Source organism: Xanthomonas sp. BRIP62411, assembly GCF_003993525.1.
Taxonomy (GTDB): Bacteria; Pseudomonadota; Gammaproteobacteria; order Xanthomonadales; family Xanthomonadaceae; genus Xanthomonas; species Xanthomonas euroxanthea.
Genome location: NZ_QEZI01000003.1, coordinates 1 through 57,671, shown reverse-complemented (window position 1 = coordinate 57,671; position 57,671 = coordinate 1). Strand labels below are relative to the sequence as shown.

Annotated in this window: 45 protein-coding genes; 18 read left to right on the top strand and 27 right to left on the bottom strand. The window is 65.8% G+C overall.

Annotated features, from left to right (window positions below; all coding sequences use genetic code 11):
- Positions 1–258: 258 nt before the first annotated feature.
- The 13 genes from EO139_RS01680 to EO139_RS01615 all read right to left on the bottom strand — a co-directional run bounded on the left by EO139_RS01680 (position 259) and on the right by EO139_RS01615 (position 17,883).
- Positions 259–597, bottom strand: coding sequence for a nuclear transport factor 2 family protein (locus tag EO139_RS01680; protein WP_241235889.1), 339 nt, complete (start codon positions 595–597; stop codon positions 259–261).
- A gap of 581 nt (positions 598–1,178) precedes the next feature.
- Entirely contained in the window at positions 1,179–1,661 is a 483-nt protein-coding gene (locus EO139_RS01675) for a hypothetical protein (protein WP_126969127.1), read from the bottom strand.
- 822 nt (positions 1,662–2,483) lie between these two features.
- A complete protein-coding gene (locus tag EO139_RS01665) occupies positions 2,484–3,041 on the bottom strand; it encodes a hypothetical protein (RefSeq protein ID WP_126969126.1) in 558 nt (185 codons plus the stop codon).
- 146 nt (positions 3,042–3,187) lie between these two features.
- Positions 3,188–3,592, bottom strand: coding sequence for a hypothetical protein (locus tag EO139_RS01660; RefSeq protein WP_024939880.1), 405 nt, complete (start codon positions 3,590–3,592; stop codon positions 3,188–3,190).
- Positions 3,593–4,077: 485 nt separating this feature from the next.
- A complete protein-coding gene (locus EO139_RS01655) occupies positions 4,078–4,347 on the bottom strand; it encodes a hypothetical protein (RefSeq protein WP_126969125.1) in 270 nt (89 codons plus the stop codon).
- 112 nt (positions 4,348–4,459) lie between these two features.
- Positions 4,460–4,594, bottom strand: a complete 135-nt coding sequence (locus tag EO139_RS01650; RefSeq protein ID WP_238150282.1) for a KTSC domain-containing protein — start codon at positions 4,592–4,594, stop codon at positions 4,460–4,462.
- 120 nt (positions 4,595–4,714) lie between these two features.
- On the bottom strand, positions 4,715–5,098 hold the full coding sequence (locus tag EO139_RS01645; RefSeq protein WP_126969124.1) for a hypothetical protein: 384 nt from the start codon (positions 5,096–5,098) through the stop codon (positions 4,715–4,717).
- A gap of 60 nt (positions 5,099–5,158) precedes the next feature.
- Positions 5,159–5,368, bottom strand: a complete 210-nt coding sequence (locus EO139_RS01640; RefSeq protein ID WP_164739675.1) for a hypothetical protein — start codon at positions 5,366–5,368, stop codon at positions 5,159–5,161.
- 187 nt (positions 5,369–5,555) lie between these two features.
- A complete protein-coding gene (locus EO139_RS01635; protein ID WP_206515106.1) occupies positions 5,556–9,419 on the bottom strand; it encodes a LamG-like jellyroll fold domain-containing protein in 3,864 nt (1,287 codons plus the stop codon).
- Positions 9,420–9,653: 234 nt separating this feature from the next.
- Positions 9,654–10,697, bottom strand: coding sequence for a pectate lyase (gene pelA, locus EO139_RS01630; RefSeq protein ID WP_126969122.1), 1,044 nt, complete (start codon positions 10,695–10,697; stop codon positions 9,654–9,656).
- Entirely contained in the window at positions 10,697–11,674 is a 978-nt protein-coding gene (locus EO139_RS01625) for a pectinesterase family protein (protein ID WP_126969121.1), read from the bottom strand. Before EO139_RS01625 ends, pelA begins: the two co-directional genes overlap by 1 nt.
- Positions 11,675–11,686: 12 nt before the next feature.
- Complete coding sequence (locus tag EO139_RS01620) at positions 11,687–14,884, bottom strand: TonB-dependent receptor (protein ID WP_126969120.1); 3,198 nt, start codon at positions 14,882–14,884, stop codon at positions 11,687–11,689.
- A 230-nt stretch (positions 14,885–15,114) separates the two neighbouring features.
- Positions 15,115–17,883 (bottom strand): TonB-dependent receptor, encoded by a 2,769-nt coding sequence (locus EO139_RS01615; RefSeq protein WP_115675567.1) that lies wholly within the window; start codon positions 17,881–17,883, stop codon positions 15,115–15,117.
- 285 nt (positions 17,884–18,168) lie between these two features.
- Between EO139_RS01615 and EO139_RS01610 the strand changes: the two genes are divergently transcribed.
- Entirely contained in the window at positions 18,169–19,191 is a 1,023-nt protein-coding gene (locus tag EO139_RS01610) for a sugar kinase (protein WP_104584457.1), read from the top strand.
- A 157-nt stretch (positions 19,192–19,348) separates the two neighbouring features.
- Here the strand turns inward: EO139_RS01610 and fabV are convergent, their stop codons facing one another.
- On the bottom strand, positions 19,349–20,557 hold the full coding sequence (gene fabV / locus EO139_RS01605; RefSeq protein ID WP_126969119.1) for an enoyl-ACP reductase FabV: 1,209 nt from the start codon (positions 20,555–20,557) through the stop codon (positions 19,349–19,351).
- 398 nt (positions 20,558–20,955) lie between these two features.
- On the opposite strand from fabV, the gene EO139_RS01600 reads away from it, so the two are divergent.
- Positions 20,956–24,306, top strand: coding sequence for a winged helix-turn-helix domain-containing protein (locus tag EO139_RS01600; RefSeq protein WP_126969118.1), 3,351 nt, complete (start codon positions 20,956–20,958; stop codon positions 24,304–24,306).
- A complete protein-coding gene (locus EO139_RS01595; RefSeq protein WP_104584463.1) occupies positions 24,303–24,707 on the top strand; it encodes a hypothetical protein in 405 nt (134 codons plus the stop codon). Before EO139_RS01600 ends, EO139_RS01595 begins: the two co-directional genes overlap by 4 nt.
- 294 nt (positions 24,708–25,001) lie before the next feature.
- Here the strand turns inward: EO139_RS01595 and EO139_RS01590 are convergent, their stop codons facing one another.
- The 3 genes from EO139_RS01590 to EO139_RS01580 form a co-directional block, all read right to left on the bottom strand.
- On the bottom strand, positions 25,002–25,451 hold the full coding sequence (locus EO139_RS01590) for a hypothetical protein (RefSeq protein WP_241235888.1): 450 nt from the start codon (positions 25,449–25,451) through the stop codon (positions 25,002–25,004).
- Positions 25,452–25,745: 294 nt separating this feature from the next.
- Positions 25,746–26,378 carry a response regulator transcription factor gene (locus EO139_RS01585; protein ID WP_104584465.1) on the bottom strand — a complete coding sequence of 211 codons (633 nt, stop codon included), beginning with the start codon at positions 26,376–26,378 and terminating at the stop codon, positions 25,746–25,748.
- Entirely contained in the window at positions 26,375–27,478 is a 1,104-nt protein-coding gene (locus EO139_RS01580) for a histidine kinase (RefSeq protein ID WP_232099163.1), read from the bottom strand. The genes EO139_RS01585 and EO139_RS01580 overlap by 4 nt, the downstream gene beginning before the upstream one ends.
- A 242-nt stretch (positions 27,479–27,720) precedes the next feature.
- On the opposite strand from EO139_RS01580, the gene lldD reads away from it, so the two are divergent.
- Entirely contained in the window at positions 27,721–28,881 is a 1,161-nt protein-coding gene (lldD, locus tag EO139_RS01575; RefSeq protein ID WP_126969117.1) for an FMN-dependent L-lactate dehydrogenase LldD, read from the top strand.
- A 376-nt stretch (positions 28,882–29,257) separates the two neighbouring features.
- Here the strand turns inward: lldD and ligD are convergent, their stop codons facing one another.
- Both ligD and EO139_RS01565 read right to left on the bottom strand, forming a co-directional pair.
- A complete protein-coding gene (gene ligD / locus EO139_RS01570; protein ID WP_126969116.1) occupies positions 29,258–32,032 on the bottom strand; it encodes a DNA ligase D in 2,775 nt (924 codons plus the stop codon).
- Between the two features lie 9 nt (positions 32,033–32,041).
- Positions 32,042–33,001 (bottom strand): Ku protein, encoded by a 960-nt coding sequence (locus EO139_RS01565; protein ID WP_126969115.1) that lies wholly within the window; start codon positions 32,999–33,001, stop codon positions 32,042–32,044.
- 154 nt (positions 33,002–33,155) lie between these two features.
- Here EO139_RS01565 and EO139_RS01560 point away from each other — a divergent pair, with 154 nt between their 5' ends.
- Positions 33,156–33,335, top strand: a complete 180-nt coding sequence (locus EO139_RS01560; protein WP_104584475.1) for a hypothetical protein — start codon at positions 33,156–33,158, stop codon at positions 33,333–33,335.
- A 51-nt stretch (positions 33,336–33,386) separates the two neighbouring features.
- Here the strand turns inward: EO139_RS01560 and EO139_RS01555 are convergent, their stop codons facing one another.
- The 3 genes from EO139_RS01555 to adh all read right to left on the bottom strand — a co-directional run bounded on the left by EO139_RS01555 (position 33,387) and on the right by adh (position 36,497).
- Complete coding sequence (locus tag EO139_RS01555) at positions 33,387–33,782, bottom strand: DUF779 domain-containing protein (RefSeq protein WP_115046113.1); 396 nt, start codon at positions 33,780–33,782, stop codon at positions 33,387–33,389.
- A gap of 21 nt (positions 33,783–33,803) precedes the next feature.
- Entirely contained in the window at positions 33,804–34,832 is a 1,029-nt protein-coding gene (gene adhP, locus EO139_RS01550; RefSeq protein WP_126969114.1) for an alcohol dehydrogenase AdhP, read from the bottom strand.
- 135 nt (positions 34,833–34,967) lie between these two features.
- A complete protein-coding gene (gene adh, locus EO139_RS01545; RefSeq protein ID WP_126969113.1) occupies positions 34,968–36,497 on the bottom strand; it encodes an aldehyde dehydrogenase in 1,530 nt (509 codons plus the stop codon).
- Between the two features lie 239 nt (positions 36,498–36,736).
- Between adh and EO139_RS01540 the strand changes: the two genes are divergently transcribed.
- Both EO139_RS01540 and EO139_RS01535 read left to right on the top strand, forming a co-directional pair.
- Entirely contained in the window at positions 36,737–38,620 is a 1,884-nt protein-coding gene (locus tag EO139_RS01540) for a sigma-54-dependent Fis family transcriptional regulator (RefSeq protein ID WP_126969112.1), read from the top strand.
- A 41-nt stretch (positions 38,621–38,661) separates the two neighbouring features.
- Entirely contained in the window at positions 38,662–38,943 is a 282-nt protein-coding gene (locus EO139_RS01535; protein ID WP_126969111.1) for a hypothetical protein, read from the top strand.
- A 23-nt stretch (positions 38,944–38,966) separates the two neighbouring features.
- Here the strand turns inward: EO139_RS01535 and EO139_RS01530 are convergent, their stop codons facing one another.
- The 4 genes from EO139_RS01530 to EO139_RS01515 form a co-directional block, all read right to left on the bottom strand.
- On the bottom strand, positions 38,967–39,458 hold the full coding sequence (locus EO139_RS01530) for a hypothetical protein (protein WP_206515105.1): 492 nt from the start codon (positions 39,456–39,458) through the stop codon (positions 38,967–38,969).
- 190 nt (positions 39,459–39,648) lie between these two features.
- Positions 39,649–40,029 (bottom strand): cupin domain-containing protein, encoded by a 381-nt coding sequence (locus EO139_RS01525; protein WP_104584487.1) that lies wholly within the window; start codon positions 40,027–40,029, stop codon positions 39,649–39,651.
- Positions 40,030–40,155: 126 nt separating this feature from the next.
- Positions 40,156–40,455: a hypothetical protein gene (locus EO139_RS01520; RefSeq protein WP_126969110.1), complete on the bottom strand. Its 300-nt coding sequence runs from the start codon at positions 40,453–40,455 to the stop codon at positions 40,156–40,158.
- A 301-nt stretch (positions 40,456–40,756) separates the two neighbouring features.
- On the bottom strand, positions 40,757–42,895 hold the full coding sequence (locus EO139_RS01515; protein WP_164739673.1) for a TonB-dependent receptor: 2,139 nt from the start codon (positions 42,893–42,895) through the stop codon (positions 40,757–40,759).
- Between the two features lie 156 nt (positions 42,896–43,051).
- Here EO139_RS01515 and EO139_RS01510 point away from each other — a divergent pair, with 156 nt between their 5' ends.
- Complete coding sequence (locus EO139_RS01510) at positions 43,052–44,254, top strand: amino acid aminotransferase (protein WP_126969108.1); 1,203 nt, start codon at positions 43,052–43,054, stop codon at positions 44,252–44,254.
- A 292-nt stretch (positions 44,255–44,546) separates the two neighbouring features.
- Positions 44,547–45,563, top strand: coding sequence for a class 1 fructose-bisphosphatase (locus EO139_RS01505; protein WP_126969107.1), 1,017 nt, complete (start codon positions 44,547–44,549; stop codon positions 45,561–45,563).
- A 98-nt stretch (positions 45,564–45,661) separates the two neighbouring features.
- Here the strand turns inward: EO139_RS01505 and EO139_RS01500 are convergent, their stop codons facing one another.
- Positions 45,662–46,303 (bottom strand): TetR/AcrR family transcriptional regulator, encoded by a 642-nt coding sequence (locus EO139_RS01500; protein ID WP_126969106.1) that lies wholly within the window; start codon positions 46,301–46,303, stop codon positions 45,662–45,664.
- 177 nt (positions 46,304–46,480) lie between these two features.
- Here EO139_RS01500 and EO139_RS01495 point away from each other — a divergent pair, with 177 nt between their 5' ends.
- The 9 genes from EO139_RS01495 to EO139_RS01450 all read left to right on the top strand — a co-directional run.
- Positions 46,481–47,395, top strand: coding sequence for an NmrA family NAD(P)-binding protein (locus EO139_RS01495; protein ID WP_126969105.1), 915 nt, complete (start codon positions 46,481–46,483; stop codon positions 47,393–47,395).
- A 1-nt stretch (position 47,396) separates the two neighbouring features.
- A complete protein-coding gene (locus EO139_RS01490; RefSeq protein ID WP_126969104.1) occupies positions 47,397–48,551 on the top strand; it encodes an epoxide hydrolase in 1,155 nt (384 codons plus the stop codon).
- A 195-nt stretch (positions 48,552–48,746) separates the two neighbouring features.
- The gene (locus EO139_RS01485) at positions 48,747–50,375 is read left to right on the top strand and encodes a TldD/PmbA family protein (protein WP_164739672.1); all 1,629 of its coding nucleotides are present in this window, start codon (positions 48,747–48,749) and stop codon (positions 50,373–50,375) included.
- Positions 50,376–51,217: 842 nt separating this feature from the next.
- A complete protein-coding gene (locus EO139_RS01475; RefSeq protein WP_164739346.1) occupies positions 51,218–52,852 on the top strand; it encodes a TldD/PmbA family protein in 1,635 nt (544 codons plus the stop codon).
- A gap of 14 nt (positions 52,853–52,866) precedes the next feature.
- Positions 52,867–54,201: a TldD/PmbA family protein gene (locus EO139_RS01470; protein WP_104586392.1), complete on the top strand. Its 1,335-nt coding sequence runs from the start codon at positions 52,867–52,869 to the stop codon at positions 54,199–54,201.
- Entirely contained in the window at positions 54,198–55,010 is an 813-nt protein-coding gene (locus EO139_RS01465; RefSeq protein WP_126969103.1) for a DUF4159 domain-containing protein, read from the top strand. The genes EO139_RS01470 and EO139_RS01465 overlap by 4 nt, the downstream gene beginning before the upstream one ends.
- Before the next feature lie 250 nt (positions 55,011–55,260).
- On the top strand, positions 55,261–56,253 hold the full coding sequence (locus EO139_RS01460) for a MoxR family ATPase (RefSeq protein WP_126969102.1): 993 nt from the start codon (positions 55,261–55,263) through the stop codon (positions 56,251–56,253).
- Positions 56,254–56,266: 13 nt separating this feature from the next.
- Positions 56,267–57,163 (top strand): DUF58 domain-containing protein, encoded by an 897-nt coding sequence (locus EO139_RS01455; RefSeq protein WP_126969101.1) that lies wholly within the window; start codon positions 56,267–56,269, stop codon positions 57,161–57,163.
- Between the two features lie 43 nt (positions 57,164–57,206).
- Positions 57,207–57,671 (top strand): BatA domain-containing protein (locus EO139_RS01450; RefSeq protein ID WP_206515104.1); only part of this gene is annotated, 465 nt, incomplete at its 3' end.

Sequence of the window (57,671 nt, the reverse complement as noted above, 5' to 3'; positions counted from 1 at the left end):
TATTAGCCGCCCTCCCGACGCAGGCATCGCGTCGGTTGCACCCGCAAGATGCTGCAGGCACAAAAAACCCACCGGTTTGACGGAGGTGGGTACCGCTCTCTGAGGAGTTTCTACGCTCCTTGTGGTAGAGATTGCTGCGGGTTTGTTGGGATGTCAACTGCTTCGAGCTACAAAGTGATGGTGATTTTTTTGAGTGCGGCCACTACGAAGAACATGTAGATCGCTCCCCTTCTTGCTAGCTTCGTACCATGTAGCGGACTACCGTTTGGCCGAAGCATTGAGATTGTCCATGTCCGAGAAGATCAACCACCGCTTGCCGGAATCCCGATGCAGTGTGAGAGTGAACTTTCCTATATCACCAGGTGCTTCTCCGTAGCCGTACGCACCGATGATGTAGGCGACATTACCTTCTGCGGAAAACCCGAGTGAGCGCAAACGTAGCGGACCTCCGCTGCTACCTTCATAGGCCGCTTCAATAGCTGCCCTGCCCCGGATTGGAGGCCGATCGCTCTGCAGCAAAAAGCCATCTTCCGCAAATAACGCAGCAAGCGCGCTTGCGTCGCCCTTACGCCATGCGCTCTCATAGTCGCGGAGCATTTGATCAAGTTCGTGGGGTAACGCACTGCTGGCAACTGCTGTCTGGTTGGCATTTTCTGTGATGTTCTGACCATGCAATGGCCCCGCGGCAAGCACGAGACTGAAGACAAAAAAGGCAATGATCGATCGGCTCATATGTCTCAATCCTTCTAGAGCATCGTTGATTGACTACAGTAGTATTCCGCGCTTCGCGACTACCGGGACTAGGTTTACTTTTTAAAGCTAACCTGACCCCGTTATTTGAACCGGCCAATCGGCTTCGTTCTTGTCAATTTCTGTGTGGTGCATTGGGTAGAGCAAAATCAAGTTGTGGTAGCTGTTGCGCTCATCGAGCGTCAGTGCGTCCTACCAGCGGTCAGCACCTTCTTTCCCCCAACAATGTGAGCTTGCTCGCCCAACGTGCACGCGGCACTAGTAGCGGCGGCATCTTGCGATAGCTCGCAACGGCACTTTGAACAGCGGTTTCCTGCTCGGCCCCAAAAAGTTTGATGTCCTTGCTATAACATTCGATGATCTTACCCAAAAGGCTTAACACGAAAAGGTAAGCCGGCCGCCGAAGGCGGATCGGCTTGACCGCCGGGTTATGCGGAGCGTGCTTTGAGCGCTAAGGACAAGAATTCTCCAAGTTCTCTCTCCAACACAGACTTGTTAATGGACTGAATACCGAAAGCACCCTTTGTGATACCGTTCTTGTTCGGGCGCTGGTCAAAATATGAAGCGTGCTCAACTTTCTGCTCTGCCACTAATCCCTTAATGACGTAAACGCACTCGGCGCTTCTATTAGTCCCAAATTTCGCGTCCATCTCTGGGATAAGCCTCAAGGAATAAAAAGGATTGGCTTTTCCATCTTCACCGTCTTCGACAGAGGCTGGAAACCCATGAGCAATGGCGTCAGCAGCAAATTCTTCAAAAATGGGTTTGGCGACAGATTGAACATGTGACTTGAAGTCGGCAACGAACTCGGCTTCTTTCGTATTTCGCGCTGCTGCGGCAGCAGCAGCAGCGTGTTCTGCCTCGGTCTTGGCGTTGGCGTGCGCCTCTACAACTTTCTTAAAAACTGACATGTAATCTCCAGTTGGATATTTCTATGGCGAGATCGTGTGGCATAAGTGGTATTGGACCGCCTAAGCGCGGCATAACCTTATCCTCGCCGACTGCCTAACCGCGGTCAATCGTCACAAGCATTTCAAGCTCATCGTCTTTAGCTGTGTTCCTGACTCTGCCGACAGGTGTTAGGCAGCGTCCTTGCGCGCCAATCCTAATACGCCGGCGTCCTTCGGGCCTAACGCAGAGATCTAGCGAATTCAAAGCTTGAGCTCGCTATCTGCTTTTACGGCATCGTCCGCGCGTTATTACTCTGCGTCACCTCAGCAACCTCGCCTTCCGTAACCAGACTCAGCCGCGCCCCGTACCGGTGCGACCAATCTGCACTGCCAACCCCACAACCGCAATCCTAGGCATTAAATCACTCTGAGCCTCCGACGCCGGTAACGCGGTTCTGGCCAGCTCTTTTCCTAATGCATCCTCCAGCACCACAAACCCGACCGGTGCATCGGCATGGACAAGGCTGTGCACGGTCACTTCGATAGCGTCTGCGGTCACACGTACGTCGCCGTAACCGATGTCCAGATCCGGACGCAATGCAACCGGGGTGGTGGCTGCGATGCGTTCGAGCTACAGGGTGGTGGTGCGTTCTGCGGGGAAGTCGATGTCGATGGATGGGAACGGGGTCTGTTGATTTCTTAAGTGAACATGACTCAGTTATTCTCGGCCGCATGCGCGCCTATGAGGTTACCGAAGCCGGACCCACCAACTGACTTTCTCTATCACAGCCTAACGCCTGAATTAGGCCTCGCCCCTGAAGCGGCGTCGGGTTAGATGAATTGTTAGGCCGGTGCAGGCCCAATCTTACGGAGCGCATCTTGTCCTAGTGCAACCGGGTGATAGCAAAGCCTTCCCCCAAACTTTGGACAAGCCGTCTGCATCTCTGGATGGCCTACTACCTCTATAGAGTCGTGATCTCCCGCCAACGTTCCGCCCCATTGCTGGCATTTAGATCGTCGAGTATTTATGTAGGTAGCAAGAGTAAGGTCAAGCACGAAGCCCGTGCCAATCGTTAGCCAAACGTGGCAGTCAAGGACGTCAGGCTTTTCTTTCAGCCATGCCTTGAACCGTTTTTGGGAAAAATCTAACTCATTTGATCTGGCAGGTGTAAAGCTGCCAATCGTTATGTTTACCGGTACTGTTGGATAATTTTTCTTGAGAAAATTCAATACCAGAAGGTGGACATTCCCACAATTCCCCCCGAATTGGTGTAGCTTTTCTTCGTTCGTGCCGTTATATAGTTTCAAGTGCGATGGAACGGCAAGAGCAACCTCGTCAGCAACTTGGCGCGCCTTTTGGGCAAAAATGGTGCTGATAGGGCTATCGAGCTCGAGTTTCATCTCAAGCGTAAACCTTTTCGCGGCCTCGACTCTTGATTTGTACGAGCGGAATGATTGTAAGAAGTGTCGAAATTGTCTAGTCATTAGCCTAACGCTTAAGTTAAGACGCGCCGCGAAGGGGCATCGGTTTGGTCGAATGTTAGCCGTCATTTCGCAGTTACCAACTGCGCGATTATTGCACCGACCGATAAAGCCAACGCGACTAGCGATACACCGAAGGACCATGCGAACTTGGAGTGCTCTTGCTCTTGGGCGGCAAGAACCGCCGTCAGATATGGAAGGTTGACTGCGTTTCGTAACTCGCCAACTATAGGCGTAAACAAGTGTACAAAAGTGTTCTCGCCAGTCTTGTATCGGTACTTGTGGTCCAAGTGGTAGTGCAGATACCCAAACAGGATGTTCTTGTCGCACCCGAGCTTCTGAGCTACCGCCTCGACATTGATGGCGATCATCGTCTTACCTACGCTTGGTCCTTCGACGGGGAACGATGCCTCATACATGTCGAAGATGCAGCGAAGGACTTTTCTTTCGGTTGGTACAGAATTTGCCATGACGCCTAACACCTAAGTTAATCCGCGCCGCGAAGCGGCGTCGGCTTTAATGAATTGTTAGCCAACGGGGGGAGGAGGCTCATCCGGGTCCGGGTCCGGGTCTGGGTCAGCCGCGCCGATCGCTGATCGGCCACCTTGTTCTGGTTGAATGCGATCACGAATTTTCTTGCACAACGCCTTCGTTGGCGTGCGTGATCGCCACCATGAAATAACCAGATAGGCTCCAAGGGTGATACCGATGACGGCAACAAATAAAAACGCGCTTTCTATGGTCTTGTTGTCAAACGTGGCGGTAGCTAATGCACAAACTGATGAAAACGCGGTTGAAAGCAAAAAAATCGCAAAATTGAACTGAAGATCCGGGGCACCATACTCAAAGTGATCCAGTTCAGTGTCTTTGATTTCATACAGATCGACGGACTCAACCCGACCCCTCCGCACTCGAAGTGGTTTTTCACCGTCAAGCGGTTATGGATTGAGGGCGTTCATAAGTTCTTCTTTAGCCAATCTGAATGCTTTTGGCTAATAGCGTTCTTCCAGGCAGCTTCTGTGCCCGAGCGAATTATAAAAATCCTATCCCCGTTAGCTAAAGCGGCTTTTAAATCATCGCGTATTTCAGCAGCCTTCTTGTCACTCATGAGTGCCCAACATGTAGCATTGATCGGGCAATATGCATCGTACGCCTTCATGCGCTCGCGTAATGCGTCGCGCGTGGTGCGTTGTGCAGCCTGAAAAGTGACGATGTAACAGTTCATATTATGAGGATGCTAGAATTTTTGGCTATTGGCTAAAGCTTGAGTTAAGCCCCCGCCACGAAGTGGTGGTCGGCTTGAATGATTTGTTACGACAATTCCCAAAGACAAGCGGTTAGCACTGATAGCGGTCACTGATGTGATCTTTGCAATAACGGCGTTTTGAACCCGCATTGAAAAGCCCTTGAAAAACGAGCGAGGGCATACCACAGAAGTCGTATGTGTGGCTCTGGACGAATTGAATTTTCATACGCATGCTGCCCGGGTCGTAGCCAATTGCGCTGATGGCTGACGAGGTGACGCAAATCATGTCCATCGATTCTCCTAGCGTTTGAATATAAGTCGTACCACATCGTGGCTTCTGCTTGCATCAATTGTCAGCGCTTAGCTTCTTCACCTTACGATGGCGAGCCAGCAGCATGCGGAGTATCAGAAGTGCCGGGAACGCAAGGACGGCGATTCGCAGTTGGAGCGTCGGTGTCACACCTTCTTTTGGCCAGAACGAAAGCCAGATCGCGAGTGCAGCGAGGCAGCACAGTGTCAGCATCAGCAATCGCTTGGCAGCGCGTAAGGAAAACGGAGTTGCCAGCGCGGGAGCGGCCATCACCAGAAATCCAATGCCGCTGATCAATGCGCCCGTCTGTCCTTCACGTACCTGGCCTGCTGCAACCAGTGCCACCAGCAAAGCGCCCGTCGCTGCGAGCATGACGCCGGCAAGACCGGCGAGCAGCTTCAGGAGTTTTTGATAGCGCATTCTTTGCGTCCTAGTTCTTGCATTACGCTGCACTTCCGAGTGGCGTTAGCTTGAGGCCTGCTAGGACTTGTGACGCCGATAGTGGTTGTTGGTACTTGTGCTGCGGTAGCTGCCACCTTTGTGCGAGGCGCCGTGGCCTGCGCTGTAGTGACCGCCGTGACTGGTGGTGTGGTGCGTGCCGGCGGCTCTGACGCGCGCTTGCGCGGATGCAGTACACAATCCCAGTGCGGCCACAGTCAGTGCCACGATGCTCCATGCCTTGCTCAACATTGTTTCTTCCCCCTGAAGAAATGTGTGGCTTTGCGGCTGCATTAAGTACTGCGTGACTTGATCCTCGCCGAGTTTTTGGATTGCGTCAATGCGCTTGCGCGATTGATCGCTGGCTTTATCGGCTTTGCCCTCATCCGCCCTTCGGGCACCTTCTCCCGCGTGCGGGAGAAGGGATTGGTGTGTTGGGTTATTGGCTGTTTTGTGCGGTTGCCGGCTTGGCTGGGGTGGGTAAAGCGAGATTATTGTTGAGGTCGGTAATCTCTGCGGCGTTGCTTTCGGTCACCACACGCAATTGCGCGGTTTTTAGATTTGCCGCGTTGGTTAGTGGCAGGCGTACCTGGGTGGTGATTGGCTGCAGATTGCGTGGTGCCGCGAGTGCCGGAAACGCGCTCCGCGCCAACTCCTTGCCACGCACATCCTCCAACACCACAAACCCGGCCGGGGCATCGGCATGACCGAGGCTATGCACGGTCACCTCGATGGCATCGGCAGTCACGCGCACGTCGCCATGACCAATGCCCAGGTCCGGGCGTAGTTCAACCGGGGTGGTGGCTGCTATGCGTTCGAGCTGCAGAACGGTGGTGCGGCCTGCGGGGAAGTCGATGTCAATGGACGCGCTTTTTTCGAAAGCGCGCTCTTGCGTCTTGGCGTTGCTGTCGAGCTTGCCGTCATTGGCTTTGCTCACGCCCTGGGTGATGCGCCATTGGCCCGGGGCGACGTTCCAGCCGGTCATGCTGGCGCGCTGAGGTTTACTGGAGGTGTTGTAGGCGATGACGGTGAAGCGGTCTTGCTGGGGTGCGGGGATGGCGATGGCCACTTGGGTGGCGGCCTCTGGATCGGCGAAGCGCCAGCTGACGGTGTGGCCGGGGTAGGTCTGGTTGCGCTTGAGTGCCACGCCGCCTAAGCGTGCGCGTTGCAGGTTGACCGTGGGGGATTCCACGCGGTCGCTCCACCAGTGGCCTTCGGTGTTCATGTAGAAGTTCTGCAGTTTCTCTCTTGCCTCGCTGCGGTAAATGGCGGCGAGATACTCGAGGTTGCCGGTTTGTTCCCAGGCCACGTGGTGCGGGAAGTCCGGGGCGCTGCCGTCGTCTTTATTTGCGGCATCGATGAGCTTGCCGCTCCAGTCGCTGCGCTTGCCCATGACATCCAGGAAGTTTTCGTTGAGCAGCGAGAGGCCGTTGGGGCCGCTGTTGGCGACGCGGTAGTCGATTGGCTTGAGATAACGCTGCTCGCCGGTGAAACGGTAGGCGGCCCAGAAGGTGTGCAAGGTGTCGGCGCCGCCGCTGCCTTCGAACAGTTCGCCGCCGCGGGTTTTGCCGGTTTGCCAGTTGATCTCGTTGGGCAGGGCCCAGTTGCCCTTGGCGTTGGTGTAGGCGTGGGCGAGGTAGCCATCCGCTAACCCGGTGACGATGCGGCGGCTGTTGGGGTCGGCGTTATAGCCGCCCAGCAGGATGGCCGGGTGCACGATGGGGAAGGAGTACGGCTTTTGCCATTGCCAGTTGGGCTCGCGGTAGATCTTGCGGCCGCCGAACCAGTTGCTGGCAAACAGCAGGTGGCCTTGCGGGTTGACCTGGATGATGGTGTCGAAGGCTTTCACCGTTTCCATCAGGCGCTCGACGGTGCGCGGGTCGCCCCAGTTGAGGTACAGCAGGGCGCTGTTGAGGTTGATGCCCTCCTCATACGAGTGCAGCTCGTCGGTTTCGATGGTGGACAGGCCGTTGGTGAACATGCCGTTGCGGTAGTTGGCATCGGACAGCGCCAGCATGGAGGCGTTGAGCATGTCCGGGTCCACGCCCATCAGGGCGACACCGGGCCATTGCTGCACCAGGTCCGAGTCGTCGGAGATGCCGCCGCCGAAATCGCCGTAGGCCACCTGGCGCTGCTCGATCCACCAGCGGATGTAGCGGCGGGTGGCGCTGAGGTCCTGCAGCTGCCAGAACGCCCAGGCGGGCACGCCCTTGGGCACGCTGGGCATCTCGACCGGCAACGCGCCCTGGTTGGCGTAGCTGATGTCGTTCCAGTATTCGCGCCCAAGCGCGTGGTCCGGGTCCACGCGCAGCAGGTCGGTGATGTCGGCATCCAGCCGCTTGTAGAGCAGCTGGCGCTTGGAGGTGGTGTGCTCCTCGACCAGAAAGCCCCAGTTGTCCTTGACCTGGTTGAAGCGGTCGGCCACGTGTTCTGTGATGGCCTCGGCGCGCGGCTTGAACACCAGTTGCAGCTGGGTGCCGTCGAGCGCGTTGGCATCGAAGCCGGGCGCGGCGGCGGCGATGCTGAGCATCAGGCTGTCGTTGCTCAAGATGCGGTCACGCAGGTCCAGCCACAGCGTGCGGGCCTGGCCGGGGGTAACCGCGACCGAGACATCGATCATGTCGCGTGCGGGCCAGATGGGGTCCTTGATGCGGATGTTGAGCGGGATGCTGCCGTTGTGGGTGGCCGGCAGGGTGAGCGCCGGCAGGGTGATGGCGATGCCGTCCAGGCCGTCGTGCATGTTCTCCCAGCCGTAGGACCAGCTGCGCATCAGCGCCTGGTCCGGCGGCGGGTTGCCCAGGCTGGAGGGCACCAGGATGTGCACGATGGGCTGCTGCGCGCTTGCTGCGGCCTTGTCGCTGGGGCGCTTGCGCGCCGGCGCCTTGGTGGGCAGCGCGATGACGGTCTGGCGCTCGCCCGGCGGGTAGCGGCCGGCGATGACATCGCGCAAGGGCGCGAGGTTGTCGTAGTCGGGCTGGATGTCGCTGCGCACGGTGTAGCTGAGTTGCGCGCTGCCTTTGGGCACGGCGCCCGGCTGCACGTTGTAGGCCCAAATCTCCTGGATGGGGGTTTCCTGCGCGGTGTTGGCAAAGCGCAGGGTGCCGCCGCGGCGCTCGGGGAACTGGTCCACGCTGCGCACCACGCCCTGGCTGCGCGCGAACAGCGGCTGCCCCTGCGCGGTGGTGGCACCGGTGGCAGTGGGCGCGGTGTAGCTGGCCTGGCCGTAGGCGGCGCCGCGCAGCTCGATGCGGTTGACCGGCTCGTCCGGCAGGGTGAGGTCCAGCGCCTTGCCGCCTTCGACATAGGTGTTCCAGTCCGGCAGCTGGAAGTAATCGTCGCGCCCGGGCAGGCGCGAGCGGTTGTAGACGCCGGGCCAGGTGGTTTCGGCGATGCCGTCGGTGGCCTTCCACATCCATTGCTTGAGGTCGCGCGCGTCGGCGAACTCCACCTTGCGGATGCGGGTGACCGGTGCGCTCAGCAGCGGCGGTGCGTGGCCGTTGTCCCAGCCGTAGCGGTGCAGGAAGGCGGCGTGTTGCGCGTCGCCGGTGGGTGCTTCCGCAGTGGTGGGCTCCTGCAGGCGTGCCAGTGCGGCGGCACCGCTGGCGTCGAGCATGCGGTCGTAGATGCGAATCTCGTCGAAGTCGCTGCCGCGCAAAAAGTTGTAGCGGCTCTGCACCTGGTGCGGCGACATCACGCGGCCGGCCAGGCCGAACTGGTCGAGCGCGGCGTCGAAGTCGAGCGCGCCGCCGTTCGCGCAGGGCGCACCGCAGTCCACGCGTGCGGCTTCCTTGCCATCCACATACAGGCGCACGCCGCGGGTTTCGTCCCAGGCAAACGCAATGTGGGTCCAGTCGCTGGCGGCCGGGTTCTTGTCGAGCTTGAAGGAGACGCGGGTGCGCGCCAGGTTGGCGTCGGTGACGAAGGCATCGAAGCCGTGGCCGTTCCAGTCGATGCGCAGCCAGGCCATGTCCCAGCTGGTGTGGTCGGCGTAGCCGACACGGAAGATCACGAACGGCGCTTCGCCGACCGGATAACGCGAGCGCCAGAAGAAGCCGAGCGTGCCGCGCTGGGTGTAGAGGTTGCCGGGCGCATTCCACGACAGCACGCCGTCGTCGGCCCATTCGATGGCGTTGCCGCGTTTGCCGGTGGGCACCAGCGTGATCTTGTCGCGGAAGTTGGGCACGCCGTCGCCGCGGGCGACATCGGCCTGCAGGTCGCGGTCGGCCGAGACCCGGAACAGCAACTCCGGGGCCGTGGGGGTGGCCGCACTTGCCGGCAGCGCGATCAGACACAACAAACCCATCCAAACCTTCAGCACACGCACCTCGTCTGGTTCAAAACCACTCTTCAAAACCACTGCTGCAAAACCACTGCCGCCCCGCACGGGCGACAGACACTGCAACCTGCCACCGCAACGCAGCGCGCGGCGCACGCTTGGCGGCGGGCACGCGGGCCGGCACGTACGAGCGTACATGCCGTGCCTGCGTGCTGCGCGCGCCAGCATGCGCCGCGTGCGGTGGTGCGATGGCTGCGTCCACTACAGCCCGTTTGCGGACTTCCACTTGGGAATGTCGTCCTTCAACAGCTTGTCCGGCCAGGTGCCGTGCCAGGCATACCCGACGCGGCGCTCGTTGGGCACCTGCATGTACTCGGTCAAGGCCTTGCCCTCGCGGTTGGCATAGAGCGGGCGTTGATTCTGCAGGTCGTAGAAGCGCGCCCATAGTGACGCACCTGGTTGCGCGATGAGGATCACGTCCTGGCCGGTTTCCTGGGTGGGGTCGTCGATCTTCTTGGTGGCCAGGTCGCGCATGCGGTGGGTGTCGAACCAGCGCGCAGCGGCCTCGACCGAGGTCTTGATCTGCGCGGACGGGTTGGGCTGGCGCATCAGGAAACGCACGATGCTCACCGACTCGCTGGAGGCCAGCGACGCCAGCTCGTACGCGCGCGCCTTGGCCGGCTTGAGCGTGACCTCGTCGTACTGCGCGCCCCAGATGGTGAGCGTGCCGCCGATCTTGACCTGGGTGGCGAGCACGCACTCCAGGCCCTTGGTCACCGCCTGGCGGGCGCGTGCACCGTGGCTGGCACGCAGCAGCGCGCCGGTGTCGCCCTTGCCCTCGCTGATGTCCTGCAGCAGGTTGAGCACGCGCACCATCGCATCGTCGTTGTAGGTGATCTGGTGGTGGTAGGACGACAGGTCCGGGTAGAACTGCGGCCAGCCGCCGTTGGCGTATTGCGCGATGAGCAGATAGTCCACGCCGCGCTTGGCGGCGGCCACGTACTTGGCGTTCTTCTCGGTCTTGTAAATGGTGGAGAGATAGCCGATCTCGTAGGTGGTGGCCTTGTTGTCGATGGTGGCGTCGTCCTTGCGCCCGGGTTGCTGCAGCTCGGCGATTTCCGCAGCGGTGAAGGTGCGGGTGTAGTCCACGGCAACGCCCTTGTATTGCTTGGACCAGCCGCCTGAGGCGGTCTGCAGCAACAGCATGTTGTCGGCGATCTTGTCGGCCAGTGCCGACAGCGGTGCCAGCAGCAAGGCGCCAGCGACGGCGAGCGTGCGGAAACGGAGCAGGTGCGAACGGATCATCAGAACGGCCTCCAGGTGCCGAGGATGGTGTTGCGATCCAGCGCGGCGGCCTGCGCGGCGCTGAGCTGACGCGACCACTTCACGCGACGCGACGGGTTGGCGCCGGCGCCGCTGCTCTGGTATTCGCTGTAGCGGGCGGTGGCTTCGTTGGCGGTGTTGCCCCAGTTGTTCCAGCCCTCGGGCACGATGTGCGCGCCGAGCTGGCTGCTGATGAAGCTCACGCTGGCGTAAGGCCGCCACGGCCGGCCCAGGAACACGCGCGACACGCCGCTGGCAGCGGTGACGCGTGCATTGCGGAACACGAAGCCGTGTGCGCTCTCCTGCGGGGTGGAGGCGGCAGTGAGATAGCCATCGCCCAGCGAGTGCAGCTGCACGTTTTCGAACAGCGCGGTGCCGGCGCCGAACACGAAGTCCACGGTGCCTTCGACGTAGCAGTCGAGGAAATACGAGAGCTTGGCGCCGCGCAGGTACAGCGTGTCCTGGTAACCGAGAAAGCGCACGTTGCGGAACGCGGCGCGGTCGCCATCCACGCGCACCGCCACCGCCTGCCCCACCGGGCCGGCGTGATTGCCGAAGGCGAGTTTTTCTGCAGTGAAGTCGTTGCCGGCGATGATGACGCTGGACGAGCCGGAGGTGCCGTATTCGGTGCCGGTGGCCGGATTGATGCGCGAGGCGTAGTTGTCGTAGGTGATGATGGTCTGGGTGGGGCCGGCGCCGATGAGCCTGAGTGCCGGGGCGTTGGCCGGCACCACGATCAGTTCCTGGTACGTGCCGGCGCCGATGTTGATCTGCGCGCGTTTGCCGCCCTGCACGGCGGCGTCGATGGCGGCCTGCACGGTGCGGTAGCCGGCGCTGCCCTGCTTGGCCACGGTGTAGACCGGGTCGGCGGCGATGGCAGCGGTGCTGCCGAGCGACAGCCCGGCCAGCAGGGCGGTGGCGGCGAGAGTACGTAACACGATCCTGCGATGCAGTTGCATGCGTTGCTCCTGTCAGAACTTGTAGCGCGCGCCGATGTAGTACTGGCGCCCGGTGACGGTGTACTTGTCGGGCAGCTCCAGCGTGGAATCGACGTAGCGGCGGTCGGGTGTGTCGAGCAGGTTGATGGCCTCAAACGTCAGCGACAGCCGGTCGTTGAGCTTGTAGGACATGTTGAAATCCACGTTTTCCACGCTGTATTTACCGGTCACGTCGGCCGTGACCAGGCGCTTGCCATCCAGGTCGTAGACGTCTTCCTGGGCCAGGATGTTGTTGATGTAGCCATCGCGATAACTGGTGGACACGCGCGCACTGAAGCGGCCGTCGTCGTAATAGACGGTGGCGTTGTAGGACTGCGGCGAGAGGTTGAGCAGGTCGCGCTCGGTGGCGGTGGTGGTGATGCTGGTATTGCTGCTGCCGGCGGTACTGAACAGGTAATTGATCTTGGAATCGACTTGGGTGTAGTTGAGCTGGATGCCGAAGTTGCGCCAGAAGCCGGGCAAGAAGTCGAAGGCCTGCTGGTAGGTCAGCTCGAAGCCCTTGAGCGGGCCGCCGGGCGTGTTGAAGTAGCTCTGCACGTTGAAGATGGTGTCCGGCGTGAAGCCTGCCGGCAGCAGGTCCAGCGAGTAGCCCATCGCTTCCCAGGTGCTGAGCACGCGGGTGCGCTGCACGTAGCTGTCGATGTCCTTGTAGAACACCGCTGCCGACAACAGCGAACCCTCGCGGAAATACCACTCGGCGCTGAGGTCGTAGTTGGTGGAACGGAACGGGTCCAGCTTGGGGTTGCCCAGGTTGATCGAGAAGAAGCGCCCGTCGTCGAAATACTGGGTGGGCCCGCCGCTGACGCTGGGCGACAGATACGCCAGCGTGGGGCGCGCCATGGTCTTGGCCGCGCCGAAGCGCAGCACCACCTCGTCGCTGACATCCCACGAGAGATTCAACGAGGGCAGGATGTCGCGGTAGTTGTGGTTGACCGTGGTGGGCACCAGCAGGCGCTCGCCGGCCGCGGCGGTGGCGCTGGCCACGCCGAAGAACGATTCGCAGTTGGGCGAGATGGCGCCGGCCGCGGTGGCCGTGCACGGCGCATAGCCGCTGGCGGCGATCTGCGTCTGCACATAACGCACGCCCAGGTTGCCACGCAGCGCGCGGCCCCACAGGTCGGTGTTGAAGTCCAGCTGCAGGTAGGTGCCCAGGCTCTTTTCGTTGACGGCGAAGTTGTTGTTGGACGAACCGAAGTGGCCGACATCGGCCAGGCGGTAGTCGCCACCGGGCACGCCGGTGTCGCAGTCGCAATTGATGTTGAGCAGGTCGGCGACCTTCTGGAAATCCGGAATCACCCAGGTGGTGGGGAAGCTGCCGTTCAAGCTGCGGCCGAAGCCGTCCAGGTTGGTGCTCAAATCGCCCACGCCCACACCGGCCGGCAATGCCTGTGCCAGGCGCCCGTAGGAAATGTTGCGCGACTCCGACGTGTCCATGTCGTAGTTCTTGTAGGCCAGCCCGGTGCGAAAGGTGAAGGTGGGGCTGATGTTGAATTCCAGATCCACCTTGGCGGTGTCGAAGGTGTTGTTCACCGATTGCGGGTTGAGCCGCACCTCGCTGATGTTGGTGCCGCGCGCGGTGCCGTTGCTGTTGACCGGCACTGCGCCATAGCCCAGCCACTGCCAGTTATTCGGGTTACCCGCATCGAACGGGAAGCTCATGCTCGGGTAATCGCCACCATTGCGGCGGTCGAGCACAAAGCCATCGAGATTGGTGTTGTCGAAGCTCACCATCGAGAACTCGGGGCGTTCGTAGTCCGAGGTCGAGTGGCCGACCAATGCATTGACGCGCACCTGGTCGTTGAAGCGGTGCTGCAGGTCCAGGCTGAACTGCTTGAACTCGGTGGATTCTTCGATGTTGCTGGATTCGGTGCGGAAGTCGACGTTGTCGAACACGCCATAGGTGAGGCGGTTCTGGTCGTCCACCTGCGCTTCGCGCACGGCGATCTGGGTCTTGCCGCCGAAGTTGGCGGTGCGGTGCAGGTTGGCGCCGACCGAGTCTTCGCGCTGGTCCTTGTCCAGCTTGGAATACAGCATGTCGAAATTCAGCAGCGTGTCGTCGCTGAGCTTGAATTGCAGCGCGCCGGTGACGCCCAGGCGTTTGATCTCGTGATCGGTGCGGATGTAGCGCGGGTAGCGCGGAATCCAGGCGTTGGTGGCGGTTTCGTAGGCCTGGATGTTCTCCGGCGTATTGGCCGGGCGCGCGATGCCGGTGCCGCAGCTTGTGGCGCTGATGCCGTAGCTGCCCCAGCCGTTGTTGCGGTCCTGGTTGGCCTGCGAGCCGACCCCGGCAGGGGTTTCGTTGGCCAGCGGGTTGCGCGGGGTCTGCGGGTTGTAGCCCACCGGCGAACAGAAGCCATAGGTGCCGTTGTTGGTGGCGGTGCTCTGGTTGGAGTTGCGGTAGTTGCCGTGCTCCCAGCGCACCGGGTTGTAGCCTTCCTCGCGCAGGTGGCGCTCGCTGTAGGACACCGACATCAGCGCGCCGACCCGGCCATCGGCCCAGATGTTGCTGATCAGGCCGGAAAAACGCGGGTCCTTTTCGCGCGAGAGGTCGTTGTAGCCGTATTGCGTGGAGGCGGCCGCTTCGAAGCCGTCGAAGTCGAACGGGCGCGAGCCGCGCAGGTCGACCGTGGCACCCAATGAGCCTTCGTCCATCTGCGCCGACTGGGTCTTGCTGATGGTGACGCGGCTGAAGAGTTCGGACGCGAAGGTATTGAAGTCGAAACCGCGGCTGCGGTTGACGCCATCGCTGCCGCTGCCGGCAGTGGCCAGCGCTTCCAGCCCGTTGATGCGCACGCGGGTGAAGTCCGAGCCCAGGCCGCGCACCGAGATCTGCTTGCCCTCGCCGCCTTCGCGGTCGATGGAGACGCCGGCGATGCGCTGCATCGATTCGGCCAGGTTCAGATCGGGAAACTTGCCGATGTCTTCGGCGTAGATGGCATCCACCTGTTCCACGCTGTAGCGCTTGGCATCGAGCGATTGCTGCAGGCTTTCGCGGTAGGTGGCCTTGACCTGTACGCGGTCCAGGTCCACCGCATCGGTGGGCGGTGTGGCCGGCGCGGTCTGCGCGACGGCAGCGGCCGCATGCAGTGCCAGGACGATGGCCACCGACAGACGCGCGGTGGGCAGGCGAGCGGCCGCCACGGAGGCGGAACGACGCGAACGGACATGCATGATGCGGCTCTCTCCATGGCACTGGCTGCAATGACGCGCTCAGCCCCCCAAGGCCATGGCGTCGCAATGGGCGACCAGCAACACCGCTGCGCAAGCGCGCTGCGTTCTTGCTGAACGTTTCGAACATCACGCCCACCGCGTTGCATGCGTGCGCCAGGGCACCGCATCCACGACGATCAAGCGTTGGAATAAGGGCCCGCTGCGCGTGTGCGCAGCGGGCAGGCAGCGGGTCAGAACTTGTAGCGCAGGCCCAGCAGGTACTGGCGGCCGGTTTCGGCGTACTGCAGCGGCAGCTGGCCGGTGCGTGGCGAGGACACCCACTCGTCGGAGGCCTCGTTGGTGAGGTTGATGCCTTCCAGGCTCAGCTCCAGCTGCTTGCTGATCTTGTAGCGCAGCGAGGCGTCGAGGATGGTGGTGCCGGTCATGCCGTGCACGCCGTCGACGTTGAAGCCGGTTTCCGCACCCGGTGCCTGGGTGAGGTAGTCGTCGCGGTTGGTGGCCGACACGCGCCCGGCGAAGGACTCACCTTCGTAGAACAGCGTGGCGTTCCACGACGAGCGCGACAGTCCGAGCAGGTCGTTCTTCATCACCGGCGCGCCGCTGCTGGCCAGGTACTGGATCTTCGAATCGACCCAGGTGTAGTTGAGCTGCACGCCCAGGTTGGCCCACTTGCCCGGCAGGAAGGTGAAGGGCTGGGTGTAGTTGGCTTCCACGCCCTTCAATTCGCCGCCCGGGGTGTTGAGCGGGATGCTGAAGGCGAAGTCGTCGTTGACGGTGGCGCCGGTGCCTTCCAGCAGGGAAGCCGGCAGGCCGCTGCTGGAATACGGGCGCACTTCGCGCGCGGTCTGGATGAAGCTCTCGATGTCCTTGTAGAACAGGCCGACACCGAGCATGGCGCCTTCGTTGAAGTACCACTCCAGGCCGAGGTCGACGTTGGTGGCCTCGATCGGGTCCAGGTCCGGATTGCCGCCGGCCACGGTGCGCGCGCCGCCGGCCACCGCCACGGTCACGCCGGGGGTGAGGCTGCCCAGGCCGGGACGGCTCATGACCTTGGCCGCGCCAAGACGCAGCAGCAGGTCAGGCGCCAGCTCGGCGACCAGGTTGAACGAGGGCAGCGTGTTGCTGTACTTGCGGCCCACGGTGGTCAGCGCCGGTGCGTTGTTGATCAAGGCATAGCCGGTGGATTCCTGCTCGGTCTCCACATAGCGCACACCGAAGTTACCGGAGAACGGAATCGACCCCAGGTCGGTGGAGAACTCGCCCATCAACCAGACGCCGCGGTCCTTTTCCTCGACGCTGCGGCTGTTGTTGACGCGCGGGGCCACGGCGAAGCTGCCGCTGTTGCTGTAGATGCCGAACAGGTCGGCCACCGCATCCAGGTTGGGCACGACCCAGTTGGAGGGGCTGCCGTTGATGCCCTTGAGCCCGGCCTGCTCGGTGAGATCGGCCGGCACGATGCGCGTGCCATTGGCGAAGGTGGGCACGGCCAGTTCGTTGGCGCGGCGCAGCTCCACGGTGCTGAAGGTGTAGTTCTTGGCCAGCACGCCGCCCTTGAGGCGGAAGCCGGGGCTGATGTTCCAGTTGAAGTCGATCTGGCCGGTGTCGAAGTCGTTGTCCACCGTCTGCGGACGCAGGCGGATTTCGGCCAGTTCCCAGCCAGTGGGATCGGTCGGGTTGATGCCGTAGTTCAGCACCGGCGCGCGGCTGTTGCCACGGTAGTCGTAGCTGTAGCCGTCGACGTCGTACTTGTCCATGATGATGGTGGTCTGCACCGGGTTCTCGTGCGCCGAGCGCGAGGTACCGACCCGGGCATTGATGCTGAAGTCGTCGTTGAAACGATGCTCCAGGTCCAGGCTGACCTGCCTGAACTCGGTGTTCCACTCGTCGTGGCGGTTTTCGGTACGGATATCGACATTGTCGAATTCGCCGTACACCAGGGCGTTGTTGCGGACCTCGCCGTTACGCACGACCGTGGCCGGCTTGCCGACCAGCACCGGGCGTGCATTGCCACCGCGGCTGAAGGAAATCGCTTCGATGTAACGCTCGTCGCGCTTGGCGTCGATCTTGGAATACAGCATGTCCAGCGACAGCGTGGTGCGGTCGGTCGGCTTCCACTGCAACGCGCCGGTGACGCCCAGGCGCTGCTGGTCGTGGATCTGCTGGGTATAGCGCGGGAAGCGCGGGTGGTAGACATCGGCCGAGCGCGCCGCGGCGAACGGCGAGGTGGCGCTGAAGCCGCCGTTGCTCGGACCATTGGCCCAGCGGCCGGTGTTGGAGCCCTCTTCCAGCACCTCGCGCTCGGTGTAGGCCACCGACAGCAGGGCGCCGAAGGTGTTGTCGGCCCAGGTGTTGGCGATCAGCGCGGCCACGCGCGGGTTGGCCTTCTCGGCCATGGCGTTGTAGGCGGCCTGGCCGCTGGCGGCGAAGGTGAAGCCGTTGTAGTCGAACGGACGCGCGGTGCGCAGGTCGACGGTGGCGCCGAGCGAGCCTTCTTCCACATCGGCCGAGGCCGTCTTGCGCGCGATCAGCTGCGAGAACAGGTCCGAGGCGAACACGTTGAAGTCGAAGCCGCGGCCGCGGTTGGTGCCGCCGCTCTGGTCGCCGGCACCGACGGTGGTGAGCGCTTCCATGCCGTTGATGCGCACGCGGGTGAACTCCGGGCCCAGGCCACGCACCGAGATGGCGCGGCCTTCGCCGGCCTCACGGGTGATCACCACGCCGGGGATGCGCTGCAGCGATTCGGCCAGGTTGAGGTCGGGGAACTTGCCGATGTCCTCGGCCACAATCGCATCGACCACGCCGGCTTCACCGCGCTTGATGTCCAGGGCCTTTTCCACCGAGGCGCGATAGCCGGTCACCGTGACGGTGTCCAGGTCGACGGCCGGTTCTGCAGGCGCTTGGGTGGTGTCTTGTGCTGCCAGGTGGCCGCTCAGCGCAAGGCCGATCGACAACGCCAGCAAGGTAACCGGTGTCTTCCGGCTGGTGGTCCGAAATTGCATGTCCTCCCCTCCCAAGGGTCCATGAACAACATGAAAGTCTGGTTGTGAGCGGTAATGACACCGCTGGTCAAAACGACGTTACCAGCTGAATCCTCCCGTAACATCTTGCAGCGCAGCAGAAAACGTCACCGAATTTGCCCAAAAGGGGTGCAAGCGGTCACTACGCGTCGCATCATGGGCCTCGCCCGGCGCGTTTGGCGCCGGCTAGAATGACACCGATGGTCATCCTGACGCGCAGCGGTTCCCCCACACCGTGACGCACCACACAGCCGAGGTAATTGCCGCATGAGTCGTGCCCGTATCCTGTGCTTTGGAGAGTTGTTGCTGCGCCTGGGGGCGCCTGGTCACGAGCTGCTGCTGCAGCAGCCGCGGCTGGACGTGCATTGCGGCGGGGCCGAGGCCAATGTCGGCGTATCGCTGGCGCATTTCGGCCATGACGTGGCCATGGTCAGCACGGTGGCCGACAACCCGCTGGGCGCGGCGGTGCTGGGGGAACTGCGCCGCCACGACGTGGACACGCGCCACGTACGGCGGGTGGACGGCCGCATGGGGCTGTACTTCCTGACCACCGGCGCGATCCACCGCCCCAGCGAGGTGGTCTACGACCGCGCCGATTCGGCGTTTGCGCTGGCCCCGGCCGATGCCTACGACTGGCCGGCCCTGCTGGAGGGCGTGCAGTGGCTGCACCTGTCCGGGGTCAGCCCGGCGCTGGGCGCGGACGTGGCGCAGGCCACGCTGGCGGCGGCACGCGCGGCGCGGGCGGCCGGGGTCAAGGTCTCGTTCGACGGCAACTACCGGCCCAAGCTATGGCAACGCTGGCAGGGCGATGCGCGCGGCATCCTGCACCAGCTGTTCGCCTGTGCGGATGTGGTGTTTGCCGACTACCGCGACATCGGCGTGGTGCTGGGCGGCGAGTTTCCGCAGGACACGCTGGAAGCGCGGGTGGAAGCGGCGGCGCAGCAGGCGTTTGCCGCATTCCCGCAGCTGCAGTTGATGGCCTGCACCCAGCGCGTGACGCACAACGTGGACCACCACAGCCTGGGCGCACTGCTGGTGCCGCGCAGTGGTGCGGTGGCGCGCGCGCCGAGTGAGGAACTCACGCCGATCATCGACCGCATCGGCGGCGGCGATGCGTTCGCCGCCGGCGTGCTGCACGGCCTGATCGCAGGCTGGTCACTGGATGACACGGTGCGCTTCGGCCTGGCAGCAGGCTGCCTGAAGCACTCGATTCCCGGCGATTTCAATCCGCTCTCGGTGGCCGAGGTGCAGGCCTGCGTGGGGGATGCACGGTTTGATGTGAGGCGCTGACGCGCCGGGATTGGGGAGTCGGGAGTGGGGATTCGTAACAGCAAGGACAACCGGCATTACATGTCGGTCGTCCGTGATACACCCCGTTCGGGTCCGGCAAGGATCAGCGATGCGTAGCGCACCGCTCTTGCGAATCCCCAATCCCCAATCCCGGCAATCAAGCCAACTCGATGCAATCGAAGGTCACGTCCGTCTCCACATCGGCATCGTAATCCACATCGTCACGCTCGAAGCCGAACAGCTTGAGGAACTCGTGCTTGTAGCCGGCGTAGTCGGTGAGCTGGAACAGGTTCTCGGTGGTGACCTGCGGCCAGAGCGCCTTGCAGGCGTCCTGCACGTCGTCGCGCAGTTCCCAGTCGTCCAGGCGCAGGCGGTTTTCGTCGTCCACCTCGGCGGGCTGGCCGTCCTCGCGGTACAGGCGCTCGCGGAACAGGCGGTCGAGCTGCTCGATGGTGCCTTCGTGCAGGCCCTTTTCCTTCATGATCTTGTAGACCATGGAGATGTACAGCGGCATCACCGGGATCGCGGCGCTGGCCTGGGTCACCACCGACTTGAGCACCGCCACGTTGGCGCTGCCGCCGCGCTTGGCCAGGCGCGCGTTCAAGCGCTGCGCGGTGTGGTCCAGGTCGACCTTGGCCTTGCCCAGCGCGCCGTGCCAGTAGATCGGCCAGGTGATCTCGGTGCCGATATAGCTGAAGGCCACGCTGCGTGCGCCATCGGCAAGCACGCCGGCGCCGTCCAGCGCATCGATCCACAGCTCCCAGTCCTGCCCGCCCATCACGGTGACGGTGTCGTCGATCTCCTGCGCGCTGGCCGGCTCGATCGAGGCCTGGATGATGGTGTCCTTGTTGGTGTCGATGGCGGTGGCGGTATAGGTCTGGCCGATCGGCTTGAGCGCCGAGCGCTTCACTTCGCCGCTGCCGGGCAGCTTGCGCACCGGTGAGGCCAGCGAATACACCACCAGGTCGACCTGGCCGCCCATCTCGGTCTTGATCAGCTCGATGACCTTTTCGCGCGCGGCATCGGAAAACGCATCGCCGTTGATCGACTTGCTGTACAGGCCCGCGGCCTTGGCATGCTTGTCGAACGCAGCGGAGTTGTACCAGCCGGCGGTGCCGGCCTTGCTGGCGCTGCCGGGTTTTTCGAAGAACACACCCAGCGTGTCGGCGCCGAAGCCGAACGCAGCGGTGATGCGCGAGGCCAGGCCGTAACCGCTGGATGCGCCGATCACCAGTACCTTCTTCGGGCCGTCATTGCGCACGCCGCGCGCACGCGTGGCGGCGATCTGCTCGAGCACATTGCGCTCGCAGCCAAGCGGATGCGTGGTGGTGCAGATAAAGCCGCGCACTTTGGGATGGATGATCAACGTGGACTCCTGGTCAGCAAGATGCTGGCGGCATTTTAGTGCGTGTGACGGACTTTGGGGCGAGCGGCGTTGGCCACCGGTGGTGCGGAGCGGGTGCTGCGTGGCACCGGCATGGTGAGGCCAAGGCACCGAACACGCGTACATCGTCGGCTTGCCGGCGAGACAGCCCGCGGCACGCCACACGCGGCTGCATCGCCATGCGTGAAGACGCCCGTCATCGCCCGGCACGCCGCGTTGCCGCGGCCGGCATCGTCCATACACGGGCGCGAACGAACCACGATCACCCTCGATTTCCTGCCCGAGCGCCTGTGCTACGTTTGCGCCTGCCGTGCCGTGCCTGGCCGCGCCTGATGGCGATCGTCGAGGCTCCTCCCACCGTGCGACCGGTATCCGAGCGAATGTCTCTTCGAAGCGAGCGCGTCACGCAGCTGGGCTCTGTCCCGCGATTTCGGCTTGGGCCATTGCTGGTCGCGCCGGAACGGCTGGTGCTGATCGACGACGGCCAGGCCATCGCGCTGGAACCGCGCATGATGGAAGTGCTGATCGCGCTGGCCGAGCGGGCCGGCGAAGTGGTCAGCGCCGAGCAGCTGCTGATCGAGGTGTGGCACGGCAGCTTTTACGGCGACAACCCGGTGCACAAGACCATCGCCCAACTGCGCCGCAAGCTGGGCGACGACAGCCGCCAACCGCGCTACATCGAAACCATCCGCAAGCGCGGTTACCGGCTGCTGCCCAAGGTGGTGTTTCCCGACGATTATCGCGGTGCGGTACTGGGCGCGCAGGTGTGGGGACACGGCAACCCGTATGTGGGGCTGCAGGCCTTCGATCCCGCGCATGCGGAGGTCTTCTTCGGGCGTAGCCATGCGATTGCGCAGGTGCTGGGCGCGCTGCGCGCGCAATTGCACAGCCAGCGCGGGCTGGTGCTGGTGAGCGGTGCCAGCGGTTGCGGCAAGACCTCGTTGCTGCGCGCCGGCGTGGTGCCGTTGCTGGCGCAGCCCGGCGGGCTGGATGGCCTGCAAGCCCTCGCGGTGGCGTATTGCAACCTGGCCCAATGCCGTGGCGGCGATGTGCTCGACACGCTGGCGCGGGCGCTTGGCGAGTGGGCACCGGGCGGGCGCGCGGTGTTTTCGCCGGCGCAGATGGCGGCATTGCCCGAGTGGCTGCAACGCCCTGCACCGCTGCATGCGGCCATTGCCGAAGCGATGCGTCAAGGCACGCCAGCGCGCGACAGCGCACAGACCCAGCGCCATCTGCTGCTGGTGATCGATCACGCAGAAGCGCTGGTGGCCACGCCGGGGATCACCGATGCCGACCGCGCCGCACTGGCCGCCGCCTTGCAGGCGCTGTGCGACAGCGCGCAGGTGGCGGTGCTGATGCTCACCCGCAGCGATTTCTACCCGCGCCTGATCGACGCCTTGCCGCAGATCGTGGAGCGCAAGCGCGGCGACGGACACGTGGATCTGCTGGCGCCACGCGACGGCGAGATCGGCCAGATCATCCGCGTGCCGGCGGCGATGGCCGGGCTGCGCTTCGAAGAAGAGCGCGACAGCGCCAGCCGGCTGGACGATGTGCTGCGCGATGCCACCGCGCGCCAGCCCGATGCCCTGCCGTTGCTGCAGCACCTGTTGCATGCCTTGCACGCGCAACGCAGCGACGACGGCCTGCTGACCTTCGCCGCCTACCGCGCATTGGGCGGGCTGGAAGGCGCCTTGGCGCACCATGCCGAGCACACCTTCCGTGCCTTGCCGGCTGCCGCGCAGGCGGCATTGGGCCAGGTGCTGAGCGTGCTGAGCGTGATCCACCCCGACAGCGATGCGGTGACCGCGCGGCGGGCGCTGTGGTCGGCCCTGCCGGGGCACGGCGCAGCGCGCGTGCTGGTGGAGGGCTTCGTGCATGCGCGCCTGTTCGTCAGCGAGCTGGTGGCCGGCGAGCCCGGCTTTGCGGTCGCGCACGAGGCCTTGCTGCGGCAATGGCCGCGCGCGGCCGAGTGGATCCATGAAAACCGCCGCCTGCTGCAGGCGCGCAAGCGGCTGCAACTGGCTGCGCAACGCTGGGCCGCCGAGGGCCGGCGCAGCGATCACCTGCTCAACAGCGGGCGCCCGTTGAGCGAGGCGCGCGAGGCGGCGCGGCGCATGCCGCAGGACCTGGACGCGCTGGATCACGCGTTCCTGCATGCCTGCGAGCGCTCGCAGCGCCGCCGCCGCGGCCTGTATGCGGCAGCGGCAAGCATGCTGGTGGTGCTGGCAAGCGCCTCGCTGCTGCTGGGCTGGCAGGCGCGGCAGGCGCAGCAGGTGGCTGAAGAACGGCGCGACCAGGCCCAGCAACTGGTGAGCTACATGCTGGGCGACCTGGCCGAGCAATTGCGCACGGTGGGCAATCTGAAACTGCTCAACAGCGTGGGCAGCCGCGCGCTGCGCTACCTGGAAGACCTGCCCAGCACGAGCATGCAGCCAGGCGATCTGATCAACCACGCGCGCGCGCTGCGCACCACCGGCGAGGTGCTGATGAACCAGGGCAAGCTGGACCAGGCGCAGGCGGCATTCACGCGTTCGGCCGCCACTGCCGAGCAGGCACGCATGCGAGCGCCAGATACCTTGGAGGCGCGCGCCGAAATGGGCCAGGCGGCGTATTGGCTGGGAAACATGGCCTACCGCAGCAAGCAGTTCCCGTTGGCGCAGACTTACTGGTCGCAGTATCTGGCGGCCAGTGAATGGCTGGTGCGCACGGCGCCGGATGACCAACGCTGGCAGCTGGAGCTGTCGTACGCGCTCAACAATCTCGGCACGCTGGCCACCACACGCGGCGATACCACGACGGCGATCGGTTTTTTCGCGCGCGACATCTCGCTCAAGCGCATGCTGATCGCGCGTGCTCCGGACAACCCGTCGTTGCGCTACGAGTTGATCGACAGTTTGTCATGGCTCAGCTTGGCACAGGAGAACCAGGGCCTGCTGGCGCCTGCCGAGCAGGGCTACCGCGATCAAATCGCGATGTTGCGCGTGCTGGTCGAGAACGACCCCGATGCCAATGCCTGGCGACGGCGTCTGGCGGGTTCGTTGATCCGCACCTCCAACCTGGCGGTGGCGCGGGGTCACCTGGCACAGGCGCAGACCGATGCGCAGGACAGCGTGCGGATGTTGCAACCGCTGGTGGCGCTGCAGCCGGACAACAACACATGGCAACGCGATCTGGCGCATGCCTACGCGCAGGCTGGCTGGGTGGCCGCGTTGGATGGGCGTCCCGGTCAAGCCGAACAGCAACTTGGCCAGGCCCGTCAGACCATGGCTGACCTGCTGCAACAGGCCCAGCCGCTGCCCGAATGGCAATGGCTGGATGCCATCATTGCGCTGCGCCTGCACCGCGTACAGACCGGACGCGCAGGCGCACACGCAGGCGACCTTGATCAGATCGTTGCGCGGCTGGATGCCCTGCATCGCGCCAGACCCGACGATCCGCTTGGCATCTCCGCCTTGTCGCAAGCGCTGGTGTGGCATGGCGAACAACGCACCGCCGTCGGCGACGACGACGGTGCACGCGCGGCATGGCAGCGCGCGGTGGCCGTGCTGGGCAAGGACATCGGCAACAGCCGCGACAAGACCCTGCTGGACCCCTGGATTCGCGCGCAGGTGCATCTGGGCCAGCGCAGTGCCGTTACGCAACAGCTCGGATGGCTGTATCAGGCGGGCTACCGCCACCCGGGGTTCGTCTCCCTCTATGCCCCGCTTTTCAAGGAACAGGACAGCTCATGACGGATTTCAAGATCAAACTCACCGTGGCACGGGTGGGATTCGGCGGCAACACCGGTGCCGGCGAATATTTCTACAGCTTCGCCCCGGACCTGCTGATCGTGGATAAGCACGACAAGGCATCGACCCTGCTGTATTACTTCGATGAAGACGTCGTCCCCAGGCATTTCAAGATCAAGAGCCTGTTGAGTTCCGATGCCTTGAAACAGATCGGAGAACCCACGATCAGCCCCGACGGCCGCAGCGTGCAGGTCAGCAATGCCAATAGCGTGCCGACACTGATCTTCCTGACCATCATCGTCGAAGACGAAAGCCGCAAGGACAAGAAGACCTGGTTCAGCTGCGATCCCCAGGTTGGCAACGATCCGCAGATCAACCCGCAGGAAACCCCGCCCCTGCAGTAAGCCCTGCTGGCCACCGGCCTGGCGGTTCGCCACCAGGCGGTGTGTTGCCGCAATGCGTGGGCAGGGCACAGCGTGCGCATGCCCAAGGGCTCCGCCGGTGGTGGATACACCACAGCCGCTGGCTCCTGATGTCGACTTGCGCACGCACCCGTTGCCACGGGAGGACCCTGCGTGCGGTCCCGATGGAGCTCGCTGCGCCCTGGCTGGCGGGCGTGTTGCCGGGTGCTCCGGCCAGCCGTGGATGGCGACAGCCAGCCTGCCGCGCTGAAGCCAACAGCGCCTGGCGAGGCCATCTCATCCCACGCAGTCCCGCGGGTGCGGTTGGGTGCCGGCCGGGACATCCGCCAGGCGCGCGGCGCAGTGGCTCGCCACCGCCTGCTGCCGGTCATCCCGCTCGGCTCCGTTGCTGAAGGCCACCTTGAGCTGGCCGCGGGTGGACCACGCGCCGGGCATGCCCGCGCGGAGGTCGCCAGCACCACGCCCTGCCCATGGCCGACAGCCCAGCCCCGGGTCGCACCCGTGCGCATCGATGCGGGCGGACCAGCCGTCGCAGGTGCGGGCCACTGCGCCCCGCACCGCCCCGGCGCAGGCCGCCACGCTGACCCGCAGGTCGCGCTCGGTTGGCGGCTGGACATGCAGCGCGGCCTGGGCCCAGGCGACCGGCAAGTCGGCCTGGGTGGGCGCCGCCCAGGCGCTGGTGGACAGCACGACGCTCAACACCCACAGGTACCGGACCAGGCGCATGACGGACTCCGCAGCGGACCGGAGCGCGGCGCGTCCCCAGGCGACCTCGGTGGCCGCCGGACAACCTTGGTGTTTGGCCGCCCACACGACCTGACGGCAACCTTACGGTTGCTGCCCCATCCTGCCGAATCCTGGAAATTCCTTATAAAACAATGCCATGCAACCTGGCGAGACAGCGTCGTGCGGCGGGTGGCGATGTGCCCGCGCGTCGAGCCAGTTCCCGCGCGCGGCGGCGGCAGCGCTGCAGAGCCCCGCTCTTACGATTCCCCAATCCCGATTCCCGATTCCCCGCCCTCAAATCACCCGCAACGTGATCGCCTTCAACACCGCCCTTGTGCGGTCGCGAGTGCCGAGCTTTTCCAGGATGGTGGAGACGTAGTTCTTCACCGTGCCCTCGGCCAGGAACAGGGTGCGGGCGATCTCCTTGTTGGAATAGCCGCCGGCGAGCAGGCGCAGGATCGCCACCTCGCGCTCGCTGAAGGTCTCGCGCGGGGGCTGCTGGTCGCGGAACTGGTAACGTGCGCGCACCGGGTCGGTGCTGACCGGCTGCAGCAGGGTCTCGCCGTTGGCGACCCGCTCGATCGCCTCGCGCAGGTCTTCCGGGGCGGCGTCCTTGAGCAGGAAGCCCTGCGCGCCGGCCTCGGTGGCACGCAGCAGCAGGTCGCTGTCGTCGAAGGTGGTGAGCAGCAGCACCGGGGTGCGGTCGCCGCGGGCGCGCAGTTGCTGCAGCGCCTGGATGCCGTCCAGGCCGGGCATGCGGATGTCGCTGAGCACCACGTCCACGGTGGTGCTGGCGAGCGCGTCCAGCAGGCCCTGGCCGTCGTCGGCCTCGCAGGCCACCTCCACGCCCTGCTGCTGCAACAGCGCGCGCAGGCCGGCGCGGACCAGGACCTGGTCATCGGCCAGCGCGATGCGACGTGGACTCATGCCGGCAGCCTCGCCATCAGGTGCATGCCGCCCTGGGCGGTGCGGCCGAGCTCAAGCCGCCCGTGCAGGGCGGCCAGGCGTTCGCGCATGCCGGTGATGCCGTTGCCTTCGCGGATGCGCTCGGCGCGGCGGCCATCGTCGCGGATGTCCACGTGCAGCTGCGCGCCCTCGCAGTGCAGGTGCACGGCCACCTCGTTGGCGTCGGCATGCCGCACGGCGTTGGTCAGCGCCTCCTGCACCAGCCGCAACAGCAGCTCGGCCACGCGGGCATCGGTGATGCGCACCGCCGGGTCGATCTGCAGGCGCAGCGCCGGGCGCGGGAACGGTGCGGCCAGCGCGCGCAAGGCGGTCTGCAGATCCAGGCCCTGGTCGTCGCGCAGCGACTGCACCACGTTGCGGATGTCCGCCAGCAGGTCGGCCGACAACCGCTCCACCACCGCGATCTCCTCGCGCCGTGCCAATGCCGGGTCGGCGCCGAGCAGGCGCAGATTGATGCGCATGGCGGTGAGCTTGTGCCCGGCCACATCGTGCAGCTCGCGCGCCAGGCGCAGGCGTTCGGCGTCGCGCGCGCTGTCGGCCAGCAGCGCGCGGGTGGCCAGCAGGTCGGCATTGACGTAGGCCAGCGCGTCGCGGGTGCGCTCGGCAGTGCGTGCGTAATGCGCGGTCAGCGCGGCGAAGGCCTGGAAACCGGCGTAGATGCCGACGATCAACCACGGGCGCTCGAACCCGGCCTGCACCAGCAGCGCATACATGCCCGCGTTCAACGCCAGCGCCAGCAGCAGCACGCGCGCCGGCGGCCAGGTCATGCCCGCCTGCGCCACCAGCATGACCAGCAACACCGGGGCGGTGCCGGCACGCGGCTCCATCCAGACCAGCAGCAGGGCCATGGCCGCCTGCAGCAGCGTGGCGACAGTGCGCAGCGCATGCAGCGGCGGCAACACGGTATGCAGCAGAAACAAGGCGGTGAAGCCGGCCAGCACGCCCCAGCGCCAGGCGCCCTGCGGTGAGGCGTCGGGCACGAACGACAAGGCCACCGCGGCAATGGTGAACGCGCCGGCCAGACGCAGCGGTTGCAAGCAATGAAACAGGGACGAGGTCATGCGGCGATGCTGACGGCCGCGCGGCCGCGCGGCAATGGCACGGAGGCAGAAAGTGACTTCCGGCAGGTGGGCGCTGCCCTGTCGCCGCTGTCGTCGCTGCGGCGCGGCCGCACCTTGGCACGCCGCCCCATCGTCACGGAAGCACGCCCTGCCCGCTTGCAGCCGGCCGGGCGCGCAGCCGTCCACCCGCCCCGCCGATGGTCTTACACTCAGCGGCTACCCGCAGCTGCCGTGCGTCTTCGATGATCATTTCCGCCGCTTCCGACTACCGTGCCGCTGCGCAGGCGCGCCTGCCGCCCTTCCTGTTCCACTACATCGATGGCGGCGCGTATGCCGAGCACACCTTGCGGCGCAACGTCACCGATCTGGCCGATATCGCGCTGCGCCAGCGGGTGCTGCGCAACATGTCGGACCTGAGCCTGGGCACCGAGTTGTTCGGCGAGACGCTGGCGATGCCGGTGGCACTGGCGCCGGTCGGGCTGACCGGCATGTACGCGCGCCGAGGCGAAGTGCAGGCCGCGCGCGCGGCGGCGGCGCGCGGGATCCCGTTCACGTTGTCCACGGTGTCGGTGTGCCCGATCGAGGAAGTGGCGCCGGCGATTACGCGCCCGATGTGGTTCCAGCTGTACGTGCTCAAGGACCGCGGCTTCATGCGCAACGCGCTGGAGCGCGCCAAGGCCGCCGGGGTGACCACGCTGGTGTTCACCGTGGACATGCCCACGCCCGGCGCGCGCTACCGAGATGCGCACTCGGGCATGAGCGGGCCCAACGCGGGGCTGCGGCGCATGCTGCAGGCCGTCACCCATCCGCGCTGGGCCTGGGACGTGGGCCTGCTCGGCAAGCCGCATGATCTGGGCAACATCTCGGCGTACCGCGGCAGCCCGACCGGCCTGCAGGACTACATCGGCTGGCTGGGCGCCAATTTCGACCCGTCCATCGCATGGAAGGACCTGGAATGGATCCGCGAGTTCTGGACCGGGCCGATGGTAATCAAGGGCATCCTGGACCCGGACGACGCGCGCGATGCGGTGCGCTTCGGCGCCGACGGCATCGTGGTGTCCAATCACGGCGGGCGCCAGCTCGACGGCGTGCTGTCCAGCGCGCGCGCGTTGCCGGCCATTGCCGATGCGGTGAAGGGGCAGCTGAAGATCCTGGCCGATTCGGGCATCCGCAGCGGGCTGGACGTGGTGCGCATGCTGGCGCTGGGCGCCGATGCGGTGCTGCTGGGGCGGGCGTTCGTCTACGCGCTGGCCGCTGGCGGGCAGGCCGGCGTGGAGAACCTGCTGAGCCTGATCGAAAAGGAAATGCGCGTGGCGATGACCTTGACCGGCACCCATTCGATTGCCGAGATCAGCAGCGATGCGTTGAGCCGGGTGACGCGGGAGCGTGCGGTTTCGCCTTGACGGGAATCGGGAATCGGGGAATCGAGATACGTCGGTAGAAGAGCGGATGATCTGCGGCTTGGCTGCAGGGCCCTTGCCCGCCCACCATCGCGGGACACGCCGCAAGTACGTCCCTGTAGGCTCTTACGCGGCATCCATGCCGCGTAAGGTCCCGCGACGGTGGGCGGGCAAGGGCCAGTCAAGATGGTCGGTACGCATGGTCAAGCTCTGGGTGTGATGCGCACCTATTGGATAATTCGAATAACGACGCGTTGCAAGCGATCGTCATGCACGCGTGGACGCCGCACTCAGAATCTGAAGCTGCGAGTACTCCATGCCGATTCCGAGCACAGGCCGCGCCCGCCTCGCGGCTAGGCAGCAGGTTTGTTAGACACGCTTAGTTCTCATCGCCGCCGGTGGGCAAGGATTGCCGCAACGCCAGCACCGAGGCCCAGGGATCTGCGCGTTGGCGCCTGGCGCGTTCCAGCGCCTTGTCCATCGGGAAGGCGTCCGGGCCGCTGATCTTGCCGAGTTCTTCCCAGCGTAGCGGGACGGCGACGGTGGCTTTTTCGCGCGCGCGCAGCGACCACGAACAGACGCTGGTGTTGCCGCGCCCGTTGCGCAGCCAGTCGACGAAGATCACGCCGTGGCGCTTGGCCTTGCTCATGGTGGCCACGTAGCGGTCCGGCGCATGCGTTGCCAGCGCCTGGGCGAATGCCTCGCAGAAATCGCGCGCCTGCTCCCAGTCCGCTTCCGGCACGATCGGCACCACCACGTGCAGGCCCTTGCCGCCGGACAGGCGCACCGCGCTTTCCAACCCCGCGCTGCGCAGCTTGGCGCGGATATCGCGCGCGGCAGCCACCACGTCGGGCCAGGACACCGCCTCGCCGGGGTCCAGGTCGAACACCAGCCGATCCGGATGCTCCGGATCGTCGACCTGCGCGCCCCAGGGATGCAGCTCCAGCGTGTTCATCTGCACCAGCTCGAGCAGGCCGGCGGCATCTTCGACATAGATGTAATCCTCGGTGCCGCTTTTTTGCTGCAGCGGGATCGCCTTGATGTGCGTACCCAGGTGGCGGCCTTCGTGCTTCTGGAAGAAGCAATCGCCACCGGCGCCATCGGGGCAGCGCAGCAGCGACAGCGGCCGGCGTGCGATCTCCGCCAGCACCAGCGGCGCCACTGCCCGGTAGTAGTCGGCCACCTCGCCCTTGCTGATGCCCGCTGCGGGGAACACCACCCGCTCGGGATGGGTGATGGTGATGCCGTCTGTCGACGTGGACGTGGACGTAGATTTGGATTTGGATGTTGTGGACTTGGACGCCGTGGATTTGGAGGCCGTGGACGTGGCCGCCGCCGCCTTTTTGGATGTCGTGGTCGCGGTCGTTTTCGATGCCGTCGAACGCGTGCGTTTGCTGGTGGTGCTGGTGGATGCGTCGACTGTCGTTCTGGATGTTTTCGTGGTCGCCGTCGTGCGCGCCGGCGCAGCGGCCGTTGCCGCACCACGTTGGCCCGCAGCACGCGCCTTGCCCGGCGCGGCGCGGTCGCCGCCCAACTCGCTCATGGGTTTGTCCTCACGTAGACGCTTGAACGCGGCCTGCCGCAACAGGCCTTCCTTCGCCCAGCCGCGGAAGGCGACCTCGGCGATCAGCACCGGCCGGACCCAATGCACATCGCGTGGCCGCCCCGGGATGTGCGTGGGCAATTCCAGCGTGGCGGTGTCGCTGTGCAGCGCCTGCAGCAGCGCGGTGATCTTGCCGAGCAAGGCATCGTCGAATCCGGTGCCCACACGCCCGACATAACGCAGCGTCTTGCCGTCGCGCTGCGCCATCAGCAAGGCGCCAAAGCCGCTGCGTGCGCCCTTGGGATCGGTGTAGCCCACCACCACGAACTCGTCGCTGTCCTCGTGCTTGGTCTTGACCCAATCGGCGCTGCGTCCTGCACGGTAGGGCGCATCGGCGAGCTTGCTGACGATGCCTTCCCAGCCGGTGCCGGCGCTGGCCGCGAAGACCTCCGGGCCATGGCCGATCACATGGTCGCTAAACGCCAGCGTGCCCGGCGCATCGCCCAGCAACTCGCGCAGCAACTGCTTGCGTTGCAGCAACGGGGTATCGCGCAGGTCCACCCCGGCCACGCCCAGCAGGTCGAACACGATGTAGCGCAGCGGCTGCACGGCGCTGCCATCGAGCGCACGCTGCAGCGCCGAGAAATCGGTGCGCCCCTTGGCATCCAGCACCACCAGCTCGCCATCCAGGCGCGCATCGCGCACCGGCAAGGCCTGCACTGCGCGCACCACCTCCGGGAAGCGCTGCGTCCAGGCCTGGTCGTTGCGCGAGCGCAGCTGCACCTGCCCATCGACCAGGTCGGCCAGCAGGCGGTAGCCGTCCCACTTGATCTCGTGCAACCAGCGCTCGCCATCGGGTGCCTGCTCGCGCAGCAAGGTCAGTTGCGCGCGCAGCTCGGTGGGGCATGGCGCATCGCGGGCGCCGTCCAGCGCCAGGGCACGGGTATGCCATTGCGCGGAACGTGCACGCGCTGGGCGTGCGCGCTTGCTGGCCGCAGGCGACGATGCGGCGCTCGTTTTTGCCGCTGGTGCACGCCGAGCCCGGCTGGCCTTGGCACGCGTCGCCGGGGCGGCCGCTGCCGATGCGCCGGCCGCCTGCTGCGCCACCAGCGCATCGGCATCCAGGTCGGCCGCAGACGCATCACTGCGCTTGAACAACAGCCACTGCGGTTTGCCGCCACGCATCTGCGTGCGCACCAATGCGAAGCCACCGCGCAGCAATGAGCCCTGCAGCTCGAATTCCAGCTTGCCCGCGTCCAGCGCCGCCAACGCATCGCCTTCGCACTGCCAATGCCCGTGGTCGAACACCTCCACATGCCCGGCGCCGTAATGGCCTTGCGGGATATCGCCGGCGAAGCTGGCGTACGACAGCGGGTGGTCTTCCACCTCCACCGCCAGGCGTTTTTCGCCCACGCGCAACGAGGGCCCCTTGGGCACGGCCCAGCTCTTGAGCACGCCGTCGAGTTCCAGACGGAAGTCGTAATGACGCGAGCTGGCGTGATGCAGCTGCACCACGAAGATCGGCTGCTTGCTGGCGCGTGCGGGCGTGTCGCCGGCCGGCTCCGGGGTCTGGTCGAAGCGGCGTTTGGCGTTGTAGTCGCGCAGTGACATGGACTGGGCCTACCCGGCCTTGCGGCGCGGCGCTGCCTTGCTGGCCGTGGCCTTGGTGGCCTTGCCCGCAGTCTTCTTGGTGGCCTTCTTGGCCACTTTCTTGGCGGCGGTCTTGGCGGTCTTCTTGGCTGGCGCGGTTGCCGGGGCGCTGCTCTTCTTGGCCGGCGTGCGCGTGTTGGCCTGCAGGCTCTTTTGCAGCAGCGACATGAAATCGACCACGTTGGTGGTGGCGTCCTCGTGCTGCGGCGGCTCGACATCCACGGTGGTGGTGCCGCCCTTGGCCTGGATGCGCTTGCGCAGGATCTGCTCGAGCTTGCCGCGGAATTCGTCGTGGTAGTCCTCCGGCTGCCAGGTGCCGGACATCGACTCGATCAGCTGTCTGGCCATCTCCTGTTCCTTGGGCGTGATGCGGTACTCGCCCACCGCGCCGGCCGGCAACTTGAAGTCCTGCGGGTCCACCACTTCCTGCTGGTAGCGCAGCAGCAGCAGGATCAACGCATCGCCCTGCGGCATCACCGCGGCCAGGTATTCGCGCGTGCGGATCACCACCTTGGCGATGCCCACCTTGCCGGTGTCGCGCAGCGTCTCGCGCAGCAGCACGTAGCCCTTTTCGGCCTTCTTGCCGGGCACCAGGATGTAGGGCTTCTCGAAATAGCGCGGGTCGATGTCGGCGGCATCGACGAAGGTTTCCACCTCCACCGTCTCGTGGCTCTCCGGCGAGGCCGAGCGGATGTCCTGCTCCTCGACGATGACATAGCTGCCCTTGTCGTACTCGAACGCCTTGACGATCTCCTTCCACGGCACCTCGTCGCCGGTGTCGGCGTTGACGCGCTCGAAGCGGATCGGCTTCTTGTCGCGCGAATCGAGCATGCGGAAATGCAGGTCCACCTTGCGCTCGCCCGACATCAACGACACCGGCACATTGAGCAAGCCGAACGACAGGGTTCCGGTCCAGATCGGTCGTGCCATCGGCGTGTGACTCCGGGTGCTGTTTGGGGTAGCCCATAGCTGTAGCGCGGCCACCGTGATCCATGCGTGAGCCATGTGTCTGCCGCTGCCACTGCGCCCCCTTCACCCGGTACGCGGTGAACTGCGCATCCCTCTCGACTTCTAGGAGAACCGCATGTCCCGTGACCCGCTACGCGAGCAACCGGCCCAGCCGGGCGAACAGCACGGCAAGCGCGATGCCGAGCACTACGAAGACCGCGGGGCCGGCGATGCGCCCGACACGCTGATTCCGGCCAATGGCGACACCCCGGCCAAGAAGCCGGGCACCGCGCCGTCGACGGTGGCAGACCGCTGACGACCGCCGGCCGAAACACCCGCCCGGCCGCAGCAGCCGGGCGGGTGCGGTTTACGCCCGCCCTGCCTGCTGCAGCCGGGCAAATTCCTCATCGGCAAACAGGCGCGAGCGCACCAGAAAGCGCACGCCCTCGCCGTTTTCCAGTGAGAACATGCCGCCGCGCCCCGGCACCACGTCGATGATCAGCTGGGTGTGCTTCCAGTATTCGAACTGCGAGGGGCTGATGTAGAACGGCGCGCCGCCGATCTCGCCCAGCAGCACGTCGCGGTCGCCAACGATGAAATCGCCCACCGGAAAACACATCGGCGAGGAGCCATCGCAGCAGCCGCCGGATTGATGGAACAGCACATCGCCGTGGCGCGCGCGCAGCGTGTCGATCAGCTGCAACGCCGCCAGCGTGGCCATTACCTGCAACGGCGGGTCTGTCTGCGTGGTGGTGCCCTGCATCGTCTGCCTCCTGCGGCGCGGTCAGGCCGCCATGTCGAGCACGATACGCCCCTCGATCGTTCCGGCGTGCATGCGCGCGAACACCTCGTTGATGTTGTCCAGGGTGTCAGTGGCCACGGTCGCCGCAACTTTGCCCTGCTCGGCGAAGGCAAGCGACTCCTGCAGGTCCAGCCGGGTTCCGACGATCGAGCCGCGCACGGTCACGCCATTGAGCACCATGCCGAAGATGTCCAGAGGGAACTGGCCCGGTGGCAGGCCGTTGAGCGACACCGTGCCGCCACGCCGCACCATGCCGATCGCCTGCTCGAACGCCTTGGGCGATACCGCGGTGACCAACGCGCCGTGTGCGCCACCGATTTCCTTCTTGAGGTAGGCCACCGGATCGGTGGTGCGCGCATTGACCGTCACCGTGGCGCCCAGGCGCCTGGCCAGTGCCAGCTTGGCGTCGTCCACATCCACGGCGGCCACGTTCAGTCCCATCGCCTTGGCATATTGCACTGCCATGTGGCCGAGCCCGCCGATGCCGGAAATCACCACCCACTGACCCGGCTTGGTCTCGGTGACCTTCAGCCCCTTGTAGACGGTGACGCCCGCGCAAAGGATCGGCGCGACCTCGACGAAGCCGATGCCCTTGGGCAGATGCCCGACGTAGTCCGCGTTGGCCAGCGCGTACTGCGCGAAGCCGCCGTTGACCGAGTAGCCACTGTTCTGCTGCGCCTCACACAGGGTTTCCCAGCCACCCAGGCAGTGCTCGCAATGCCCGCAGGCCGAGTACAGCCACGGGATGCCGACGCGGTCGCCTTCCTTGATGTGCTTGACGCCTTCGCCGACCGCCACCACGTGGCCAACGCCTTCGTGGCCGGGAATGAACGGCGGATTCGGCTTGACCGGCCAGTCGCCTTCAGCGGCGTGCAGGTCGGTGTGGCAGACGCCACAGGCTTCGATCTTGACCAGGATGTCGCCGGCGGCCGGGCGCGGCACCTCCACTTCCTCGATCACCAGAGGCTTGCCGAACTCACGTACCACTGCAGCTTTCATCGTCTTGTCCACATTGCACTCCTGTCGCTGTCGTTGAGGAACCTTAGCCCCGGGCCGCAACCGGGGCCTTGATCGAGGTCAAAGCCGCGGTGCGGACGCGCGGCGCCAGCCGATCGTCGCCGCGCACGCGCGCGACCGGCATGGGTGTCAGAAGAAGCCCAGCGCCTTGGGCGAATAGCTCACCAGCAGGTTCTTGGTCTGCTGGTAATGGTCGAGCATCATCTTGTGATTCTCGCGGCCGATGCCCGACTGCTTGTAACCGCCGAACGCAGCATGCGCCGGATAGGCGTGGTAGCAGTTGGTCCACACGCGCCCGGCCTGGATTGCGCGGCCCATGCGGTACAGCCGGGAGGCATCGCGGCTCCACACGCCGGCACCCAGGCCGTACAGCGTGTCGTTGGCGATCGCCAGCGCCTCGGCCTCGTCCTTGAAGGTGGTCACCGACACCACCGGGCCGAAGATCTCTTCCTGGAACACGCGCATCTTGTTATGGCCCTTGAACACCGTCGGCTTGACGTAGAAGCCCCCGGACAGCTCGCCGTCGAGCGTGTTGCGCTCGCCACCGATCAGCACCTGCGCGCCTTCCTGCTTGCCGATATCGATGTAGGACAGGATCTTTTCCAGCTGCTCGCTGGAGGCCTGCGCGCCGACCATGGTGTTGGGATCGAGCGGGTTGCCCTGCTTGATCGCGGCCACGCGCGCCAGCGCCTTTTCCATGAACTTCTCGTAGATCGATTCCTGGATCAGCGCGCGCGAGGGGCAGGTGCACACCTCGCCCTGGTTGAAGGCGAACAGCACGAAGCCTTCCACCGCCTTGTCGAGAAAATCGTCGTCTTCGGCCATCACATCGGCGAAGAAGATGTTGGGCGACTTGCCGCCCAGCTCCAGCGTCACCGGGATCAGGTTCTGGCTGGCGTATTGCATGATCAGCCGGCCGGTGGTGGTTTCGCCGGTGAAGGCGATCTTGGCAATGCGCGGGTTGCTGGCCAGCGGCTTGCCGGCCTCCAGGCCAAAGCCGTTGACCACGTTGAGCACACCCGGCGGCAGCAGGTCGCCGATGACTTCCATCAATACCAGGATCGAGGCCGGGGTCTGCTCGGCCGGCTTCATCACCACGCAATTGCCGGCGGCCAGCGCCGGTGCCAGTTTCCAGCACGCCATCAGCAGCGGGAAGTTCCACGGGATGATCTGCCCGACCACGCCGAGCGGTTCGTGGAAGTGATAGGCGATGGTGTCGCTGTCGATCTCGGAGATGCCGCCTTCCTGCGCGCGGATGGCACCGGCGAAATAGCGGAAGTGATCCACGCACAACGGCACGTCGGCATTGAGCGTCTCGCGCACCGGCTTGCCGTTGTCCCAGGTCTCGGCATGGGCGAGCAGTTCCAGATTCTGCTCGATGCGGTCGGCGATCCTGAGCAGCACGTTGGCGCGGTCGGTGGTGGAGGTCTTGCCCCAGGCGTCCCTGGCCGCATGCGCCGCATCCAGCGCCGCTTCGATGTCCTGCGCGTTGGAGCGCGCGATCGCGGTGAACACCTTGCCGTTGATCGGCGTGGTGTTGTCGAAGTACTGGCCACTGTGCGGCGCCACCCACTTGCCGCCGATGAAGTTGTCGTAGCGCGGCTTGAAGATGGACTGCGGGTCGGTGTTCAGCGGCTTGGCGGATGTGACGGCGTTCATCGGTGTCTCCTGCGGTACATGGGAAGAAGCCCGTGACGGGCGTCTCCGCTATCACGCAAGGGTGATGCCAGGTTTTTCCTGCTGCATTGCGTCACGCCCGATCGCGCCGCGGGTGAGGCCGATAGTGGAGGTCTTCGCTGCGGCGCATCACGCGCGGCGCTTGCGCTGTGTCCGCAAACATGGTGTTTATCGCGACAGTGATCTTCTGGACTGTCGCAAATTGCGACACGAGGTGGCGGATGGCGATGTCGACGGAGCAGCAGCTGGGCCGCGCGCGGCGCTCGTTCTTCGAGCACGGCGCGATGCCGGCCGGGCAGGTACCGGACGCGATCCTGCAGTCGTGGCGACGCTGCCAGCGCCAGGGCCTGGCCGCCGAGGCGACCCCGGCGATCGAACCGGTCAGCGCCGCACGCCTGCGCGAGATGCGCGAACGCCACGAGACCCTGTGGCGGCGCGCGCGCGCCGAGCTGGAAGGGCTGTCGGCCGACGCAGCGGCCACCGGCAGCGTCGTGCTGCTCACCGACGAGGCTGGCTGGATACTCGATGCCGAGGGCAGCACCGGCTTCCTTGAGCGCGCCGGGCGGGTGGCGCTGATGCCCGGCGCCTGTTGGAGCGAGAGCGTGCTCGGCACCAATGCCATCGGCACCGCGATCGTGGAGAGCCGCTCGATCGAGGTCCGCGGCGGCGAGCACTACCTCGCCCCGCACGGCATCCTCAGCTGTGCCGCGGCGCCGATCTTCGACCCTTACGGGCAGTTGGTGGGCGTGCTCGACATCTCCGGCGACGCGCGTCTGCAGCACATCCACGCGCTGGGACTGGCGCGGCGCGCGGTCGCCAGCATCGAGCACCGCTACTTCGACGACGGCATCGCCGATTGCGAACTGCTGCGCGTACACCACGACCCGGCCCTGCTCGGCACCGCGCACGAGGGCCTGCTGGCATTCCGCGGCGGGCGCCTGGTGGCAGCCAACCGCGCCGGCCTGCAGCTGTTCGGGCTGGAGCGCCACGAACTGGGGCGCGCGCGCTACGACGCGCTGTTCGAGGAGCCGCTGACCCGGCTGCGCCACGACGGCGCCCTGTTCGATCGCCAGGGCCGCGCCCTGTACGGGCGCGTGGACGAGCGCGGCGACGCGCGGCCGCGCCGGCGCGCCACGCAACCACCGATCACGGTCTCGGCCGCCCGCCAGGACGGTGACCGCGACGCACCGCTGTTCGAGGCCGAGATCGCGCGCCTGCTCGGGCGCGCCTGCCGGGTGCTGGATGCCGAGCTCCCAGTGCTGGTGCAGGGCGAGACCGGCACCGGCAAGGAGGTGTTCGCGCGCGAGCTGCACCGCCGCTGCACGCGCGCCGCCCGCCCGTTCGTCGCGGTGAACTGCGCCGCGCTGCCCGAGGGTCTGATCGAGGCCGAGCTGTTCGGCTACGAGGACGGCGCCTTCACCGGAGCGCGCAAGCACGGCAGCCCGGGGCTGCTGCGCCAGGCCGAGGGCGGGGTGCTGTTTCTCGACGAAATCGGCGACATGCCGCTGGCGCTGCAACCGCGGCTGCTGCGCGTGCTGCAGGAGCGCGAACTGTCGCCGCTGGGTGGCGGCAAGCCGGTGCGGCTGGATTTCGCGCTGGTTTGCGCCACCCACCAGGACCTGCAAGCGGCAATCGCCGACGGCCGCTTCCGCGCCGACCTGTACTACCGCATCGCCCATCATGTCGTGGCGCTGCCGGCGCTGCGCGCGCACGCCGACCGCCCGCTGCTGGTGCAAGAGCTGTGGCAGCGCCTGGGCCAGGGCCGCCGGCTCGGCGCCGACGCACTGCGGGTCCTGGCCGACTACGACTGGCCGGGCAACCTGCGCCAGCTCTCGGCCTGCCTGCGCACGCTGGTGGCGCTGAGCGAACCCGGCGAGCGCATCGACCGCGACGCGCTGCCGGGCTACCTCGCCACCCGGACCGCAGTGTCGGCGGTCGCCGCTGCCGCACCGACACCGGCACCGGCCGATAGCCTGGAGCAGCTGGCACAGGCGGCGATGCGGCAGGCGCTGGACGCCTGCGGCGGCAACGTCGCGCAGGCGGCACGCCGGCTCGGCATCAGCCGCAGCACGCTGTATCGCCGGCTCGGCCCGCAACGGGCCTGACGCAGCGCCCGCCGACGCGGCCCGGGAGCGCGCGGATGCGCATGCCCACCACCAAGACCCCCCTCGCGGCCGCCATCGATGCCGGCGTGCGTCATGCTGAATTCCTCGACGCAAACGGCGGCGTGTGGGCACAGGAACGACGACGCGAGCCAGCTCGGCGCATTGCCGCCGCTGACCAACGCCGTCTCACGTTGCGCATCAAGGGGGCGTCCTGCGGGTACGAAACCTTACCCGCCATGCCTCTCAACGTGCCTGGACTTCCGCCCGCCATCGCGATCGCTGCAGACGGCGACCGCAGTGCCGCCGTGGATCGCCACGGGTGACTTGCACGCCGTGCGCACGCACCTCAGCCGCGCGCTGCAGTCGGCTTGAAGACGTCGGGATCGGCCATGGCAGCAGCGCAGTCCTGCACGTTTTTCAGGTGGTAGGACTGCAACTGCCAACCCGCTGTGCCCGATGCCGCAGTCCACCGATACGTCCAGTGGTAGCGCATCCCCGCGCCACATGCGTCGATGGCGACTGCATCCCCAGGCTGACCATGCTCCGGGAAGGCCACCTCGGGACTGGTCAGGTCTGCACGCCCGCCGGCAGCTGGCGCGTGCGTGCGGTAACTGGTGCGTAGCTGGCCTAGCTCGGCGGCGCGTGCCGGCCGCTGTTGCCTGGACGGCTGCGCCAGCAACCAGCGATGCACCTGCGCCACGGCTGGGCTATCGGCCGGAAAGGTCCGCGTTACCTGCAGCGTGCCTGGTTCCGAGGGTGCAGCGGCACTGGCGATGGTGCCGCTCAACAGACTGGTCGCGCCGAGCGCCGCAACCGACACCACTTGCAGGAATGTCATCCCATGCTCCATGCGCTGTGTGCGGAACAACGAGCCTAGCACGCACCCCACGACCGGCTGGCCGCAGGGGCTGCAGCGATGCCGTGCAGGACCAGGTGCGCCATTTCAGCGACTGAAATAACCTGCCACGCAGGGGTGGCTGCGTGGATGCAAACCGATGCCGCCGGCACCCGCGCACCGAGCGCAGCGATCAGATCCAGACGTCGTTGTCCGCGGTGTAGGCGCCGCCCGCATCGCCGGTATTGACCACGCCGCGCGGCTCGACCAGCAGCACGCTGCATTCGTGCTCCGCCGCCGGCCGGTGTTCGACACCCTTGGGCACCACGTGCATCTGCCCGGCCGACAGCGCCACCACGCCATCGCGAAATTCGATGGTCATGCTGCCGTCCAGCACGATGAACACCTCGTCCGTGTCCGCATGCTGGTGCCACACGAACGCACCTTGCAGCTTGACCAGTTTGAACTGGTAGTCGTTCATTTCCGCCACGACACGCGGGGACCAGTGCTGCGACAGCAGGGCGAGCTTGTCGCTGAAATCGATCGGGGCGTAGCGCGTGTTCAACGGAAACATCCTTGTGGCGGAATGCGCGTGCAAGCTTAGTGCATCGCATTGCGCGCAGTCACTGCTGCAGAAACGCGGCGCCCTGCCGTGACGCCCGGCAAGCAATGCGAGCGGCTTGCCGAACGCAGTGCGCGCTTAGGTACCAGCGGTGCGGATGTCTGCCGCACGCCACGCTTGCACGGCTGCGCTCACCTGCGCCCCGTGGCTGGCGCTGACATCGCGCGCGGCAAAGGCGTGCGGCCGCCATTGCACCTGCGCGGCCAGCCGTGCGCAGGCGACATGCCCGTCTGCCAGCACGTCGGCCTGCTCGGTTGCGTCCAACGCCAGCAAGAGCGAAAAGCCGGTGGCCGAGATCGTGCAGTTGATGTCCAGCCAGTCACGGTTGTCCTCGCGCAGGAGAAACCAGTCTGCGGGGGCGTGATCGATGACAATCATGGCTGGCCTTGGGTGGTGGGCACAGGTGTGGAGTGTCGATGGCACACCGTGGGTCAGCGGGACGGCTTCGTCGCGCCCGGGTGCGCTCCTACGGTGACGTGCGTGTTGTTGAGCGCGCGCCGCCTGCGGCCGGATTGGCCGCCGGACTTCCATTGCAGGCCGACCGGTTGTTGGAGAGACATCCGCATGCTGTTGTGCCGTTGCGTGGCGGCGCGTGCATTGGCGGGACGGCTTTTGTCGCGCCCGGGTGCGCTCCTACGGGTGGCGGGCGCGTTGTTGAGCGCGCGCCGCCTGCGGTAGCTCAGCCGCCAAAGTCCCACTGCAGGCCGACCGTGTAGGTGCGGTCCGGGCCCGGTTCGTAATAGCGCCCGTTGCCGTCGTTGACGATGACCGAGCCGACGTAGTGCCGGTCCAGCGCATTGTCGATGCGGGCGAAGGTGCGCAGCCCGCCCAGCGTGGTGGTCCAGCGCCGGGAGGCTTCCAGGTTGACCAGCGCGTAGCCGGGTGCGCGCTCGGTGGCCAGGTCGTTGACCACGGTGGCGTCGGAGGCCACCGTTTCGGCGGCGAACTGCCATTGCAATGGCTGCCACTGCCAGCGCGCGAACAGTTGCTGGCGCGGCACGCCCGGCAGGCGCGCGCCGCTGGCCACCGGCGCAGTGGGCGTGGCGCAGCCGCTGCTGGCGCAGGTGAGGTAGCCATCGCGCACGGTGGCATCGACAAAGGTGTAGGCCAGCTGCAGTTGCTGGGTGTCGCCCACCGGCTGGTTCCAGCTCAGCTCCGCACCCTGGCGGCGGGTGGCGCCGATGTTGCGGTAGGTGCTGCGGCCATTGGTGTTGCTGGCCACGGCCAGTTCGTCGTCGGTGTCGGCGCGGAACAGCGCCACTTCCACCGCTGCGCCGCTCTGCGCGCGCCACTTGCTGCCGATCTCGTAATTGCGGCTGGTCGCCGCGCCCAGATCCAGCGCCAGCCCGGCGCCGCCATCGCTGCGATAGCCCAGCTCGTTGAAGGTGGGCGTTTCGAAACCGCGCCCGACCGAGGCGTAGAAACGCAGATCCTCGGCAGCACGGAACACGATGCCGGCCACCGGCGTGGTCGCCGAATACTCGCGCTGGCCGCTGTCGTCGGGATTGCGCCCGAGAATGTAGTGGTCGTCCGAGTCGAAGCGCACCTGGCTATGCCGCACGCCCAGCAAGGCCGACCAGCGGTCGCTCCACTGCCACCACGCCTGCGCAAACTGGTCCACGTTCTCGACCTGGTCGCGCTGGTTGCGGCGCAGCGCGCCCTGCACGCCCAGCGTGTCGCCGACGAAGTTTTCATAGCCGGTGCGGTGCTGACGCTGGCGATCGACGTTCGCGCCCACGGTCAGCTGCAGGGGCCGGCCCAGGGCCTGCCCCTGCCAGGCCCAACGCGCGTCGGCGCCTTCGTAATTGCTGTCCAGATCGATCACCCCGCCCGAGTGCAGCGGATTGCGCTGCACCGCCACCGGGATCGCCAGGAACTGCTCCACGCTGCGCTGCCCGCCGTAGGCCATCAGCCGCAGCGTCTGGCTGTCCAGCTGCTGGGTGAAGATGGCCCCCGCTTGCGACTGCCGCACCGATTTGCGGGTGTTGAACTGGGTGGCCACCGCCGTGGCCTGCGCCGGATCGGCCCTGAACTGCGCGCGGGTCAGGCCGAGCGGGTCCTGCGCGTCGGGTGCGTCCAGGTAGTTGAGCACCAGGTCCAGCCGGCGGCCCTCGGCCAGATCGAAGCCGAGCTTGGCGTTGACCGACTCGCGCCTGGCGCGGCTATGGGCGCGGAAGCCGTCGGTTTCGAAATGATTGGCAGCCAGGTTGTAGTGCACCGCGCCCTGCTGGCCGAGCAACTGCGCACCCACGTTGACGGTGGCATTGCTGCCGTAGGTGGCGCGCAGCCGCCACGGGTCGTTTGGGGCGCCGTCGGCGCTCCACAGCTGCAGCACGCCGCCGGAGGAGTTGCCGTACAGCGCCGAGAACGGCCCGCGCAGCACTTCCACCCGCTGCGCGCCCAGCACGTTGAAGTGCGACAGCTGGCCCTGGCCGTCGGGCATGCTGGCCGGAATGCCGTCGACCAGCAGCCGCACGCCGCGCACGCCGAAGGTGGAGCGCGCACCGAAGCCGCGGATCGACAGCTGGGTGTCCTGCGCGTAGTTCTGGCGGTCGCGCGCCACCAGGCCGGGGATGCCGTCCAGCAGCTCGGACACCTGCGCGCCGCGGCGGTTGTCGGCATCGGCTGCCACCACGGTGAACGAGGCCGGCAGGTCGAAGTCGTCCACGCCGTGCACGCGCGCGGCGTCCACCTGCACGGTGGGCAAGCGCTGGATCGGTGGGGAGGCGGGCGGCGCCGGATCGGCGGCCAGGACGGGCGACGCGGCGCCCGTGGCGAACAGGCCGCAGGCGGCGGCCAACAAGGTCAGTCTGGGCATGGGCGTAGTGTCCCTCATCCGTACTGTGGCCGCATCGTTGCGTACGGAACGAAGCATGCTACGCCGGCCATGGGCTGCTACGATGAAGTGGTTTGGCCCAGCCGCGGCCGAGCATCCGGAAGTCCCTCACTCTTTCGTCCTTCAGCGAGTCATGCCGTGTCCTTCTTTGCAAACGTGGAACAGGTTCCAGGCGACCCCATCCTGGGCCTGACCGAGGCCTACAACGCCGACAGCCGCCCCAACAAGGTCAACCTGGGCGTGGGCATCTATTACGACGAGAACGGGCGCATCCCGCTGTTGCGCGCCGTGCACAAGATCGAGCAGCAGCTTGCGCTGGATGCCAAACCGCGCGGCTACCTGCCCATCGACGGCCTGGCCGCCTACGACAAGGCCACCCAGGAGCTGCTGTTCGGCACCGAGTCGGCGCTGCTGGCCTCCGGCCGCGTGGCGACCTCGCAGACCGTCGGCGGCAGCGGCGCCCTGCGCGTGGGCGCGGACCTGCTCAAGAAGCTGCTGCCCACGGCCACCATCGCCATCAGCAACCCGAGCTGGGAAAACCATCGCGCCGTGTTCGGCGCGGCCGGCTTTGAGGTCGTGGATTACACCTATTTCGATGCCGCCAGCCATGGGCTGAACTTCGACGGCATGCTCGCCGACCTGGCAAAGCTGGAGCCGGGCACCGTGGTGCTGCTGCACGCCTGCTGCCACAACCCGACCGGCGCCGACCTGACCAAGGAGCAATGGAAGCAGGTCGCCGGGCTGTTGAAGGAACGCAAGCTGTTCCCGTTCGTCGACATCGCCTACCAGGGCTTCGACAAGGGCATCGAGGCCGATGCGTACGCGGTGCGCCTGCTCGCTGCCGAAGGCATCGACAGCTACGTGGTCGCCAGCTCGTACTCCAAGTCGTTCTCGCTGTATGGCGAGCGCGTGGGCGCGCTGTCGGTGGTCTCGGCCACCGCGGCTGAAGCCAAGGCCGTGCAGTCGCAGGTCAAGCGCATCATCCGCACCATCTACTCCAGCCCGTCCACGCACGGCGCCGCCCTGGTGGCCGGCGTGCTGACCAGCCCGGAGCTGCGCGATGTGTGGGAGCAGGAGCTCACCGAAATGCGCGAGCGCATCCACGCCCTGCGTGCGGGCCTGGTGGCCAAGCTGGCCACGCTGGGCGCGCCGGAGTTCGACTTCATCCAGCGCCAGGCCGGCATGTTCTCGTACTCGGGCCTGACCCGGACCCAGGTCGATCGCCTGCGCGAGGAGTTCGCGATCTACGCCGTCGGCACCGGCCGTATCTGCGTGGCCGCGCTGAGCCAGCGCAACCTGGACTACGTGGCACAGGCCGTGGCGACCGTCAGCCGGATGTAAGCAACCGCATCGCAATCGGCCACACCGGCCAATGCCAGCAAACCGGGAGCGCGCCAGCCTCCCGGTTTTTTTGTGCCCGCAAACGCTCCCCTTGCCAGCCCTCGCCGCGTCCCTCCCCCGCCGGCGGGCGAAGGTGCCCGAAGGGCGGATGGGGCAAGCGCAGCGCGACCATCGCTCCCCCCATTCGCGCATGTTCGATCAACAACGCGGCAAAACGCGCATGCAGTGATCGAAATCTAACGGCGCAATGGCGACAATGGCGGACCACTTCCTACACAGGCTGCCCGCCCCCATGTCGCGTCCCTCGCTGACCCGCTTCCTGATCGAAGAGCAACACGCCGGCCGTATCGACCCGGAATTGCGCCAGCTGATCACCATCGTCTCGCGCGCCTGCAAGCGCATTTCCATCGCCGTGAGCAAGGGCGCCCTGGGCGGCGTGCTCGGCGATGCCGGCACCGGCAACGTGCAGGGCGAGGCACAGAAGAAGCTCGACGTGCTCAGCAACGACATCCTGCTCGAAGCCAACGCCTGGGGCGGCCACCTGGCCGCGTGCGCGTCGGAAGAAATGGATCACAGCCAGCCGGTGCCCGACCAGTACCCCAGCGGCGATTTCCTGCTGCTGTTCGATCCGCTGGACGGCAGCTCCAACATCGACGTCAACGTCTCGGTCGGCACCATCTTCTCGGTGCTGCGCGCGCCCAAGGGCACCGAAAAGCCCGGCGATGAGCACTTCCTGCAGCCGGGCACGCAACAGGTGGCCGCCGGCTACTGCATCTACGGCCCCAGCACGATGCTGGTGCTCACGCTCGGCCATGGCACCCACGCCTTCACCCTGGAGCGCGAGGAAGGCAGCTTCCTGCTGACCCAGGCCGACATGCGCGTGCCCGACGACACCGCCGAATACGCCATCAACATGTCCAACCAGCGTCACTGGGAGCCGGCGATGCAGGCCTACGTGGGCGACCTGCTGGCCGGCAAGGACGGCAGCCGCGGCAAGGACTTCAACATGCGCTGGATCGCCAGCATGGTCGCCGACGTGCACCGCATCCTCACCCGCGGCGGCATCTTCATCTACCCCTGGGACAAGAAGGACGCGTCCAAGCCCGGCAAGCTGCGCCTGATGTACGAAGCCAACCCGATGAGCATGCTGGTGGAACAGGCCGGCGGCGCGGCCACCACCGGGCGCGAGCGCATCCTGGACCTCCAACCGACACAGCTGCATCAGCGCGTGCCGGTGTTCCTGGGTTCGAAGAACGAAGTGAATGAGGCCACGCGCTATCACGTGGAGTTCGACAAGGCGCAGGGCTGAACTTTCGGCGCGAGCCACACGCCGCGCTGACGCCTGCCAGACACCCGCCCCGTGCGGGTGTCTTTGTGTGTGACAACGGCAGATGACGACTCAAGGTGTCATTCAACACCTGCGGCATTCAGCTGACCGGCACCGCCCAGAAGTGCAAGCGCCCACTCCACACGGTCCGATGCGGTGGCGACCAGGCTGCCTGGATCCTCGCCCAGCAGGGCGCGCAGTTGATGCGGGGCAAAAACCAGGTCGACGAAGTGGCTTGCCAGCGCAGCCGGATTGGCCGGTTGATCCGGGCCGTCCTGGATCGCCGCCTGCACGCGCCGCAGCCCGCCCTCCCAGCCGATGCGGTTGACTTCAGCGGCAAGCGCTGGCGCGCGAATGGAGGTGCCGACGACCAGGCGCATCATCGCCACCGTCTGGGGCTGCAACGCATGCGCAAGCATCCCTTGTCCTGCGTGTCTCAAGCGCCCCTCCAGATCCATCGGGACGCTGGCTGCGGCAGGCACGGGCTGGGTGTCGACATCGCGACGGACCACCGCTTCAAAAATGGCGTCCTTATTGGCGTAGCGCGCGTAAAAGCTTGCCTTGCCTGCACCGGCCAGCCGCGCGATGTCCTCACACGAGGTGTCCTCGAATCCGCGCTCCAGGAAGAGGTGCAGTGCCGCATCGAGTAAGCGCCGTTCCACATCGCCCGCTTTATCGAGTGGCGGCCTTCCGCCTTTTGACTTTTGCTTGACTGCTTTCATCGACGAAAAGTTACACGTCGCTTGCATTCCCATCAACTGAACGATATCGTTCAGTTGTTCGCTGCGTGGTCTTCCAGGCCGGCGAATGGCGGAGCTGCTGAGTGGCGCAGAGCTTGCTGCGCTGTCGCAGTTCTCATTGCCATTGTTGGCGCAAAAAGACCCAGGCACGAGGCAATTGTGGAGACAGATGCGACATCCCGAATCGTTGTTGCAGGCGCCACCGGCGACCTGGGTGGCCGGATCGCCTTTGCGCTGAAGGACCAGGGAGCCGCTGTCGTTGCCCTTGTTCGCCAAGGTGCCGGGAAGGACCGTGTTGCCGCTCTGCAACGCAGGAACATCGAGGTCCGCTACGTCGAGATGGAAGACGCCAAATCGTTGCGTGAAGCGGTCGGGAATGCAGCCTGTGTCGTGTCCGCGCTCAACGGTTTGGAAGACGTCATGCTGGATCAGCAGGGAAAGCTGTTGCATGCAGCGGTCAGCGCCGGCGTGCCTCGCTTCATCCCGTCTGATTTCTCGCTGGACTATACGAAGACACGGCCGGGCGACAATCGAAACCTGGATCTGCGGCGCCGGTTCAGAGACCGGCTGGATGCCACGCCGATCGCGGCCACCTCGGTGTTGTGCGGCGGCTTTCTGGAGCTGCTTGAGGGCAGCGCGCGCCTGGTGGTCCCCGGCCGTCGGGTCATGCATTTTGGCGACGCACACCAGCAGCTCGATTTCACCGCCAAAGATGACGTTGCCAGCTACACGGCCGCGGCCGCACAGGATGCCATGGCCCCGCGGGACCTGCGCATTGCCGGCAACAGCATTTCGCCCAACGACATCGCGCAACTGCTCACCGAACTCACCGGGCAGCGCTATCGCACGCTCAGGCCCGGCGGGCTCGGGACCATGTCGGCAATCATCCGTGCGGTGCGTGCACTCACACCCGCCAGCGATGATCCCTTCCCTCCCTGGCAGGGCATGCAATATCTGCGCGACATGATGAGCGGGCGCGGCAAGTTGGTCCCGCTGGATAACGATCGCTACGGTGCGCGCTCCTGGCAGACAGCACGCCAGACACTGGCCAACACCTATGTACGGGAGTCTTGAGATGCGCGATGGCATTGCACCGTTCCACATCCAGGTTGCACAAGCGGAGCTGGATGACCTGGCACACCGGCTGAGGCAAACGCGTTGGCCGAGTAGGGAAACCGTGGCGGACCACAGCCAGGGCCCACAGAGCGAGCGCATCCGGCGCCTGGTGGACCGCTGGCAGTCCGGTTACGACTGGCGTGCGACAGAGCGGTTGTTGAACGGCTGGAACAGCAGTCGTACGACGATCGATGGACTGGAGATCCAGTTCCTGCATGTACGCTCGCCCGAGCCCGATGCGCTTGCTTTACTGCTGACGCACGGGTGGCCCGGTTCGGTGCTCGAATTCCGCGAGGTGATCGGCCCCTTGAGTGACCCGGTGGCCCATGGCGGGCAGGCGTCGGATGCCTTTCATCTCATCATTCCATCCTTGCCTGGCTTTGGGTTCTCTGCAAAGCCGACCGCCCGTGGCTGGGGAATCGGGCGCACGGCTGCGGCATGGGTCGAACTGATGCGCCGCTTGGGGTATGGCGAGCGCTGGGCCGCACAGGGCGGCGATTGGGGCAGTGCGATCACCACCGCGCTTGGATTCATGCAGCCACCGGGCCTGGTGGGCATCCATCTGAACATGGCGATGTTCGAACCCAGCACGCAGGAAATCGCCGAAGCCACACCGGCCGAGCAGAAGATGCTGGAGGACGCCCAACGCTACTACACGGAATTTTCCGGCTACATGAAGCTGCAAAGCAGCCGGCCGCAATCGGTGGGCTTCAGCTTGGCGGACTCTCCGGTGGGCCTGGCTGCATGGATCTATGCACTCTTCCAGGACGTCTCCCAGAGCGGCTTCGAACCGGAGAAGGTGTTCGCCTTGGACCACCTCATCGATGACATCATGCTGTACTGGCTCCCGAACGCAGGGCCCAGCTCGGTGCGTCTGTATTGGGAAGCCGCGCAGGAAGCCAGGGCGCAGATGCCTTCGCATCCAATGCCCACGCCAACTGGCATCAGCATGTTTCCCGGCGAGCAGGTGCGCCTTTCCCAGCGCTGGGCAGAGCGCCGCTTTGCGGATCTCCGTTTTTTTGGGCAAGCGCAGCGGGGCGGACATTTTGCGGCGATGGAGAATCCGCCGGTCTTTGTCGATCATCTGCGAACGACCTTCCAGTCCCTTCGGTGACGGCGACCGCGCCTTGCGTGCCGGCACTTCCTTCGGGCCACGGCCATGCTGACGGCGCCAACGTCTCCGCATTGCAGGCGGAGCTGCCGGGGGCCATGCCGGCATTGCCCCCTTGACCGCCAGCGCCCACACCGGCCAGTCTCGGGGGCTGGCACGGCGGGGAGTCGTGCCGCTGGCCTTCAACGGAGAACCGCCGTGGACCGTCGTACCTTCCTCACCTTGTCCGGCATCGGTGCTGCCGGGCTGCTGCTGCCGCACACGCGCCTGATCGCGGCCGAGCAGTTGCTCGCTCCCAACGATGCCGCGCGCAGCCGTCGCTTGTCCGATACCGCGCTGAGCACGGCCAAGGCGGCCGGCGCCAGTTATTGCGATGTGCGCGTGGGCCGTTATCTGCGCCAGTTCGTGATCACCCGCGAGGCGCAGGTGGAGAACGTGGTCAATGCCGAATCCAGTGGCGTTGGCGTGCGCGTGCTGGCCGATGGCGCGTGGGGGTTTGCGGCCACCAATACGCTGACCAGCGATGGCGTGGCCACCGCCACGCGCCAGGCGGTGGCGATCGCCAAGGCCAACGCGCGGCTGGGCGGTGCGCCGGTGCAGCTGGCGCCGGTGACGCCGGCCGGGCAGGTGCGATGGCGCACGCCGATCAAGAAGAACGCGATGGAAGTGCCGCTGGGCGACAAGGTGGCGCTGCTGATGGACGTCAACGCGGCGGCGTTGAATGCCGGTGCGACCTTCGTGGCCTCGCGCCTGTTCGCGATCAACGAGCAGAAGTATTTCGCCAGCAGCGATGGCTCCTACATCGACCAGGACGTGCACCGGCTGTGGCTGCCGTTCACCGTTACCGCGGTGGACAAGGCCAGCGGCAAGTTCCGCACCCGCGACGGGCTGTCGGCGCCGATGGGCATGGGCTACGAATATCTCGACGGCGATGCCAGCCAGAAGCACCAGCTGCCAGGCGGGCTGATCGGCTACGGCCACAGCTACGATGCGCGCGAGGATGCGATCGCCGCCGCCAAGCAGGCACGCGCCAAACTCACCGCACCGTCGGTGAAGGCCGGCAAGTACGATCTGGTGATCGACCCGAGCAACCTGTTCCTCACCATCCACGAGTCGGTGGGCCACCCGCTCGAGCTCGATCGTGTGCTCGGCTACGAGGCCAACTACGCCGGTACCAGCTTCGCCACGCTGGACAAGCGCGATGCCGGCTATCGCTGGGGCAGCGATGCGGTGACCTTCGTCGCCGACCGCACCCAGCCCGGCAGCCTGGGCGCGGTGGGGTACGACGACGAGGGCGTCAAGAGCAAGCAATGGGAGCTGGTGAAGGACGGCATCCTGGTCGACTACCAGTGCACGCGCGATCAGGCGCATCTGCTCGGCAAGACCGCGTCCGATGGCTGCAGCTATGCCGACTCGTGGTCCAGTGTGCAGTTCCAGCGCATGCCCAACGTCTCGCTGGCGGCAGGCAAGACGCCGCTGGCGGTTGCCGACATGATCAAGAATGTCGAGCGCGGGTTGTACATCCACGGGCGTGGCTCGTATTCGATCGATCAGCAGCGCTACAACGCGCAGTTCGGCGGGCAGTTGTTCTACGAAATCGAGAATGGCCAGGTCACGCGCCTTGTGGAAGACGGCGCCTACCAGATCCGCACGCCGGAATTCTGGAACGCCTGCAGCGCGGTCTGCGACCAACGCGACTTCCGCCTGGGCGGCTCGTTCTTCGATGGCAAGGGCCAACCCAGCCAGGTGTCGGCGGTCTCGCACGGGTCGTCCACGGCGCGCTTCGATGGCATCAACGTGATCAACACCGCGCGTGCGTTGGGCTGAGAGCGGCTAATAGTGATGTCGATTCTTAGCGTTGTTGGGTGCGATCAAAAGCTTGGTTAGTCGAGTGCGCGGTGCCCTCGCCGCTCGCGGGACACGCCGCAAGTACGTCCATGTAGGCTCGGTGGCGGCATCCATGCCGCCACACGGTCCCGCAATCGGCGAGGACACCGCACCAGACAGTTGATCGGCTGTTCTTTCGAAAGCGTGTCACTCGGCTTGCGGTGCGCAGGCGAGACGTTTGTAGATTGGGTGTTGGGGCCGGTCTGTCGCTCGGCTTGCGATGGAAAAATGGTGAGAGGTTGAGCGAACGCCCCGTGATCCAACCAGCGCTCGTCATGCACTGCTTGCAAACGCACACCGACCATCCCGACAGGTCCTTGCCCGCCCACCGTCGCGGGACCTTACGCGGCATGGATGCCGCGTAAGAGCCTACATGGACGTACTTGCGGCGTGTCCTGCGATGGTGGGCGGGCAAGGGCCCCGCAGCAACCCCGCAGACCATCGTTTCGTTTTCAGCGGCCGTGGCCCGTGTGAACAGCGACTGCGCGCGATGGCACACGCGCGTGCATGCCACGATCGCCAGCGAGAAAGGCACGCGTGGTATCGATCGCACCGAGGGCAACGCGATGAGGCAGCACCACACGCAGCCAGCCGCGCTCGCCACACGTGCAGGCCTGCTACGCCACCGGGTTCATGCACGTGTTGCGTTTGCAGACCTACCCCTGCCGAAAGTCATTTGACGCAGCGTTCATCGCCCGGCAAGAATCGGCGATACCGTGCAGATAGCGATCTGTGCGTCACCACACTACCTGCGCGCCGCGCGGGATCATTGGGGAGTTGCCGTGCAGCGACGTGATTTCCTGGCCCTGACCGGGCTGACCATGGGCGGGCTGGTGGTGCCGGCCTACTTCGGCAAGGCGATCGCCGCCGAGCAGTTGGTGACGCAACTGGATGTGGGCCGCAAGAAGCGCCTGGCCGATGCCGGCCTCAACGCCGCGCGCCAGGCCGGTGCGAGCTATTGCGATGTCCGCATCGGCCGTTATCTGCGCCAGTTCGTCATCACCCGCGAGGACAAGGTGCAGAACGTGGTCAACACCGAATCCATCGGTGCCGGCGTGCGCGTTCTGGTGGCCGGCGCCTGGGGCTTTGCCGCCACCAACGTGCTCACCGAGCAGGGCGTGGCCAAGGCCGCGTCGCAAGCCGCCGCGATCGCCAAGGCCAATGCCAAGGTGCAGGGCACGCCGGTGCAGCTGGCGCCGACGCCGGGCGTGGGCGAGGTCAGCTGGAAGACGCCGATCAGCAAGAACGCGATGGAAGTGCCGATCAAGGACAAGGTGGACCTGCTGCTGGGCGTCAACGCGGCCGCCACCGCGGCCGGCGCCAGCTTCGTCAACTCGATGCTGTTCGTGGTCAACGAACAGAAGTACTTTGCCAGCACCGATGGCTCGTACATCGACCAGGACGTGCACCGCATCTGGGCGCCGCTGAGCGTGACCGCCATCGACAAGGCCAGCGGCAAGTTCCGCACCCGCGACGGCTTGTCCGCGCCGATGGGGCTGGGCTACGAGTATCTGGATGGCGCCGCCTCGGGCAAGTTCGTCTCGCCCAACGGCGTGGTCAATTACGGCCTGTCCTACGACATGAAGGAAGACGCCATTGCCGCGGCCAAACAGGCGCAGGAAAAGCTCAAGGCGCCCTCGGTCAAGCCGGGCAAGTACGACCTGGTGCTGGACCCCTCGCACACCTGGCTGACCATCCACGAGTCGGTCGGCCATCCGCTGGAGCTGGACCGCGTACTTGGCTACGAGGCCAACTACGCCGGCACCAGCTTCGCCACGCTAGACAAGCTCAAGGCCGGCTTCCAGTACGGCAGCGACAAGGTGCATATCCTCGCCGACAAGCTCCAGCCCGGCAGCCTGGGCGCGGTGGGCTACGACGATGAAGGCGTCAAGACCAAGCAGTGGGACCTGATCCGCGACGGCAAGCTGGTGGACTACCAGGCCATCCGCGACCAGGCGCATATCCTCGGCAAGACCGCCTCCGATGGCTGCTGCTATGCCGACTCGTGGTCCAGCGTGCAGTTCCAGCGCATGGCCAATGTGTCGCTGGCCGCCGGCAAGACACCGCTGAGCGTGAGCGAGTTGATCAAGGACGTGGAAAACGGCATCTACATCATCGGCGACGGCTCGTTCTCCATCGACCAGCAGCGCTACAACGCGCAGTTCGGCGGCCAGCTGTTCTACGAGATCAAGAACGGCGCCATCACCCGCATGCTCGAGGACGTGGCCTACCAGATCCGCACGCCGGAATTCTGGAATGCCTGCAGCGCCGTGGCCGATCAACGCGACTACCGCCTGGGCGGCTCGTTCTTCGACGGCAAGGGCCAGCCGAGCCAGTCCTCGGCGGTCTCGCATGGCTCGTCCACCGCCCGTTTCGACGGCATCAACGTCATCAATACCGCCCGCTCGCTCGGCTGACAGGAGAAACCCACATGAGCATCCTTACCGAAGCGCAGGCCAAGGCCATCCTGGACAAGGTCATCAAGCTGTCCAAGGCCGACGAGTGCACCGCCACGCTCAGCGGCTCGATCGACGGCAACATCCGTTTCGCACTGAATAACGTGTCCACCAGCGGCATCGTCGACAACACCGACCTGCAGGTGCAGGTGGCGTTCGGCAAGCGCGTGGGCGTCGCCACCATCAACGAGTTCGACGATGCCGCGCTGGAGCGCGTGGTGCGGCGCGCCGAAGACCTGGCACGGCTGGCGCCGGAAAACCCGGAATTCATGCCGGCGGTGGACAAGCAGACCTACCGGCCCAGCCCCACCTTCAGCGACTCCACCGCCGCCATCGACCCGGCGTTTCGCGCGCAGGTGGCTGCCGATTCGATCGCGCCGTGCAAGGGCAAGGGCCTGATCGCGGCCGGCTTCCTGGAAGATGGCCAGAGCTTTACCGCGTTCGCCAACAGCAAGGGCAACTTCGGCTACCAGCGCGGCGCGCGGTTCGACTACACCTGCACCGTGCGCACCGAAGACGGCCGCGGCTCGGGCTGGGTGGGGCGTAACCTGAAGGATGCCGCCGACTTCAAGGCCGAGCAGGACATCCGCATCGCCATGCGCAAGGCCAGCGATTCGTCCGAAGCCAAGGCGCTGGAGCCAGGCAAGTACACGGTGATCCTGGAGCCGGCGGCGGCGGCAGGCTTGATCTCCTTCATGATGCGCTACTTCGATGCGCGCATGGCCGACGAGGGCCGCAGCTTCCTGTCCAAGAAGGGTGGCGGCAACAAGCTGGGCGAGCAGGTCTACGACCCGCGCGTGAACATCACCGCCGACCCGTGGGATGCGCGTGCCGCGGTGCTGCCGTGGGACGAGGAAGGCCTGCCGCGCGAGAAGATGGCCATCGTGGAAAACGGCAAGATCGCCAACCTGCAGTATTCGCGGTTCTGGGCGCAGAAGAACGGCAAGCGCGCGGTCGGTGAACCGGGCAACCTGCTGATGGCCGGTGGCGAGAAGAACATCGCCGAACTGGTGCGCGGCACCGAGAAGGGCATCCTGGTCACGCGCACCTGGTACATCCGCATGGTCGACCCGCAGACCGTGCTGCTGACCGGGCTGACCCGCGACGGCACCTTCTACATCGAGAACGGGCAGATCAAGTACCCGGTGAAGAATTTCCGCTTCAACGAATCGCCGATCATCATGCTCAACAACATCGACGAGCTGGGCAGGCCGGTGCGCGTGGCCGGCGATGAATCCAGCTACGTGATGATGATTCCACCGATGCGGCTGCGCGACTTTACGTTTACCTCGTTGTCGGATGCGGTGTGAGTCGGAGCCGGGAATCGGGATTCGGGATTCGGGAATGGGAGAGCAAGCGCCGCTCCTCCCAACCTGATTGTTTACAAGCGATTCCGGTTCCCGGTTCCCTCCCGGCCACGACATCGCGACGCCATTTCCTCGGTCTGCTGCTCGGTAGTGCCGCAACGCTGGCACTGCCGCTGCAGGCGCGGGCGGCGGGCAACTACGATTTCTGGTTTACCCGGCTGCGTTACGATTCGGGCGATTGGGATGTGGATGCGCGCATGCCGTCCAACCTGATCACCTCGCTGATCGACTACACCCAGCTGCGCGTGGACCCGCAGGAGCACGTGCTGGACCTGGCCGATCCGCGCATGCTGCAGGCACCGTTCTGCTACCTGTCCGGGCACAAGCTGGTGGAGTTCAATCCGGCCGAGCGGCGCAACTTCGAGCGCTATGTGCGCAATGGCGGGTTCGTGTTCGTGGACGATTGCAATCACGATATCGACGGCCTGTTCGCCACCTCGTTCGAGGCGCAGATGGCAACGATCTTCGGCAAGAGCGCATTGCAGAAGCTGCCCAAAAACCACCGTCTCTACAGCGCATTCTTCAAGTTCCCCGACGGCCCGCCGGCCACCAGTTTCGAGCTCAATGGCTGGGGCGACGACCTGGTGCACGATTATCTCAGGGGCATCAGCATCGATGGCCGGCTCGGCGTGTTGTACAGCAACAAGGACTACGGCTGCGAATGGGATTACGACTGGCGCAACAAGCGGTTTCTGGCCGAAGACAACACCAAGTTCGCAGTGAACATCGTGATGTATGCATTGACCAACTGAAATCGATCCGCAGGAGCGCGCTTGCGCGCGATGAGGCTTTATCGGTAACGCCACATCGCGCGCCAGCGCGCTCCTGCAGGAATCACGCGAGATTTTTCCAGGCATGACACCACCGCCAACCGCCCGCCGTCGCATACGCAAGCCGCGCACGCCTTTGTAGGAGCGCGCTTGCGCACGATGAAGATTGACCGGTAACGCATCGCGCGCAGGCGCGCTCCTACGCCAGCAGCCAGACAACGAGACATCCCCCATGACTTCCCCCAGCGACGACATCCTCACCCGGCAGCTCTCCCAACTCGGCGCGCTGCGTGCGGCCCTGGCCCAGGCGGTGGTGGGCCAGGACGCGGTGGTGGAGCAATTGCTGATCGGCCTGCTGGCCGGCGGCCACTGCCTGCTGGAAGGCGCGCCCGGCCTGGGCAAGACGCTGCTGGTGCGCTCGCTGGGGCAGGCGCTGGAGCTGCAGTTCCGCCGCGTGCAGTTCACCCCCGACCTGATGCCCAGCGACATCCTCGGCACCGAGTTGCTGGAAGAGGAGCATGGCACCGGGCATCGACAGTTCCGGTTCCAGCAGGGCCCGATCTTCACCAACCTGCTGCTGGCCGACGAGCTCAATCGCACCCCGCCCAAGACCCAGGCCGCGCTGCTGGAGGCGATGAGCGAGCGCACGGTGAGTTATGCCGGCACCACCTATGCGTTGCCGGCGCCGTTCTTCGTGCTGGCCACGCAGAACCCGATCGAACAGGCCGGCACCTATCCATTGCCGGAAGCGCAGCTGGACCGCTTCCTGCTGCATGTGCGGGTGGATTACCCCAGCGAGCAGGAAGAGCGCGACATCCTCAGCCAGACCACCGGCACCAGCAGCGCGCAGGTGCCCAGGGTGATGGATGCCGACAGCGTGCTGGCGCTGCAGCAACAGGTGCGGCACGTGCATGTGGGCGCGGACCTGCTGACCTGGATCAATCGCCTGGTGCGGGCCAGCCGCCCCGGCCCGCAGGCCAGCGAGGAGGTGCGCCAGTGGATCAAATGGGGCGCCGGCCCGCGCGCCGGGCAATCGCTGGTGCTGGCGGCCAAGGCGCGTGCGTTGTTGCACGGCCGCCTTGCCGCCACCCGCGAGGACGTCACCGCGCTGGCCGCGCCGGTGATGCGCCATCGCCTGTTGCTGTCGTTCGCGGCCGAGGCCGAACAACGCAGCGCTGACGATGTGGTCGCCGCGCTGCTACGCGCCGTGCCGTTCCCGGCGTGAGGCGCGCGGCAACGTGAGCGAGGACGTGCCGGCACTGCTTCCTGCCGAATTGCGCAGCCGCCTGCGTGGCCTGCAGCTGCGCGCGCGGCATGCGCAGGGCGCGCAGGGCATCGGCCAGCACGCCAGCCGCAGCCGCGGCGCCGGGCTGGAATTCTCGCAATACCGCGCGTACGAACCCGGCGATGCACTGCGCCAGATCGACTGGAAGCTCTACGCCCGCTCGGACCGCTTCTTCGTGCGCGAAGCAGAGCGCGAAAGTCCGCTGACGCTGTGGGTGTTGCTCGATGCCACCGCCTCCGCCGGCCAGGCCGATCAGGCGCGCCCGCACTACACGCGCCTGCAGGCGATGGCGACCCTGGCCGCGTGCGCTGCCGACGTCGCGCTGCGCCAGGGCGACCAGGTCGGCCTGTTCGCCGTGCATGGCGGCGGCCTGGTCGCCGTGCCGGCCGCTGGCGGGCCGCGCCAGCGCGACCGGCTCTGGCTGGCCCTGCACGGGCTGCGCGCCGGTGGGCGCTGGCCGGGCATGGACGCAGTGCGTCCGCTATGGGAACGCATTGCCGCACACACCCTGGTGCTGTCGATTGGCGACGGCTTCGACGAAGAACTGCTCGGCGCCCTGGAAAAACTCGCCGCCGCACGCCGCGAGGTGATGCAGCTGCAGGTGCTGACCTGCGACGAACGCGATTTCCCTTTCAACGGCGGGCATCGCTTCTGCGACCCGGAAACCGGCGAAGAACTGCTTGGCGATGGCGCTGCGATGCGCGCGGCGTATCTGCAACGCTTCGGCGCGGCCCAGCGCGCGCTGCAGGCGCGCTGGCAGGCCGCCGGCATTGCGCACGCGGTGCATTATCTGGATGCGCCACCGGATGCGGCATTGCGCGCGTTGTTTGCGCACGGTGCGCGGCGATGAGCCGGCGCACCGACGCGACCGCCGCGGCTGAGGGGGCGCAGCGGTGAACCTGCTCCTGCTGTTCCCCGCCGGCCTGGCCGCGTTGGCCGCGTTGCTGCTGCCGTTGCTGATCCATCTGGCCCGACGCAGCGAACACCGCCCCACCGACTTTGCCGCACTGCGCTGGCTGCGCGCGCTGCCGCGCCCCCGGCACCGCGTGCGTTTCGACGAATGGCCGCTGCTGCTGGTGCGCCTGCTATTGCTGGCCGCCGTGGCGCTGCTGCTGGCCGAGCCGGCGTTGCGCGAGCACCGGCAGGCGCGCCCGCGCATCGCGGTCAGCCCCGGCGTGGATCTGGCCGCCGCCCGGGCACTCACCCACGCGGCCAACGCGCAGTGGGTCTGGCTGGCGCCAGGCTTCCCGCCGATCGCTGCCGATGCGGCACGCCCACCCGCCACGCCCGCCGGCACCGCGCCGCCGGTCGGCCGCCTGCTGCGCGCACTCCATGCCAGCCTGCCGCCGGACACCGCG

Excerpts from the sequence above, each read along its gene's own strand:
- EO139_RS01680 (WP_241235889.1), bottom strand. The coding sequence starts at position 597 with ATGCTCCGCGACTATGAGAGCGCATGGCGTAAGGGCGACGCAAGCGCG.
- EO139_RS01675 (WP_126969127.1), bottom strand. The coding sequence starts at position 1,661 with ATGTCAGTTTTTAAGAAAGTTGTAGAGGCGCACGCCAACGCCAAGACC.
- EO139_RS01665 (WP_126969126.1), bottom strand. The coding sequence starts at position 3,041 with ATGAAACTCGAGCTCGATAGCCCTATCAGCACCATTTTTGCCCAAAAG.
- EO139_RS01660 (WP_024939880.1), bottom strand. The coding sequence starts at position 3,592 with ATGGCAAATTCTGTACCAACCGAAAGAAAAGTCCTTCGCTGCATCTTC.
- EO139_RS01655 (WP_126969125.1), bottom strand. The coding sequence starts at position 4,347 with ATGAACTGTTACATCGTCACTTTTCAGGCTGCACAACGCACCACGCGC.
- EO139_RS01650 (WP_238150282.1), bottom strand. The coding sequence starts at position 4,594 with ATGAAAATTCAATTCGTCCAGAGCCACACATACGACTTCTGTGGTATG.
- EO139_RS01645 (WP_126969124.1), bottom strand. The coding sequence starts at position 5,098 with ATGCGCTATCAAAAACTCCTGAAGCTGCTCGCCGGTCTTGCCGGCGTC.
- EO139_RS01640 (WP_164739675.1), bottom strand. The coding sequence starts at position 5,368 with ATGTTGAGCAAGGCATGGAGCATCGTGGCACTGACTGTGGCCGCACTG.
- EO139_RS01635 (WP_206515106.1), bottom strand. The coding sequence starts at position 9,419 with ATGGGTTTGTTGTGTCTGATCGCGCTGCCGGCAAGTGCGGCCACCCCC.
- pelA (WP_126969122.1), bottom strand. The coding sequence starts at position 10,697 with ATGATCCGTTCGCACCTGCTCCGTTTCCGCACGCTCGCCGTCGCTGGC.
- EO139_RS01625 (WP_126969121.1), bottom strand. The coding sequence starts at position 11,674 with ATGCAACTGCATCGCAGGATCGTGTTACGTACTCTCGCCGCCACCGCC.
- EO139_RS01620 (WP_126969120.1), bottom strand. The coding sequence starts at position 14,884 with ATGCATGTCCGTTCGCGTCGTTCCGCCTCCGTGGCGGCCGCTCGCCTG.
- EO139_RS01615 (WP_115675567.1), bottom strand. The coding sequence starts at position 17,883 with ATGCAATTTCGGACCACCAGCCGGAAGACACCGGTTACCTTGCTGGCG.
- EO139_RS01610 (WP_104584457.1), top strand. The coding sequence starts at position 18,169 with ATGAGTCGTGCCCGTATCCTGTGCTTTGGAGAGTTGTTGCTGCGCCTG.
- EO139_RS01600 (WP_126969118.1), top strand. The coding sequence starts at position 20,956 with ATGTCTCTTCGAAGCGAGCGCGTCACGCAGCTGGGCTCTGTCCCGCGA.
- EO139_RS01595 (WP_104584463.1), top strand. The coding sequence starts at position 24,303 with ATGACGGATTTCAAGATCAAACTCACCGTGGCACGGGTGGGATTCGGC.
- EO139_RS01590 (WP_241235888.1), bottom strand. The coding sequence starts at position 25,451 with ATGCGCCTGGTCCGGTACCTGTGGGTGTTGAGCGTCGTGCTGTCCACC.
- EO139_RS01585 (WP_104584465.1), bottom strand. The coding sequence starts at position 26,378 with ATGAGTCCACGTCGCATCGCGCTGGCCGATGACCAGGTCCTGGTCCGC.
- EO139_RS01580 (WP_232099163.1), bottom strand. The coding sequence starts at position 27,478 with ATGACCTCGTCCCTGTTTCATTGCTTGCAACCGCTGCGTCTGGCCGGC.
- lldD (WP_126969117.1), top strand. The coding sequence starts at position 27,721 with ATGATCATTTCCGCCGCTTCCGACTACCGTGCCGCTGCGCAGGCGCGC.
- ligD (WP_126969116.1), bottom strand. The coding sequence starts at position 32,032 with ATGTCACTGCGCGACTACAACGCCAAACGCCGCTTCGACCAGACCCCG.
- EO139_RS01565 (WP_126969115.1), bottom strand. The coding sequence starts at position 33,001 with ATGGCACGACCGATCTGGACCGGAACCCTGTCGTTCGGCTTGCTCAAT.
- EO139_RS01560 (WP_104584475.1), top strand. The coding sequence starts at position 33,156 with ATGTCCCGTGACCCGCTACGCGAGCAACCGGCCCAGCCGGGCGAACAG.
- EO139_RS01555 (WP_115046113.1), bottom strand. The coding sequence starts at position 33,782 with ATGCAGGGCACCACCACGCAGACAGACCCGCCGTTGCAGGTAATGGCC.
- adh (WP_126969113.1), bottom strand. The coding sequence starts at position 36,497 with ATGAACGCCGTCACATCCGCCAAGCCGCTGAACACCGACCCGCAGTCC.
- EO139_RS01540 (WP_126969112.1), top strand. The coding sequence starts at position 36,737 with ATGGCGATGTCGACGGAGCAGCAGCTGGGCCGCGCGCGGCGCTCGTTC.
- EO139_RS01535 (WP_126969111.1), top strand. The coding sequence starts at position 38,662 with ATGCCCACCACCAAGACCCCCCTCGCGGCCGCCATCGATGCCGGCGTG.
- EO139_RS01530 (WP_206515105.1), bottom strand. The coding sequence starts at position 39,458 with ATGACATTCCTGCAAGTGGTGTCGGTTGCGGCGCTCGGCGCGACCAGT.
- EO139_RS01525 (WP_104584487.1), bottom strand. The coding sequence starts at position 40,029 with ATGTTTCCGTTGAACACGCGCTACGCCCCGATCGATTTCAGCGACAAG.
- EO139_RS01520 (WP_126969110.1), bottom strand. The coding sequence starts at position 40,455 with ATGATTGTCATCGATCACGCCCCCGCAGACTGGTTTCTCCTGCGCGAG.
- EO139_RS01515 (WP_164739673.1), bottom strand. The coding sequence starts at position 42,895 with ATGCCCAGACTGACCTTGTTGGCCGCCGCCTGCGGCCTGTTCGCCACG.
- EO139_RS01505 (WP_126969107.1), top strand. The coding sequence starts at position 44,547 with ATGTCGCGTCCCTCGCTGACCCGCTTCCTGATCGAAGAGCAACACGCC.
- EO139_RS01500 (WP_126969106.1), bottom strand. The coding sequence starts at position 46,303 with ATGAAAGCAGTCAAGCAAAAGTCAAAAGGCGGAAGGCCGCCACTCGAT.
- EO139_RS01490 (WP_126969104.1), top strand. The coding sequence starts at position 47,397 with ATGCGCGATGGCATTGCACCGTTCCACATCCAGGTTGCACAAGCGGAG.
- EO139_RS01470 (WP_104586392.1), top strand. The coding sequence starts at position 52,867 with ATGAGCATCCTTACCGAAGCGCAGGCCAAGGCCATCCTGGACAAGGTC.
- EO139_RS01460 (WP_126969102.1), top strand. The coding sequence starts at position 55,261 with ATGACTTCCCCCAGCGACGACATCCTCACCCGGCAGCTCTCCCAACTC.